This window comes from Nocardia sp. NPDC060255, assembly GCF_042727395.1.
GTDB lineage: Bacteria > Actinomycetota > Actinomycetes > Mycobacteriales > Mycobacteriaceae > Nocardia.
This window is the reverse complement of record NZ_JBHXAU010000020.1, coordinates 1-57351: the sequence shown is the minus strand read 5'-3', so window position 1 is coordinate 57351 and position 57351 is coordinate 1. Positions and strand designations below refer to the sequence as shown.

54 protein-coding genes (1 of these 54 only partly in view) are annotated in these 57351 nt (G+C 66.8%); 38 read left to right on the top strand and 16 right to left on the bottom strand.

The window, feature by feature from the left end; genetic code table 11:
• The 3 genes in view from phnC to ACFWF1_RS30585 are tightly spaced (at most 23 nt apart) and all read left to right on the top strand, a layout consistent with a single transcriptional unit that may run on beyond the window.
• Nucleotides 1-641, top strand: partial view of a phosphonate ABC transporter ATP-binding protein gene (gene phnC, locus ACFWF1_RS30595; protein ID WP_379281785.1) — the 3' portion only. It extends 172 nt beyond the left edge of the window; only the last 641 of its 813 coding nucleotides appear in the window; its start codon lies beyond the left edge, outside the window; the stop codon is at nt 639-641.
• On the top strand, nt 638-2350 hold the full coding sequence (gene phnE, locus ACFWF1_RS30590; RefSeq protein ID WP_379281423.1) for a phosphonate ABC transporter, permease protein PhnE: 1713 nt from the start codon (nt 638-640) through the stop codon (nt 2348-2350). Before phnC ends, phnE begins: the two co-directional genes overlap by 4 nt.
• Nucleotides 2351-2373: 23 nt before the next feature.
• Nucleotides 2374-3174, top strand: a complete 801-nt coding sequence (locus ACFWF1_RS30585) for an inositol monophosphatase family protein (RefSeq protein WP_379281424.1) — start codon at nt 2374-2376, stop codon at nt 3172-3174.
• Here the strand turns inward: ACFWF1_RS30585 and arsM are convergent.
• A complete protein-coding gene (arsM, locus tag ACFWF1_RS30580; RefSeq protein WP_379281425.1) occupies nt 3168-4025 on the bottom strand; it encodes an arsenite methyltransferase in 858 nt (285 codons plus the stop codon). The two genes, ACFWF1_RS30585 and arsM, sit on opposite strands and share 7 nt — an antisense overlap.
• 113 nt (nt 4026-4138) lie before the next feature.
• Between arsM and ACFWF1_RS30575 the strand changes: the two genes are divergently transcribed.
• A complete protein-coding gene (locus ACFWF1_RS30575; protein WP_379281426.1) occupies nt 4139-4516 on the top strand; it encodes an ArsR/SmtB family transcription factor in 378 nt (125 codons plus the stop codon).
• 422 nt (nt 4517-4938) lie between these two features.
• Here the strand turns inward: ACFWF1_RS30575 and ACFWF1_RS30570 are convergent, their stop codons facing one another.
• On the bottom strand, nt 4939-5190 hold the full coding sequence (locus ACFWF1_RS30570) for a hypothetical protein (protein ID WP_379281427.1): 252 nt from the start codon (nt 5188-5190) through the stop codon (nt 4939-4941).
• Between the two features lie 108 nt (nt 5191-5298).
• Here ACFWF1_RS30570 and ACFWF1_RS30565 point away from each other — a divergent pair, with 108 nt between their 5' ends.
• Nucleotides 5299-5742, top strand: a complete 444-nt coding sequence (locus tag ACFWF1_RS30565) for a pyridoxamine 5'-phosphate oxidase (RefSeq protein ID WP_379281428.1) — start codon at nt 5299-5301, stop codon at nt 5740-5742.
• On the opposite strand, the gene ACFWF1_RS30560 is transcribed toward ACFWF1_RS30565, so the two are convergent.
• The 5 genes from ACFWF1_RS30560 to ACFWF1_RS30540 form a co-directional block, all read right to left on the bottom strand.
• Nucleotides 5743-6618: a hypothetical protein gene (locus tag ACFWF1_RS30560; RefSeq protein WP_379281429.1), complete on the bottom strand. Its 876-nt coding sequence runs from the start codon at nt 6616-6618 to the stop codon at nt 5743-5745.
• Between the two features lie 105 nt (nt 6619-6723).
• Nucleotides 6724-7689, bottom strand: a complete 966-nt coding sequence (locus tag ACFWF1_RS30555) for a family 43 glycosylhydrolase (protein WP_379281430.1) — start codon at nt 7687-7689, stop codon at nt 6724-6726.
• A gap of 13 nt (nt 7690-7702) precedes the next feature.
• Complete coding sequence (locus ACFWF1_RS30550; RefSeq protein WP_357387302.1) at nt 7703-8086, bottom strand: hypothetical protein; 384 nt, start codon at nt 8084-8086, stop codon at nt 7703-7705.
• A 111-nt stretch (nt 8087-8197) separates the two neighbouring features.
• Nucleotides 8198-8374, bottom strand: a complete 177-nt coding sequence (locus ACFWF1_RS30545) for a hypothetical protein (protein WP_379281431.1) — start codon at nt 8372-8374, stop codon at nt 8198-8200.
• A 58-nt stretch (nt 8375-8432) separates the two neighbouring features.
• On the bottom strand, nt 8433-8561 hold the full coding sequence (locus tag ACFWF1_RS30540) for an FAD-dependent monooxygenase (RefSeq protein WP_379281432.1): 129 nt from the start codon (nt 8559-8561) through the stop codon (nt 8433-8435).
• A gap of 264 nt (nt 8562-8825) precedes the next feature.
• On the opposite strand from ACFWF1_RS30540, the gene ACFWF1_RS30535 reads away from it, so the two are divergent.
• From ACFWF1_RS30535 to ACFWF1_RS30520, 4 genes are all read left to right on the top strand, one after another.
• Nucleotides 8826-9407: a TetR/AcrR family transcriptional regulator gene (locus tag ACFWF1_RS30535; RefSeq protein WP_379281433.1), complete on the top strand. Its 582-nt coding sequence runs from the start codon at nt 8826-8828 to the stop codon at nt 9405-9407.
• A 94-nt stretch (nt 9408-9501) separates the two neighbouring features.
• Nucleotides 9502-11223, top strand: a complete 1722-nt coding sequence (locus ACFWF1_RS30530; RefSeq protein ID WP_379281434.1) for a protein-arginine deiminase domain-containing protein — start codon at nt 9502-9504, stop codon at nt 11221-11223.
• Between the two features lie 174 nt (nt 11224-11397).
• On the top strand, nt 11398-12048 hold the full coding sequence (locus tag ACFWF1_RS30525) for a response regulator (RefSeq protein ID WP_379281435.1): 651 nt from the start codon (nt 11398-11400) through the stop codon (nt 12046-12048).
• Complete coding sequence (locus tag ACFWF1_RS30520) at nt 12045-13151, top strand: sensor histidine kinase (protein ID WP_379281436.1); 1107 nt, start codon at nt 12045-12047, stop codon at nt 13149-13151. Before ACFWF1_RS30525 ends, ACFWF1_RS30520 begins: the two co-directional genes overlap by 4 nt.
• Nucleotides 13152-13437: 286 nt before the next feature.
• On the opposite strand, the gene ACFWF1_RS30515 is transcribed toward ACFWF1_RS30520, so the two are convergent.
• Nucleotides 13438-13893 carry a MarR family winged helix-turn-helix transcriptional regulator gene (locus tag ACFWF1_RS30515; RefSeq protein ID WP_379281437.1) on the bottom strand — a complete coding sequence of 152 codons (456 nt, stop codon included), beginning with the start codon at nt 13891-13893 and terminating at the stop codon, nt 13438-13440.
• Nucleotides 13894-13983: 90 nt separating this feature from the next.
• On the opposite strand from ACFWF1_RS30515, the gene ACFWF1_RS30510 reads away from it, so the two are divergent.
• Nucleotides 13984-15201, top strand: a complete 1218-nt coding sequence (locus ACFWF1_RS30510) for an alpha/beta hydrolase (protein WP_379281438.1) — start codon at nt 13984-13986, stop codon at nt 15199-15201.
• 13 nt (nt 15202-15214) lie between these two features.
• On the opposite strand, the gene ACFWF1_RS30505 is transcribed toward ACFWF1_RS30510, so the two are convergent.
• Nucleotides 15215-15973, bottom strand: coding sequence for a hypothetical protein (locus ACFWF1_RS30505; RefSeq protein WP_379281439.1), 759 nt, complete (start codon nt 15971-15973; stop codon nt 15215-15217).
• 13 nt (nt 15974-15986) lie between these two features.
• Nucleotides 15987-16937: a hypothetical protein gene (locus ACFWF1_RS30500; protein WP_379281440.1), complete on the bottom strand. Its 951-nt coding sequence runs from the start codon at nt 16935-16937 to the stop codon at nt 15987-15989.
• A gap of 261 nt (nt 16938-17198) precedes the next feature.
• Here ACFWF1_RS30500 and ACFWF1_RS30495 point away from each other — a divergent pair, with 261 nt between their 5' ends.
• From ACFWF1_RS30495 to ACFWF1_RS30470, 6 genes are all read left to right on the top strand, one after another.
• Nucleotides 17199-18317: an MCE family protein gene (locus ACFWF1_RS30495; RefSeq protein WP_379281441.1), complete on the top strand. Its 1119-nt coding sequence runs from the start codon at nt 17199-17201 to the stop codon at nt 18315-18317.
• 162 nt (nt 18318-18479) lie between these two features.
• Complete coding sequence (locus ACFWF1_RS30490) at nt 18480-18998, top strand: hypothetical protein (RefSeq protein ID WP_379281442.1); 519 nt, start codon at nt 18480-18482, stop codon at nt 18996-18998.
• 614 nt (nt 18999-19612) lie between these two features.
• Nucleotides 19613-20575 (top strand): ParB/RepB/Spo0J family partition protein, encoded by a 963-nt coding sequence (locus ACFWF1_RS30485; protein WP_379281443.1) that lies wholly within the window; start codon nt 19613-19615, stop codon nt 20573-20575.
• A 72-nt stretch (nt 20576-20647) separates the two neighbouring features.
• On the top strand, nt 20648-21880 hold the full coding sequence (locus ACFWF1_RS30480; protein WP_379281444.1) for a cytochrome P450: 1233 nt from the start codon (nt 20648-20650) through the stop codon (nt 21878-21880).
• Between the two features lie 12 nt (nt 21881-21892).
• A complete protein-coding gene (locus tag ACFWF1_RS30475; protein WP_379281445.1) occupies nt 21893-22849 on the top strand; it encodes an LLM class flavin-dependent oxidoreductase in 957 nt (318 codons plus the stop codon).
• Nucleotides 22842-24437: a class I adenylate-forming enzyme family protein gene (locus ACFWF1_RS30470; RefSeq protein WP_379281446.1), complete on the top strand. Its 1596-nt coding sequence runs from the start codon at nt 22842-22844 to the stop codon at nt 24435-24437. Before ACFWF1_RS30475 ends, ACFWF1_RS30470 begins: the two co-directional genes overlap by 8 nt.
• Here the strand turns inward: ACFWF1_RS30470 and ACFWF1_RS30465 are convergent.
• Both ACFWF1_RS30465 and ACFWF1_RS30460 read right to left on the bottom strand, forming a co-directional pair.
• Nucleotides 24430-24942: an ester cyclase gene (locus tag ACFWF1_RS30465; protein ID WP_379281447.1), complete on the bottom strand. Its 513-nt coding sequence runs from the start codon at nt 24940-24942 to the stop codon at nt 24430-24432. The genes ACFWF1_RS30470 and ACFWF1_RS30465 overlap by 8 nt on opposite strands.
• A 38-nt stretch (nt 24943-24980) precedes the next feature.
• On the bottom strand, nt 24981-25463 hold the full coding sequence (locus ACFWF1_RS30460) for an ester cyclase (RefSeq protein WP_379281448.1): 483 nt from the start codon (nt 25461-25463) through the stop codon (nt 24981-24983).
• A 180-nt stretch (nt 25464-25643) separates the two neighbouring features.
• On the opposite strand from ACFWF1_RS30460, the gene ACFWF1_RS30455 reads away from it, so the two are divergent.
• Together ACFWF1_RS30455 and ACFWF1_RS30450 are read left to right on the top strand one after the other, a co-directional pair.
• Nucleotides 25644-27719 carry an FAD-dependent oxidoreductase gene (locus tag ACFWF1_RS30455; protein ID WP_379322238.1) on the top strand — a complete coding sequence of 692 codons (2076 nt, stop codon included), beginning with the start codon at nt 25644-25646 and terminating at the stop codon, nt 27717-27719.
• Nucleotides 27720-27723: 4 nt separating this feature from the next.
• Nucleotides 27724-28947 (top strand): cytochrome P450, encoded by a 1224-nt coding sequence (locus ACFWF1_RS30450; protein WP_379281450.1) that lies wholly within the window; start codon nt 27724-27726, stop codon nt 28945-28947.
• Nucleotide 28948: 1 nt separating this feature from the next.
• Here the strand turns inward: ACFWF1_RS30450 and ACFWF1_RS30445 are convergent, their stop codons facing one another.
• Nucleotides 28949-29344: a VOC family protein gene (locus ACFWF1_RS30445; RefSeq protein WP_379281451.1), complete on the bottom strand. Its 396-nt coding sequence runs from the start codon at nt 29342-29344 to the stop codon at nt 28949-28951.
• Nucleotides 29345-29529: 185 nt separating this feature from the next.
• On the bottom strand, nt 29530-29796 hold the full coding sequence (locus ACFWF1_RS30440) for a hypothetical protein (protein WP_379281452.1): 267 nt from the start codon (nt 29794-29796) through the stop codon (nt 29530-29532).
• A 3-nt stretch (nt 29797-29799) separates the two neighbouring features.
• Between ACFWF1_RS30440 and ACFWF1_RS30435 the strand changes: the two genes are divergently transcribed.
• The 11 genes from ACFWF1_RS30435 to ACFWF1_RS30385 all read left to right on the top strand — a co-directional run bounded on the left by ACFWF1_RS30435 (nt 29800) and on the right by ACFWF1_RS30385 (nt 39611).
• Nucleotides 29800-30498, top strand: a complete 699-nt coding sequence (locus ACFWF1_RS30435; RefSeq protein ID WP_379281453.1) for a helix-turn-helix domain-containing protein — start codon at nt 29800-29802, stop codon at nt 30496-30498.
• Nucleotides 30495-31484 carry an ATP-binding cassette domain-containing protein gene (locus ACFWF1_RS30430; RefSeq protein WP_379281454.1) on the top strand — a complete coding sequence of 330 codons (990 nt, stop codon included), beginning with the start codon at nt 30495-30497 and terminating at the stop codon, nt 31482-31484. The genes ACFWF1_RS30435 and ACFWF1_RS30430 overlap by 4 nt, the downstream gene beginning before the upstream one ends.
• Nucleotides 31474-32238: an ABC transporter permease gene (locus ACFWF1_RS30425; protein ID WP_379281455.1), complete on the top strand. Its 765-nt coding sequence runs from the start codon at nt 31474-31476 to the stop codon at nt 32236-32238. Before ACFWF1_RS30430 ends, ACFWF1_RS30425 begins: the two co-directional genes overlap by 11 nt.
• 238 nt (nt 32239-32476) lie before the next feature.
• Nucleotides 32477-33436, top strand: a complete 960-nt coding sequence (locus tag ACFWF1_RS30420; protein ID WP_379281456.1) for a hypothetical protein — start codon at nt 32477-32479, stop codon at nt 33434-33436.
• Between the two features lie 7 nt (nt 33437-33443).
• Nucleotides 33444-34532, top strand: coding sequence for an NAD(P)/FAD-dependent oxidoreductase (locus tag ACFWF1_RS30415; RefSeq protein ID WP_379281457.1), 1089 nt, complete (start codon nt 33444-33446; stop codon nt 34530-34532).
• Between the two features lie 6 nt (nt 34533-34538).
• The gene (locus tag ACFWF1_RS30410; RefSeq protein ID WP_379281458.1) at nt 34539-35339 is read left to right on the top strand and encodes a VOC family protein; all 801 of its coding nucleotides are present in this window, start codon (nt 34539-34541) and stop codon (nt 35337-35339) included.
• Nucleotides 35340-35341: 2 nt separating this feature from the next.
• Nucleotides 35342-36304: a VOC family protein gene (locus ACFWF1_RS30405; RefSeq protein ID WP_379281459.1), complete on the top strand. Its 963-nt coding sequence runs from the start codon at nt 35342-35344 to the stop codon at nt 36302-36304.
• A 16-nt stretch (nt 36305-36320) separates the two neighbouring features.
• Entirely contained in the window at nt 36321-37073 is a 753-nt protein-coding gene (locus ACFWF1_RS30400) for a VOC family protein (protein WP_379281460.1), read from the top strand.
• Nucleotides 37073-38524, top strand: coding sequence for an aminotransferase class I/II-fold pyridoxal phosphate-dependent enzyme (locus ACFWF1_RS30395; RefSeq protein ID WP_379281461.1), 1452 nt, complete (start codon nt 37073-37075; stop codon nt 38522-38524). The genes ACFWF1_RS30400 and ACFWF1_RS30395 overlap by 1 nt, the downstream gene beginning before the upstream one ends.
• Nucleotides 38521-39243 carry a PIG-L deacetylase family protein gene (locus ACFWF1_RS30390; protein WP_379281462.1) on the top strand — a complete coding sequence of 241 codons (723 nt, stop codon included), beginning with the start codon at nt 38521-38523 and terminating at the stop codon, nt 39241-39243. Before ACFWF1_RS30395 ends, ACFWF1_RS30390 begins: the two co-directional genes overlap by 4 nt.
• Nucleotides 39244-39278: 35 nt before the next feature.
• Nucleotides 39279-39611: a VOC family protein gene (locus ACFWF1_RS30385; protein ID WP_379281463.1), complete on the top strand. Its 333-nt coding sequence runs from the start codon at nt 39279-39281 to the stop codon at nt 39609-39611.
• Nucleotides 39612-39615: 4 nt separating this feature from the next.
• Here ACFWF1_RS30385 and ACFWF1_RS30380 read toward each other — a convergent pair whose 3' ends face one another.
• Nucleotides 39616-41034, bottom strand: a complete 1419-nt coding sequence (locus ACFWF1_RS30380; RefSeq protein WP_379281464.1) for a cytochrome P450 — start codon at nt 41032-41034, stop codon at nt 39616-39618.
• Between the two features lie 17 nt (nt 41035-41051).
• Here ACFWF1_RS30380 and ACFWF1_RS30375 point away from each other — a divergent pair, with 17 nt between their 5' ends.
• From ACFWF1_RS30375 to ACFWF1_RS30335, 9 genes are all read left to right on the top strand, one after another.
• On the top strand, nt 41052-42083 hold the full coding sequence (locus ACFWF1_RS30375) for a polyprenyl synthetase family protein (protein ID WP_379281465.1): 1032 nt from the start codon (nt 41052-41054) through the stop codon (nt 42081-42083).
• Nucleotides 42084-42098: 15 nt separating this feature from the next.
• Complete coding sequence (locus tag ACFWF1_RS30370) at nt 42099-43298, top strand: cytochrome P450 (RefSeq protein ID WP_379281466.1); 1200 nt, start codon at nt 42099-42101, stop codon at nt 43296-43298.
• Nucleotides 43299-43300: 2 nt separating this feature from the next.
• Nucleotides 43301-44239: a hypothetical protein gene (locus ACFWF1_RS30365; protein WP_379281467.1), complete on the top strand. Its 939-nt coding sequence runs from the start codon at nt 43301-43303 to the stop codon at nt 44237-44239.
• Complete coding sequence (locus tag ACFWF1_RS30360; protein ID WP_379281468.1) at nt 44236-45753, top strand: hypothetical protein; 1518 nt, start codon at nt 44236-44238, stop codon at nt 45751-45753. The genes ACFWF1_RS30365 and ACFWF1_RS30360 overlap by 4 nt, the downstream gene beginning before the upstream one ends.
• 78 nt (nt 45754-45831) lie before the next feature.
• Complete coding sequence (locus ACFWF1_RS30355; protein ID WP_379281469.1) at nt 45832-46848, top strand: DUF1702 family protein; 1017 nt, start codon at nt 45832-45834, stop codon at nt 46846-46848.
• A complete protein-coding gene (locus ACFWF1_RS30350; RefSeq protein WP_379281470.1) occupies nt 46845-48809 on the top strand; it encodes a CRTAC1 family protein in 1965 nt (654 codons plus the stop codon). The genes ACFWF1_RS30355 and ACFWF1_RS30350 overlap by 4 nt, the downstream gene beginning before the upstream one ends.
• Entirely contained in the window at nt 48806-49828 is a 1023-nt protein-coding gene (locus ACFWF1_RS30345; RefSeq protein ID WP_379281471.1) for an enediyne biosynthesis protein, read from the top strand. The genes ACFWF1_RS30350 and ACFWF1_RS30345 overlap by 4 nt, the downstream gene beginning before the upstream one ends.
• Before the next feature lie 3 nt (nt 49829-49831).
• A complete protein-coding gene (locus ACFWF1_RS30340; protein WP_379281472.1) occupies nt 49832-55564 on the top strand; it encodes an SDR family NAD(P)-dependent oxidoreductase in 5733 nt (1910 codons plus the stop codon).
• Nucleotides 55565-55567: 3 nt separating this feature from the next.
• Entirely contained in the window at nt 55568-55993 is a 426-nt protein-coding gene (locus tag ACFWF1_RS30335; RefSeq protein WP_379281473.1) for an acyl-CoA thioesterase, read from the top strand.
• A gap of 137 nt (nt 55994-56130) precedes the next feature.
• Here ACFWF1_RS30335 and ACFWF1_RS30330 read toward each other — a convergent pair.
• The coding region (locus ACFWF1_RS30330; protein ID WP_379322237.1) for an MFS transporter at nt 56131-57351 on the bottom strand (1221 nt) is incomplete at its 5' end.

Here is a 57351-nt window from a genome sequence, read left to right as displayed (position 1 = left end):
AGTCGACGCTGCTGCGGCTGCTCGACGGACTGCATCTGCCCAGCGCGGGCACGGTGACGGTGCTCGGCCAGGATATGGGATCCGCGCGCGGCAGGGAGTTGCGTGCGCTGCGCCGCCGGGTGGGTTTCGTGTTCCAGCAGTTCCATCTCGTCGGCAGCATGTCGGTGCTGGAGAACGTGTGCACCGGCGCGCTCGGTACGTTGCGCGGCCCGCGGATCGGGTTGTTCATGTACCCGAAGGCGGTCCGGTTGGCGGCGATGGCGCAGCTCGATCGAGTTGGTCTGGCGGACCGCCCCTTTCAGCGGGCCGACACCCTCTCCGGTGGGCAGCAGCAGCGCGTCGCGGTGGCCAGGGCGCTGGTGCAGCGACCGAAGATCCTGCTCGCGGACGAGCCGGTGGCTTCGCTCGATCCCGAGTCGTCGTCGCAGGTGATGGCGTTGATCGCGCAGGTCGCCGCCGAAGACAACCTGACCGTGCTGTGCAGCCTGCATCAGGTCGAGTTGGCGGTGTCCTGGGCGCATCGCCTGGTCGGCCTGCGTGCCGGCCGAGTGGTGCTCGACAAGCAGGTTTCCGCGCTCGATCGCAACGACACGAGGTCGATCTACTCGAGCGTCGCCGCGCCGACCACGCAATTCGCATGAACGCCACGGTTGTCCGGCTGCCGGTGCGCGCGCAGGAACCGGCGACGTTGCGTCGGCCGTCGTGGACCGCGCTCGGCGTCATCCTGGTGTACACGGTGTGGTTGATCGCCTCGCTGTGGTCGGTGGCCTCACTGCAACTCAATCTCGCTACCTTCGTCGACAGCATCGGCAACGCCGTCGATTTCGTGTCCCGGATCTTTCCGCTGGACTTCCCGTCGTTCGGCGAGCTCGTGCGGATGACCGGGCAGACGCTCGCCATCGTCACCTGCGCAACGGCATTGAGCGTCGCGTTGAGTGTGCCGGTGTCCTTGGCCGCCGCGCGCAACACCAACCGGCACGGCTGGCTGCGCTGGGGTATGCGCGCGGTCATCGTCGTGACGCGGGCACTGCCCGAAATCGTCTTGGCCATCGTGTTTTTGCGGCTGTTCGGGCTCGGGCCCGCGGCGGGCATCCTGGCGCTGGGCATCCACTCCGTCGGCATGGTCGGCAAGATGTACGCCGACGCGATCGAGGACACCGCGGCGGGCCCGCGGGACGCGCTGCGGGCGGCTGGGGCGACGTGGTCGCAGCAGATCACCGGAGGTGTTGTGCCGCAAGCGATGCCCGCGTTCGTCGCCACCGCGCTGCACCGGTTCGACATCAACCTGCGGGCCTCGGTGCTGCTGGGTTACGTCGGTGTCGGCGGTATCGGCATGGAACTGTCGCTGGCCATGAAGACCCTGGACTATCGGCGCGGAATCGCCTTGGCGCTGTTGATAGTCGGGCTGTGCGTCGTGATCGAGACGATCTCCGGCGCGGTGCGCGCCGCGATGCTCGGTGCCCAGGCGCCGGTGCGAGCCGGGTGGTGGAGCAAGCTCCGGCACCGTGTCACGGGCGGGTGGGTGTCGAACGGGCCCGCCGAACCCGTTGCGGCTGCGGACAAGCCGTATCCGATCAGTCCGCCGTGGTCGGCGGGGCGGCTTCGTCGCACTGTGTACTTCGGGCTGACGGCGTTGATTCTGGTCGCGTCGGTGTGGGGAGCGGGCATCGATGTCTCACGCATGGCCGACGGCATTTCCACGCTGTGGACCACGCTCGGACTGTTCGTCCCGCCCAGTACCGGCGGCATCGGCGGCGAACTGTTCGCGCAGCTGCTCGTCACCGTCCAAATCGCCCTCGCCGCAACATTTCTCGGGCTGGTGCTCGCGGTGCCCATCGGAATGCTCGCGGCCCGCAACGTCGCGCCGACGCCGGGCATCGCGCGGTTCTTCCGGATCGTCATCGTCGTCGTGCGCGGCATCCCGGACCTGATCTTCGCGATCATCTTCATCGTCATCACCGGGCTCGGCGCGCCCGCCGGTGCGCTGGCGCTCGCGGTCGGCGCGGTCGGGTTGCTCGGCAAGCTCATCGCGGATTCGCTGGAGGAGTCCGACGTGCGCGTGCAGCAGGCGGTGGCCGCCGCCGGTGCGACCAGGCCGCAGGTGTTCCTCGCGGCGACTGTGCGCCAGTGTGCGCCGGCCTTGGCGGCGCACGTGTTCTACCAGCTCGACGTCAACATTCGCGCCGCGACGCTGCTCGGTGTGGTCGGCGCGGGCGGCATCGGCTTCTACCTGATGAACGCCGCGCGCGTCCTGCAGTTCGATGTCGTCACCACGATCGTGCTGATGGTCTTCGCCGTGGTGCTTGCCGTCGAAGGTGTCGCGATGTGGGTCCGCCGCGCCCTGTCCTAGTCCGCCTTGTCTCCGGAGGTTTCATGATCTTCTCGAATACTGTTGGTTCCGAAGCGAATACGGCCTTGCTCGCGACGGCCGATGCCGCGGTGCTCGCCCATCGGAACGCGCTCGCGAACCACTCACCCGCCGAACTGAGCGCCATCACGATGGACGGCGCCGACGGCACCCCGACCATGCTCATCGACGTGCTGGTCGAGGACGCCATCATCACCGCGGCCAGCGCCGCCGGAGTGAATGTGCTTTCCGAGGAACGCGGTTGGGTGGATGTCGGATCGGCGGTGACCCTGGTCGTCGATCCCGTCGACGGCTCCGCCAACGCCGCCGCCGGAATCCCGTTGGCCTGCTTCAGCGCGGCGGTGGCCGTGGACGGCGAGTTCACCGAGGCGATGACCGTGTGGCTGCACACCGACGAGCGCTGGTGGGCCGCACGCGCGCACAGCGAGTTCCGCACCAGCGGCTGCCGGTCGGTGCGTACGGCCGCGGTGTCGATGCTGCGTCCGCACCCGCGCAACTGGGCCGCCTGGACCCGAGTTGCCGAGGCGGCCACCCGCATTCGAATCCTCAGCTGCAGCACCCTCGACGCCGCCTTCGTCGCGACCGGCGCCGTCGACGCGTTCGTCGACGCGGGTAGCGACACCCACCGCCTCATGGACATCGCCGCCGCCGTCATCCTGGTCGGGGCCTCCGGCGGCGCCGTCATCGACGCCTTCGACCGACCCATCACTTTCGACACCGACCTGACCCGCCGTTGGAGCGGAATCGTTGCCGCCACACCCGAACTCGCCGCCGAATTACGTGACCTGATTCAGGGGAATCAGTAGCTGTCCGAAGGTGCTCCGGCCGTTGATGTCTCAGGCGGACAGCATCCTGGAGCACAGCACGTGTCCGCTAATTCTTCCGATCCGATCATCTCGGCGGACGGTTTGGTGGCCTTGATGATCGCGGAGTGCATTCCCTCGGCGACGGCGTGGGTGGCGGTGATCTCGATATCGGTGAATCCGGCGGTACCGAGGTGGTTTCGGTATTCGGTGAACGACAGCGCTCCGGCGATGCAGCCGACATAGTCGCCGCGTTCGGCGCGCTCGGGCGGGGTCAGTTCGTCGTCGGCGACGACGTCCGCGATGCCGATGCGACCACCGGGGGTGAGGACTCGGGCCACTTCGGCGAAGACGGCGGGTTTGTCGACCGACAGGTTGATCACGCAATTGGAGATCACCACGTCGATAGTGTTGGCGGGCAACGGGATCGCCTCGATATTACCTTTGAGGAACTCGACGTTGTGTACTCCGGCTTCGCTGCTGTTCGCGAGTGCCAGGGCGAGCATTTCCTCGGTCATGTCGAGGCCGTACGCCTTGCCGGTCGGTCCGACGCGGCGGGCGGACAGCAGCACGTCGATGCCGCCGCCGGAGCCGAGATCGAGGACCCGTTCGCCTGCCCGCAGTTCGGCGACGGCGGTCGGATTGCCACAGCCCAATGATGCCGCGGCGGCTTGGATCGGGAGTTGGTCGCGGTCCGCCGCCCCGTACAGGCTCGCGCCGAAGATCTGATCCACGGCGATCGGGTCGGTCCCGCAACAATCCTCGGCGACTCCGCCTGCGGTAACGGTTCTCGCTGCCTGCGCATAGCGCGTGCGGACGGTCTCGCGGAGTTCGGTCTGCTGCTGGTCTGTCATGACATCACGTCCCTGAGTGGAATCCGGGCCGCATCCCATGGACGCGACCTGGTTGTATCGATGAATGTCGATACAGATTGCGCCATTGGATCGAAGTCTGTCAATATAGATAGGTGTCTAACCAGGACCTGCCGCTGATCGCCTCCACTGACTGCTGCAACACCACCCTCGCCGCCCCCCTCGGCGTCGAGGCGGCAGTCGAGCTGGCGGCCGCCTTCAAGGCGCTGGCCGATCCCGTCCGCCTGCGCTTGCTGTCATTGATCGCCTCCCGCCCCGGCGAGGAGGTCTGCGTCTGCGAGCTGACCCCACAATTCGACCTATCCCAACCCACCATCTCCCACCACCTCAAAGTGCTGCGCGCAGCCGGCCTGATCGACTGCGAGCGCCGCGGCACCTGGGTCTACTACTGGGCGATTCCCACAGCCCTGCACCGACTTTCGGATGTCCTGATCACCACGGGAGCCGACAAGGTCGAAACCCCTACGGGGTGACGCCGTCGAATTCCGTGAGCTACGGCTCTCCGTCGGCGGATTGTGAACTGTCCGAGTTCTTTTCGCGTGCGGCAGCGCGTGCGCGTTTGTCGTAGCGATTGACTCGCGGTATCGGCCGGCCGGGCCATCGGGGTGGCCAGTGTAGGTCGTTGTGACCTACTCGGCGGGTTCCGTCGGAGCGGCGGCGGGACAGGAATGGGGTTGAGCGCAGGGCGAGGATGATGGTGGCGATCGCGATTCCGCAGGCCGCTGCGAGGGCTCGGGACAGCGAGGGCATCAGCGGGGCGGTCAGCAGTGCTGCGTATGCCGCTGAGCACCAGTACAAGCGCGCGTTGTAGGGGCGGTCGTCACCGCTACTCACTGCGGCAACGACGACGAGAGCCATCAACAGGGCCCCTGCGATGAGGATTGCCCGCATGGCGTCAGACCCGCCTGGTGCGATAAGGCGACTTCGCGGGCGCGAGCTGGGTCGCCAGCAGGACGAGCGTGCCGGCGACGATGCCCGCTCGGATGTCGGGAGACGCCAGCACACACAGCGCGGTCGCGCCGATGACCAGCGTGATCACCAAAGCCGCTGTGGCGCGCCGCGGGTGGCCCCGGCCGGCATCGACGGTAGAGAACGCGGCGATGCCGTATGCGATCACCGCGGTGAGGGCCGCGAGGATATCCATCATCGATCACCCACCTTCCTGACCGAACGCGGTGCCTTGTGCCCGTGTTGGCACCGTACGTCGAGTCCCCGAACGAGCCGATTCCGCCACACCGATCCGTAGACTTCGGCTGTGACCGATATCGCGGACTTTGCTCGGCTGTGTGCCGGGGATCATGGGCTCTGTGTTGTCTCGACCTCGCGGGCCGACGGCAGTGTGCAGTCCTCGCTCGTCAATGCGGGGGTGTTGGCGCATCCGGAGACGGGGGAGCAGGTGGTGGGAATGGTGATTCGGGGTGGTACCCGCAAATTGGATAATCTGCGGGTGCGTTCGCGGATGACGGTGGTCGCCAAGGGCGGGTGGGCTTGGGCGGCGGTCGAGGGATCGGTGTGGATCGTGGGTCCCGACGACGAGGTGCCGGGTATCGATGGCGAGCGGCTGCGGGTCTTGTTGCGGGAGGTGTTCACTGCGGCGGGCGGCACCCATGACGACTGGGACGAATATGACCGGGTCATGGCCGCCGACCGGCGCGCAGTCGTTTTTGTTGTGCCGGAACGCGTTTACGGCAACGGCTAGTTAACCGGTGCCGCCGCGGTAGATGGTCGGCATGGAGCCGAGGTCGGCGAAATTGAGTTTGTTCTGGCCGTCGGTGCCGAACCAGGCGACGTAGGTGACGCCGTTGATGGTCGCGACCGCGGGCGGCCAGGGGCTGGTATCGGCGAATTTCCAACGCTGCGCTTGGTTCTCGTTGAGATTGTCGATATCGAACAGCAGGTAGATATTGGTGTTCTTGCCGGTATAGCCCGCCACGTAGCGGCCGCCGAGGGTGAACAGATTCGGGCCGCCGATCAGTCGATCGCTGAAGGTGGCCTTGGTGGGCGGGACGTTGAGGCCGATGAAGCGCGCGTTCAGATTGTTCGCGCTGTCCATACCGGTCCAGGCCAGCAGCACGCCCTTGGACGGATGAATCACCAGTCCCGGCGTATCGATACTCTGCTCGGCGGGTTCGGGCGACCGTCCGTAGGAGCTGAACGGTGGATTCTGCGACTGCACCGCGCTGAGCACCAGGTTGCGCTGCGCGGTGTAGCTCAACCACAGCGAGACATTGTCGGATTGCATCGCGGGACCGCCGATCGGCGGCTCCAGCCATTCTCGTCGATCCTGATAGTCGACACCGTTATTCGACCACGCGAGCCACATCTTGCCGTCGGTGCGCGTATAGCCGAGGTAGAGCAGACCGGTCTGCGCATGCGAAGCCAACGCCGGGCGCTGCAGACTGAAGTCCGACGGCAATGGTTTCGCATTGACCCGACCGTCGGTTTCCATTCCCGACGCGGCATACATGGTGCCGCCCTGTGTCGCCCATACCAACACCAGTTTGTTGTTGTACACCGTCAACGCGGGCGCGGCGATCGGCTGATTGGACTCCCATAGCGTGCGTCCAGTGAACATGAATTTGCCCCCAATACATTCTCGGAGTTCGAGCACTATTGGGGGAGCGTAGGTTTTGCGGCTCGCGAAGTCAGGGGTTCGTGTCGGCCAGCGGACCGGTGCCGTTCACGCCCGATCGGCGGTGCCACCCGACGACTGCGGATCACCGGAAGGCAGCGCGATATCGGTGTCCAGCGACAGCGGTCGGCCGAAATCCGGTGTGCCGTCGGCATTCCAGGTGAACTGCTGGGCCCGGGTGGTCCGCCCGTCATAGGTGTACTCGCTGGTGTCCTTGGCGTGATAGACGAGCCAGTCCTCGCTGCCGTCCGGACTCTGGAAGAAGCCGTTGGAACCCGGACCGAAGACGTTGGCCGGGTCGTTGCGGGTGAACTGAGCGGTCGGGTGCTGGTACCAATTGGCGGGCACCAGCGGATCCGCGTCAGGCGGGAGCGAGTGCATCCACAGCTGATAGTCCGGTTTGCCGGTGTCGCAGGTGGAGTAGACCAGAAAGGTGGTGCCGTCGCGCTGGATGATCGCCGGCGCTTCGCGCACCTCGGTGCATCCGCCGGCCGACGGCAGGTACACCGCTCGTCCCGATACGGTCACCGGGTCGCTCATCGGAGCGATGTACAGCAGGTTGTTCCGGCCGGCCCAGAGCAGGTAGTACCGATCGCAGCGAAACAGCAATTCCGGATCGATCGCCCACGCGTCCGGATCGCCGACCTGGCCCACGAATTCGTACGGGCCGAGCGGATCCGAGTCCACCGACTGCAATACGTAAAGGCGATGACTGTCGTTGCTGCCGTCACCGGCCGTGTAATAGAAGTACCAATGCCCGTCGATCAGATGGAACGACGGCGCCCACATATCCTGATTACGTGACGGATCCTGCTCGACCCACACCGTAATCGGTTCCGCCGCAGCCAGATCCGCCAGTGACGACGCCGTCCAGATCTGCAACGAGTCGTTCTGACTGGTGGATAGGTAGTAGTTTCCCGCATAGAACGTGAGGAACGGATCCGGCCCCGGATTCAACGGACCACGAAACGTGCCCGCACAGTCGTCGGCGGAACCCACCTTCGGGTGATTCATGACGCCACAGGAGTCAGGGCGTGTCCAGCGCGGTCGCCGGGACACCGTAGGGCAGGAACCGGACGCGGCGGCGTTCGTCGGTGTTGTCGCGGTGCGCGCGCAAGGCCTCGAGCTCGCTCGGGAAAACCTGCTCGATCCTGGCCTCGCCCGCGTCATCGATGCTGTAGATGACCCACACGCCGCTGCCGGTCTCGCCGGTGGTCTCGGCGTCCGGTTTCGGCGGCCGCGTGCGCTCCGGCTGCACGAACTGACCGAGCAGCGAGGCCAGCGTATTCGCGCCGGTCCGATCGATATACCCGCTGGCCTTGCCGATGAGGTCACGGAAATCGATCCCCGCATCCCGCAACGCGCGCTCGAATTCTTCCGGATCGATCCCGAACGGTTTATCGGCTGCCATCAGACTGCTCCTGGGGGACTAGGTCGGCGCTTCGCCTCCAGTGTCCTCGCGTAATCCCGGCTTCGCCACGACCTGCGATGATCCAGGCCCGATGCATGCTCCTTCCCGGGTTCAGGATTCGGTGGGGAACAGGCGCTCGGCGGCGGGGATGTCGCCGACCAGTGCCCAGCCCGGCCCGGCGGAACGGCGGTAATAGTTGTCCGGGTACCGCATCACCCGGAATCGTTCGGTCTGCCTGCCCGCATCACGGAATTGCGTGCCGTATTCCGGCAGGACCTGGTCGATCACCTGCTGGAAGTTGCCCGGCACGTCCGCGCGGAAATCGCCGAACCGGTCCAGTCGGCCATCACGGTGACCAGGTTCTCCGGTCGACCACCAGCACCCGATGCCCGCGGCGGGCGAGCAGCATGGTCAAGGGCGAGCCGGCGCAGCGGGCACCGACGACGATTACGTCGTACATAAAGAATTGACTCATATCTGGATGGATTCGCAGACTCCCCCCGCCGATAACTTCGAGCACGAATCCGTTCTGATCGAACCTAGAATTCATTGCTGCCCCAAGGGAACCGGCCAGCCGGATGAATATCCCCACCTAGTGGCTGGTTGGCCGCGGATAGGTAAAATTCTGGTCGAGGATTGTCGAGCCTGCGGACACTCGGCGCTGCGGTCGCGTACGTTCGAAAGACGGCCTGGTACCAGGGAGGCCGTACCGAGTGACGACAGGTTGGAGGGAGTTCTCATGGTTGCCGGACCTCGCGCCCGACTGATTGCGAATGCCATCACCTCCGTGCAAGAGCACGGCGTGCACGGCACCGGGCTGAGCGAACTGCTCGAACGCAGCGACACCTCGCAGAGCTCCCTGTATCGGCACTTCCCGTTGGGCAAAGAAGGTCTCGTGGAGACGGCGGCGCGAACCATGTCGCGCGTGGGGTATTCGCACGTGAGCAGGTTGGCCGATGCTTTGGCCGGGGCCCCGTCGCTGGAGGGCTGGCTCGACGAGCTGTTCGTATTCTGGCGTCACCCATTGGAATCCAGCGATTACCGGGCCGGGTCGTTCATGATGGGCGTCGCGTTATACGAACTGGACCTCGACGTGCAGTCGGCCGCCGGTCGAGCCTTCACCGAATGGACCGCGCGGCTGGCCGACGGCTTCATCGCCGTCGGCATCGATCGGACCGCGGCGTGCTCGCTGGCCGGGTTTCTGCTGTCGGCGATCGAGGGTGCCGTCGTGCAGAGCCGTGCGCTGAAATCCAGTCACCCGTTCGACGACAGTCGCGCGCAACTCGCCGCGCTCATTCGCTGTCACCGCCCACCCGCCTGACAGCCGATCGGCGGCAAGAGAGAAGCTTGTCGGCCCCCGCATTCCAGCCTGCTGGAGGTCGTGGCGAGCCTCGGTCGTGGATACCGTCGATGGTGTGAATCCATATCGTAAGATTTGGTTGTTCGTCGGAGTTTCCGCTCTGGTGCTGGCCGGTTGTTCGGCAGCTACCGAGGATCGACTCGTTGCCGATATTCGCGCCGATAGCAATCGGGACGGTGTTGTCGACGGAAATGATGCCGGACCTGAAAAAGGTAAGTGGACAGCCGAATACGGCGCGATCGTGCTGCCGAATATCGGTGACGTCGCGCGGCGCTGCCCGTCGAGTCGAAGCCAGGTTTCCGACGCCGAGCTCGCCGCATGTCACGACGCGGCCGATGATGTGGCGCGCGCACCCGAATATCTGGCGCCGATGGTGACCATGCCGGTCAGGGGAACTGGCGCGACCGGGCGAGTGGAACCGGTGGGTGTGGGTGCCGACAAGATCCGCATATTCGTCAAACGTCAGGATTCGTGGATACGGCTGCGGCCCGATATGAAACTGAGCGACACCGAGCTGCGCGACGGCGCCACCCTCGGCATCGACTCTCGCGATGTCGTGCGTGATCAGGCCGCATGGGACGGATCGTTCACCGTTCGCTTCACCGTCCAGGACGGCAAGCGAACAGCGGTCGATGACATTGCCCTCCGGGTGGCTCCTGTTGTGCTGCATAACCACAACCAGAGCGCGGAGGCGCTGGTGGTTCCCGAGAGTGGCGGCGACCCGGAGTATGAGCGCTTCGTCGCGGACTTGACCTCGGCCGCGCAGGCCAGTGGGTTGAACGCGCCACTGATCACGGTGAATACCACCGATACCTGGGCACAGGATTTCGTGGAATTCGGCTACGTGACGATGCCGGGCCCGGGCGGCAAGAACATCTCCTTGCGCATCGCGATCCGTTCGCCGCAGCCCGAACGCGAAGGTGGCCGTGCGATTTTCGATCTCCGGGGTCCGGGTATGGGAGCGATTCAGCTCGGCGGCGCCGGTGATCGTCACGTGGATTCGTTCGGAAATGTCGAGACGATACCGCCGTACTCGCACAATGGGAGAGAGTTTCCGGCGGGTCGCGTAGTCATCGGGACCGGGAACCGGAACGACGCGATCGTGTCGAGTGTCGAGCTGCAGAAATTCTTTGCCGCCCAACGGGTTCAGACGCCACTGACGCTGGACACCACCTGGCTGGTAGTCGGGCACGTCGACGAGTTCATCCAGTTTCTGCCCACACCGTCCGGACGAGGATGGCGGCCTGCCGTGACGGATCCTCGGCGCGGACTCGAGATCCTGCGCGAGCAGCAGCGATCCGGCCACGGCACCGAATTGGCGTTTTCCAAACCGGGCGCGCCCGATCGGACCATCGACGCCGTCCTGGCGGACCAGAAGTTCGTCGCCGACAACGAATTCGCGGCCCGGAAGATCGACGAGAACGTTGAGCGTATGTTGCAGGAGACCGGGGTCAGGCCCGAGGAGTTCGTGCGAGTCCCAGGTCTCTACGAGCTGTCGGCCGGCATCGATGACGAACCGGACGCGCTGGTGAGCTTCTACCCCGGGGCGATCAACGGCGTGCTGATCAACGCGTCGAACTACATCGCGCCGCGGCAGTGGGGCCCGGTGGTCGGCGGGCGTGATGTCTTCGAGGCCGCGGTGACCGAGGCATACCGGTCGGCCGGGGTAGCGGTGCACTACGTGGACGAATGGGAGACCCTGCACGTGGCAGGCGGTGAAATACATTGCGGGACGAACGTCCTGCGGCAGACCGGAAATCTCCCGATAGTTCCGTGATCACCGACAGCCGACCGGATGATGAGCCCAGCCGATCGGCTGGAACATCCGCGCCGGACGGCCGGTATCGATGGCGCGTGCTACCGACCGCCGGGGCAACCTTGTTGGATTGTGAACTGTCCGAAGACGATCCGGTGCGAACTCGTCCGAGGTTTCCTTGATGAAGGTGTGCTGATGATTCGCGTGGCCATAGTGGATGACGAGGCGCTCGTGCGGTCGGGCTTCACACTGATCCTCGGCGCTGCCAAGGACATCGAAGTCGTAGTCACCAGCGATGGCATCGGAGCTGTGGCGGCGATTCGTGCGGCGGATCCGCAGGTTGTGCTGCTCGATATTCGGATGCCGCAGGTCGACGGCCTGCACATTCTGTCGACACTGCTCGAAGCGCCGCAGCCGCCGACCGTGGCGATGCTGACGACGTTCGCTGCCGACGAGTACATCGCCGACGCATTGCGCAGGGGCGCTTCCGGTTTCATCCTCAAGGACACCGAACCGCAGCATCTCGGCGCCATCGTCCGGGCCCTCGCGGGCGGCGCGGTGGTGCTGTCGCCGAAGGTGACCAAGGCGGTGGTCGAGGGCTATCTCGACACGGTCGACACCGGTGCGCCCGAACTGGTTCGGCGGCTCACGGATCGGGAGCGGGATATCGTCGTGCTCATCGCCGAGGGTCTCTCCAACGCGGACATCGGCGTGCGCCTGCACCTGAGCACGGGGACGGTAAAGGACTCCGTCAGCAGTATTTTCGCCAAATTGCACATCGGCACCCGCGTGCAAGCCGCCCTGATCGCGGAGCGTGCCGGAATTCTGGCCGACGACCTGTCATGAGCGAACTCGGCGATCGACCGCGAATAGCCATCGCTGTCGACCTGCTCCTCGCCGCGATCGGCGCGTTCGATGTGTGGTGCAATCGCGATCTGCCGTTGGCGCCGTGGGAGATCGGCATCGCGCTGCTCACCGGATCGGCGTTGCTCGCCCGCAGGCGCGCACCGATCGTCACCTTTGTGCTCACCTTGCCCGCGGTGCTGGTGATCGGGGCGGTGCTGGCCCCGATGACGGCGCTGTACACGGTGGCTCGTAGTGCGGCGCGGCGGTGGGTTGTCGCGGTCTTCGCCGCCGTGCTCGGGTTGTCGTGCCTGCTCACCTCATCGGATACGGGTTCAGGCTTCGGCGACCTCGAATTCCTGCTGCATCAAATACTTTTCGCCGCTCTGGTGGGTGCGGGGCCTGCGGCACTCGGGTGGCTGGTGGCGATACGGCAGCGGCTGGCGGCGCAGATGTCAGAGATCGACCGCGTCTACGCGCACGACCGGCGGCTGCAGATCGCCGCCGCACGGGAGCGCGAACGCGCCGAACTCGCCAGCGAAATGCACGACGTGGTCTCGCATCAGGTGAGTCTGATCGCCGTGCAGGCCGGGGCGCTGCAGATGGTGAGCACCGACCCGGACGCGCGTTCGACCGCGGAAGTCATCCGCAAACTCAGCGTGCACACCCTCGACGAACTGCGGCACATGGTGAAGGTGCTGCGCGCCCCGGCCTCGGCGAACGACATCAGCCCGCAACCGACCATCGAGCGTCTGCCGGAACTGTTGACCGCCAGCGCTTTACCGGTCGAACTGATTGGCTCGCTGCCTACGAACCTGACACCGGCCGGTGAGCGCGCCGTCTACCGTACAGTTCAGGAAGCGTTGACCAACGTCCGCAAACACGCGCCCGGCGCGGCAGTGACCATCGCTTCGGTGTGCACGGATCGCACTGTGGCAGTGTCGATTACGAACGTCGCGTCCACGGAACCGCCGGTTGCGCTACCCAGTGCGGGGTCCGGCATCCGTGGTCTACGGCAACGTGCGGAACTGCTGGGTGGCACGGTGACCGCGCGACCACTGCCGGATGGCGGCTGGAGCGTGCGAATCCAGTTGCCCCGCAACTGATCACCGGAATGGCCTGCCGGTCTCACAAACCAGGAGCAGGGGTTAAGGCCCCTGGCGGTGCGGGGGAGACCGGCAGGCCGGGTGATGATCGACCAGCGTTGCGGTTCCGAGCCAACCCGACGAAGTCGTCGGACCCGCGGCTGGTGGGTCAGGCGATCACCGCCTTCGACGGTAGTGGCGATGGACCGCGGGCGAAGCCCCCCATCCGGCTGAAATGCCCCCGCCACTCGGCTGGCCTGGACTGCGTTCACTTCCGAAGGGTGTCAACGCCTTTGACTATGCGGCATCACAGCCGGTCATAGATCGCGATCAAACTGTCCAGCACCTGGGTCGCGGATCGCAATGCGGCGAGGTCTTGCTCGGCCAGTTCCGCATTCATGGCGTCGATCATCGCCTTCATCCGTTCGCGGCTGCGGGTCCGGCCGGCCTCGGTGAGCGCGACCCGGACGGAACGTTTGTCCTCGGTATCCCGTTCGCGGGTGACATAGCCGGCCGCGAGCAGGCTGTTGACCAGCTGCGTGGTCGCGGCGCCAGTGGTCTCGGTGCCTGCGGCCAGTTGTCCGATCGTGAGCGGCCCCTGGTCGGCGAGGACGCGGAGTGCGCGGGCGTGCGTAAGAGACAGGGCCGCGGGGGAGCGGGTCGCGCGCCCGCGCAGTCGGGAATCCGCCGCACTGAGACGGTATGCGGCGCGAGCGAGCTGATCGATCGCCGCGCTGCGTGCGGTATCCGGCTGCTTCGGCATGGGGCTCCTGTCATCGGATCCGGGGTTGACAATCACCTTAGCCTAAGTACTTAATAGATAAGTACTTAGTTATTTGGAAGGAGTCAGACCATGACCGCACGCTCGATCGGCCAGAACTGGACACTGGACATCGCCCTGGCCCAAGGCGGCTTCGATGCCCTGCATCCGGAGGCCAAGGGCACGATGGAGCAACTCGGCCACGACCACACCGATTTCGACAAGGTCTTCGACCTGGTCAAGAGCGGAGCGATGCTGCCGAAAGCCTGGGCGACCATCGCCGCCCAAGCGCAGCAACGCGCCGCCGATCACGAGCGAGACGGGTTCGCGCGCACCGCCGCCGACCTCTACACCCGGGCCGCGGTGATGTGGGGTCGGGCCCAATACTCCTTCTTCGACTCCGCCGACCCGCGCAAGAGCGCATTCCGGGCGCGCGCCAATCACTGTGTCGAGCGACTCGGGGAGCTGCGCGGTGGTGTGGTGCGGCGAGTGGTGCTCGACTTCGAAGGCGGGCAGATCTTCGCCCTGCTGCACCTGCCGACCGGTCCGGTGCGCAATGCGCCCGCGGTGATTCTCGGGCCGGGGATGGACATGATCAAGGAGGACTACCTCGCCGCGGCCGAGCGGTACTACACCTCGCGTGGCGTCGTCGCGCTGTCCATCGAGGGGCCGGGGCAAGGGGAGACCCGAGCGAACGGTGTGACCGTCGATCTCACCAATTACGAACGGGCCGTGAGTCGTTACCTCGACTATCTCACCGAGCTGCCCGAAGTAGATGCGCAGCGGATCGGCATGTTCGGGATCAGCATGAGCGGCTACTGGGGCTCACGCGCGGCCGCGACGGATCCACGACTGGCCGCATTGGCGGCCTTGGAAGCACCCACCGGCGATTTCCAGACCATCTTCGAGCGCGCCCAGCCGACGTTCAAGGCCAACTACATGTACATGGCCGGATATGACGACGAGGCGTCCTTCGACCGCGAACTCGTCGCCCACCTGCCACTCGATGCCCTGGTCGCCGACATCACCTGCCCGGTGCTCTACGGCATCGGCGAATTCGACGAGCTCACGCCGCTCGCGCAAGCCCTCGCCAACTATGAACTCGTCCGCGCCCCCAAGGAGATCCGCGTCTACGAAGACGAATTCCATCCCCTCGGCGGAGTCGCGGCCGAGGTATTCCGCTTCGGCGCCGAATGGCTGGAACGAGCCCTGGCCGGCGACTTCCACACCCCCGGCCGCGATGCCCGCCACTACGTCCACCGCGATGGCCGCACCACCACCGGCTCCGCTACCCCCACCTGGTGGCAATAGCGCCGCGCGGCATTCAGGTCATCAGCTGCCGGACACTCATTCGTTCGCTGGGCGTCAGCGCACGCAATCCACCGGGCAACCCGATCCCGTGCTCGCGCAGGAAATTACGAAGACTGGGACCGTTCGCGCGTTGCCGGGTCACCGACCAGGTGACGGTGTAGTCGGAATTGCTGCCGCAGCCGGCATTCGAGTCCGAGCCCGGGTAGCGGATCGTCTTCCGATAGGTGGTGCCGCCCGCGGCGTCGATGGCGTGATCCCACCCGAGTTTGTTCATGCCGACCGTGCCCACCGCGACGAAGCCGTCGCAATCGGGAAAGAAGAAGTTGCCGATGCGGATCAGCCGGACGAAGTCGAACCAGGACGCGTCGTTGAAATCCGCGGCGTTGAAATCGTCCGGGACGGTCTGGCCGACGTCGAGATAGTTGAGTTCGGTGACCTCGTTTCCGGGCTGTGCCGCCTGGACGAAGAAGTCGAGCGCCTTGTTCGAGAGTTGGTCGCTGATAGCGGCCAGACCGCCCTCGAAATGTCCGGTGTCGCCGTTGTATATCTGGTAGCTGATGATCGCGGGTGTCGCCGCGTCGGCCAGGATCACCGACGAGAAGGTCAGGCCGACACCGTGATCGCCGTTGTTGACATCGCCCGCGTCGTGCGACTGGGAACCGAACGACCGGTGCCCGGTGGTGAGACCGAACTGCACCGTGTCGGTGTCCTCGTGGCGCGAACGCGTGTTGTCGATGTGGAACTGTTCCAGCGTGAACGTGTAGATGCCCATGGTCGTGACCGATTCAGCGTGGGCTGACGAATACGCGGACCATGCCGCGGCCGCTGGTGAGCGGCGTCAGGGCCTTGCCGATCACCGCGCCGAACGCGCGTTGCGGCTCGGTGACCCGGCGGCAGTGGCCGGTCGTCGCGGAGGTCGTCAGCAGGTCGCCGGGCCGGATGGGGGCCGCCTCCGCGTCCGCGGCGCACCACACCTTGCCCATCAGTGCCACGTGCGCGCTGTTGTCGTGCCGGTCGAGTACGATGGCGGGCCGCACGCCGCCCGCGCCGGACACGATGCCCGCCACCGCGGTGTCGTAATCGCGTTCGCACGGATGGATTTCGCCGTCGGCGCCGACCACGACAACCACACCGGGTTCGACCGCCGCGTCGGTGGTGGTCATGGCCTCGGCGTAGTCGGCGCCGGTGAGGAAGATGTCGCCGCGGACGGTGAGATTGCCGGTGACGTCCACGTGGCCGTCGAAGAAGCCCGCGTCACCACCGGCGCTGTTCACGCCGACGACGCCGCCATGATTCGGATTCTTCGACCAGCCTCGAACACCCTCTGCCCCAGCGCTTTCGAACCAGCCGCCGTTGCCGCCGGGCGATGAGTTATTGAGTCCGACGACTCCGGCACCCGCACCCTGGCTTTCGCCGACGATGCTGTTGCCGGTATCGCTGAGGCCGTAGACGGAAGCGCCGCCGCCGGTGTTGGTGCCGACGACGCCGCCGTGGTTGGGGTTCTTGGACCAGCCCCGAACCCCTTCACCGTCAGCGCTTTCGAAGTATCCGCCATTGCCACCGCCGGTGTTGACCCCGACCACACCGCCATGGTTGGGGTTCTTCGACCAGCCCCGAACCCCTTCGCCCTCAGCGCTTTCGAACCACCCGCCGTTGCCACCCGGCGCGGGCGAGGTATTCACCCCGACCACCGCCGTGACGCCCGCGACTGCGGAGTCGCCGTTGAGACTGCTCATCTTCCACCCCTCTGTATCGAGATCCCCGCGAGCGGATTCGGTGAACCCACCCTGATGGCGCTCAGCCTGGCACCGCGCCGATACGAGGTCGAGCGTCCGGTTCACTGACCGAACTGTCAGGGCCAGCGCGAGGGGACGCGGCGATTGACAAAGTGCACAGGCGGGTTGTCCGCCGTGACCAGGAATTTTGTGGCCGCCTCGTTTCGTTGGCCGTGAGCGGAGCTCGCTGATAGTGTTCGCGCGACGGCGAGGGGAGTCGACGTGAATGGACAGCGCTGCGCGCGGCGGATCAATACTGGCTCGGGGGTCAAGGGGCGGGCACTGGTGGTCGCGGTGACCGTAGTGGCGGTGGCCTCCGGGTGTGGCCTCACGGTGGAGAAGCTGCCACTGCCCAAGCCCGGTGTGTCCGGCGAAACCTACACTGTGCATGCGGTTTTCGAGAACGCGCTGAACCTGCCGGATCAGGCGAAGGTGAAGATCGGCGGCTCCGATGTCGGCGTGGTCTCCAACATCAAGACCAAGAACTTCCAGGCGGTCGTCGACCTGACCATCAGCAAGGACATCGAGCTGCCCAAGGACAGCACCGCCGAGCTGCGTCAGGCCACCCCGCTCGGTGATGTGTTCGTCGCGGTGTCCAAGCCGAAGACCGAGCCGGGCACGAACATGCTGCACGACGGTGACACTCTCGGCCTGGACAAGACCTCGGCGGGTGCGACCGTCGAGCAGCTGCTGATCTCGATCTCCATGCTGTTCAACGGTGGTGGCGTCGCCAGCTTGAGCAAGTTGACCTCGGAGCTGGACTCGATCGTCGGCGGGCGCGGCGGTGAGTTGTCGCATCTGATCAAGGAAATGACCGGCGTGGTCGGCAGTTTGAACGACAACAGCGCGAAGGTCGACGGCGTGCTGAACGAGTTCGGCGCGCTGGCCAACACCATCGAGGCCCGCCGCGGTGAGCTCGGTCAGGTGGCCGACACGCTGCCGCAGATGATCGGCGCGATCGCCGAGAACAACAGGGCCATCGGCGATTTGCTGACCAAGGTGTCCACCACCAGTGCCGCGCTCGGTGATTACGCCGACACCTCCGGCCAGCAGCTGGGCAGCCTGCTCGACAACACCCATCAGCTGATGGACGCGCTGGCGAAGACCGGCGACGAACTCGGCATCCTGCTCGATCGGGCGCGAGTGATCCGGCCGAAGGTCGACGCGACGTTCCGGGGCAAGGGTTATGCCGTTTTCTTCTCCGCAACCGCACTCGATCTCAGCGCGTTGACCGATCCGCAACACGGCGGATTCCAGGATCTGCGCGATCTACAGGATTTCTCGGGCAGCCTGATCCAGGCCCTGCAGATCGTGCAGGGGCGAGTGCAGGGCCATCGCTGACCGTGTTGCTGTACGCCTGCGGGTAGATCGGCGCGGCGGAAACTTCTCGGGAATTGCGGTCAACTTCTCGGAAATTGCCTTTTATCGCCTACGCGCGGGCGGTATTTCTGCATGAAATGATTCTCTGTGTGGCTTGCAGTATTTCGAGTTAGGAGATCAGAAATGGCATTTCGACAATTCCGATCGATGGCACTGATCGCCGTGGTGGTACCCGCCGCTGCGCTGGTCCTGCTGCCCGCGAGTGCCGTTCAGGCCGACATCGGCGACCTGAGCTGCGCGATGACGCTCGACTCCACCTTCAAACCGGCGCTGAAGGCGGGTGGCAAGGCGGCGATTTCCACCCAGGGCACGCTCACCAACTGTGCGTCGGGCAACGGCAAACATGCGGTGCGGACTTCGGGGAAGCTCGAGGCCAGCGGCACCGCGACCAGCGCGCCGGTGAAGGAGGCGCCGTGCGGCCTGCTCGTCAGCGCGAATCAGCGTGGCAAGGTCTACTGGTCGGACGGCTCCACCACCGCGTTCGACTGGGGGACCGATGGCGCGACGCCCAACGGTAAGGTCGCCGACGGTCAACTGCTGCGCGATACGTTGAACATCGTGGTGAAGGACGGGAAAGCGAACGCGGGCTGCGAATCCGGTCTGGAATCGCTGACCACTTGGGGCGAGGTGTCGTTCGGCTGACGGTGACAGTCCCAGCGCCGTCGAGGCGGCGGCTGTGCCTTCGATCCGTGCGCCGATCTTCGCGAACGCCGTGTCGCGTGCGGTGGACACGTCGTCATCGAACGGCGCGAAGCCACAGTCGTCGCCCGTGCCGACGGACGGGGCTACACAGGCGCCCGTAATTGGTGGGCTGCACTGTGCTCGAGGTATTGGGGAATGGTGCGAGAGTGATTCAGATTGTCTCGCACGACTTACTGGGGACGAGGGAATATCCGACGGCGTTGCCTGGCTGGAAAGGCTACCATACGATCGCGATCTTGAATGGCGCTCGAGCGGATGTCGCGACCTCGTGGCATCGCTATATGCATTGCGCAAGAGACGAATTCAAGTGTCTTGACAAACGGCCGTCGCACGATACTAAGCGCGGGTACTGGCGAAGTTCGCTGTGCCGCTGTAAGTTTCGTTTTGCGCGGGGAGACGCATCGGCGATTTTGCAAATGCAAGTACATTTGCGCGCCGGTTCCGCGGTGTTCGAGTGCGACGCGAGGATCGAGTGAAGGGATCGTTCGATGCTGGGAAGGGGGGGAGACGCCGAATCCGAAGTCTGCGTAATAGATTTCCCTGAGGGCTTGCCGGTGATCACGACGTCCGTGCGGGTGCCGATCACCGATCTGCTGCCTGCCGACTCACCGAGGGTCGGCGGCGAGGACGACGACCACGTGCGCATGCTCGCGCAGTCGGAACGCCCGTTGCCGCCCATCCTGGTCAACCGCCGGACGATGCGCGTCGTCGACGGGATGCACCGGCTGCGCGCGGTGCAGGCGCGCGGTGCGGACACCGTCGAGGTGACCTTCTACGAGGGTTCCGAACAGGACGCGTTCGTGCTGTCGGTGCGGCTCAACACTACTCATGGGTTGCCGTTGTCGACGGCCGACCGCGCGGCCGCCGCGGCGCGTATCGTGACATCACATCCGGACTGGTCGAACCGGTCCATTGCCGCTGTCGTCGGCATCTCGGACAAGACCGTCGCGGCCGTCCGACGGCGTTCGACTGCGGAGATTCCGCAGACGAACATCCGGATCGGCCGGGACGGGCGCAGGCGTCGCCTCGATTCGTCCGACGGCCGAATCCTGGCCAGCGCGTTGATGATCGAACGGCCGGACGCGCCGTTACGGGAGATCGCCGCCGAGGCGGGCATCTCGCTGAGCATGGCCAGCGACGTGCGCAACCGGCTGCGCAACGGTCGCGCGCCGGTGCCGGCCCGCCAGCAGCGGGCGGATCGACCGGCCGCACCGCCGGCGGCCGAGACCGAGCCGCCGGAGTGCGCGGCGCCGAGCGAGCCCGTCCCGGACCCGATGTCCGCGCTGCGCGAACTCAGCCGCGATCCAGCCCTGCGGTCGCGCGAGGACGGCCGGAAACTGCTGTGGCTGTTGAACGTTCACTCGCTGACGCCGCAGATGTGGCTCAAACTCATCGGCACCGTGCCGCCCCATCGTGCGGCGGCGGTCGCCCAGTTGGCGCGCAGGTGCGCGGAGCGCTGGAATCAGTTCGCCCAGCAGATCGATCGGCTCTCCGACGAGACGCCCAAGGTCGGCTAGTCGGCGCAATCGCGAAGAAGGATGGCGCCCGCCCCGTCGATACGATCTTTGCTGACGTGCGCAGGAGGACTCATGGTGCTGCCGCAGCGACTCGACTTGGTAGATCCGCGATTTCGAGCCGATCCCTATCCGATATATGCCGAGCTGCGCGCGGATCGGCCCGCGTTGCGGCTGCAACTGCCCGACGGCCGCGACGCCTGGTTACTCACCCGCTACGCCGACGTGGAATCCGTTCTGACAGACCGGGATCGGTTCAGTACCCAGTCATTCCTGGGGCAGGAGGGTTCGGCGATTCCGGCGCACCTGAGCAATGTCTACATGCTGTTCAACGAGATCATGCTCGGCAAGGATCCGCCGGAGCACACCCGGCTGCGCAAGCTGGTGCAGAAGACGTTCACCACGCGACTCGTCGAACGGCTCCGGCCGAACGTCGTCGACCTGGCCGAGCACCTGCTCGACAATGTCTTCGAGCGTGCGCGCGCCACCGGCGAGCGGCGGATGGAAGTCATTGCCGACTATGCCTTTCCGATCCCGGTGACCATCATCATGGACCTGCTCGGCATCCCCGAGGCGGGCCGCGCGGACATCCGGAAGTGGTCGACGGCGTTGGCGTCGTTCGACGGCAGCCTCGAGCAGGCCGAGTTGATCGTCACCGAGGTCGACGCGTTCGTGGACTATCTGCGAAAACTGGTGCAGGACAAGCGGAATACGCCCGCCGAAGATCTGATCAGTGCGCTGGCCGTCGTCGAGGACGACGGCGACCGGCTGTCCGAGGACGATCTGCTCGCGATGATCTACGTCCTGATCTTCGCCGGGCACGAGACCACCCTGCATCTCATCGGCAACGGCACGCGCGCACTGCTGACCCACCGCGCGGAATTCGAGAAACTGCGACGCGACCCGGCCCTGATCGACCGCGCCGTCGAGGAGTTGTTGCGCTACGACCCGCCGGTCGAAGTGCCGCGGGCCAGGATCGCCGTCGAGAACGTGGATTTGGCTGGGGTCACGATCGAGCAGGGGGATGTCGTCCTGGTCGGCATTGCCAGCGCCAATCGGGACCCCGAGGCCTTCGATGACGCCGGCGCGCTGAACATCTCCCGGACGGATAATCGACATCTGGGCTTCGGCAAGGGAATTCACGTGTGCATCGGACTCGCGCTCGCGCGCCTGGAGGCCAGGATCGCGTTCGAGGTGCTCGTCCGCCGCATGCCCGAGCTGCGCTTGGCGGTGCCCGCCGACGAACTCGAACTGCGGCCCGGTGGCATCTTCCTGCGCGGGCTGGCCGCGCTACCGGTGACCTTCTGACATGGGGGCGGCATGGAAATAGGTCTGGTGCTGCCGCAGATGGAGGGCGCGATGGACGGCGCGACCCCGCGCTGGCCCGATATCGCCGCCATGGCGGGCCGCGCGGAGGAGGTCGGGCTCGACTCGATCTGGTTGATCGATCACCTGGTCGTGCGCACCGAGGGCCGGGGCAGCCCGTGGAAGGGTCTGTGGGAATGCTGGACGGCGCTGGCGGGTCTCGCCGCCGTGACCAGCACCATCCGGCTCGGCTCGCTGGTCGCCGCGACCAGCCTGCGCAACCCGACGCTGCTGGCGAAAATGGCCGACACGGTCGACGAGATCAGCGGCGGCCGATTGATCGTCGGCCTCGGCGCAGGGTCGTATCCGCAAGAGCACCAGGCATTCGGCTATCCGTGGGACCGCCGGGTCGACCGGTTCGAAGAGGCGCTCACCGTGATTGCGGCTCTGCTGAAGACGGGGCGCGCCGACTATGACGGCACCTTCTACTCCGCGCGGGATTGCGAGCTCAAACCCCGGCCGCGACTCGAGGGCGGCCCGCCCATCCTGGTCGGTGCGATCGCGCACGGCCCGCGGATGCTGCGGCTGGCCGCGCGGCATGCCGACATGTGGAATGCCTGGCTGGTTTTCGGTGAGAGCCATCCGAAAGTTATTGCGCCGCTGCGCGAGGCCGTCGATGCCGCGTGCCGGGACGTCGGGCGCGATCCGGCGACGCTGACGCGAACCGCGACGGTCTTGGTCGACCTCGCGGATGCCTACGCCTATGGCGTAGATGTCCCGCTTCGGCTGCGGGAACGCCGATCGGTGAGTGCGGTGACCGGAACGCCTAACGAGATCGCCGCCACGCTAAGGGAATTCGGCGAACAGGGCATCGATCAGCTCCAGGTGTGCCTGGCGCCGAACACACTCGCGGCCCTCAGCAAGTTCGCCGAGATCGTCGAGATTCTGCGGGCTGGAGGGACCAATGAGTGAGACATCGCGCAGCGACTCGACGAGGGGTGATGGCCGGGTGGCGGATGGGCCCGAAGAAACCTTGGCCGCGGCGCTGGCGCGGGCCTGCGAACGGTGGCCCGCGCGGACGGCGCTGCGATCGCCCGATTCGGTACTGACCTACGCCGAGCTGGCGGATCGGATCCGCCGGCTGTCCGCCTCGTATGGGCGACTCGGCATTCGGCCGGGCGATCCGGTGCTGTGCCAGGTGGGCAATCGGCCGGAACATCTGATCGCCGCCGCGGCCGCCTGGCGGCACGGCGCGATTCACGTGGCAGTCGACCGCGAGCTGCCCTTGCCCGCGTTGTCGGCGGCCGTGTACCGAACAGGTGCCCGCGCCTTGGTGTTCGCGCTGATCGACAGCGAACAGTGCCGTGCGACTGTGGAATTCGTGCAGCGAGAGCATGCTGATCTGCCGATCGTGCTGGTCGGTGCCGAACCGCTACCCGGCACCCTGTCGTTCGCCGACCTCGCTACCGCGCCCGACGACGGCACCGGCAACTCGCGCCCCGCGGCCACCGAGCCGGCGGCGATCTTCACCACGTCGGGCACCACCGGAACACCCAAAATGCCCATGGGATATCACGGAAAGCTCACCCGCAGCTGGTCCCGGCTGGCCGAGGAACTGCACTTCCGACCCGACGACGTGCACCTGGGCCACCTGCCGCTGTCGCACGGCTTCGGGCTCATGCTCGCCACCGCGGCACTGCTGAGCGGCGGCGCGATCGTGCCCGTCGAACGATTCTCCCGAGCGGCGGTGCTCGAGCTGATCGAGCGCGAGCGAATCACCGTATTCCACGGTTCCCCAGCGCATTTCACCATGCTGCTCGGCGCGCTGGACGAGGGGGCGCACGATATCGGCTCGCTCCGGATCGGCGTGGCCAGCGGTGCCGCTTTCGATCGAGCCCTGCTCGCGGCCATCCTCGATCGGATGGGCATGGAGCTGATGCTGATGTACGGCGCCAGCGAGGGCATCGGGGTCGGCACCACGGACCGCGCCGAGATGCTGTCCGGTTCGGTCGGCACGCCGGTGCCCGGTTCCGTGGGTGTCGTCGACGAGCACGAGCGGCCCGTACCGCACGGGGAGGTGGGCGAGATCGTCTTCGCCCGGGAACTGTCGCCGGTGCGGTACTGGCAGCCCCCGGTCGACGGGACGCCCGCGGGACCGGGAGCGGAGCTGGGCACCGGCTGGTACCACTCCGGTGATCTCGGCCGCTTCGACGCCGAGGGCCGCCTGTATGTCGTGGGCCGGATGACCGACCAGATCAACCGGGGCGGGCAGAAGGTCGATCCGCGCGAGGTGGAGGAGGCGCTGCGCGGCTGCCCCGAGGTGGCCGAGGCCGCGGTGATCGGCGTGCCGCACGACGTGCTCGGCGAGGTGGTCTGCGCGTGCGTGGTGCCCGCCGCCGGGCGAACCTGCACGCTGGACGCACTGCGGTCGGCGCTGGCCGTGCGGCTGCCGCGCTACCAGCTGCCCGAGGAGCTGTGCGTGCTCCGGGAGATCCCGAAAACCACGCTCGGAAAAGTGGATCCGAAGCTGCTGCGGGCAGCGGTATCGGCGGTCAGATGAATACCTTGCCGGTGACGCGATTTCTGCGCAGATAACCGTCGTCCATGATTTTCCGCTGGATATCCGGCCCTAATCCGTCCAATTGCGCGAGTGCGTTGATCCGTGCCTTCGGGTAATAGTCCCAGTGCTGCACGATCTTCCCGTCCGCGATCCGGAATACGTCGGAGCCGTAGACGAGGATGTCTTTGTTCGTCGGTTCCAGCCCGTAGAATTCGCCCCGGTGCGTCGCGGTGAGGTCCCAGGCGAGGAATACATTCTGATCGTCGGCGATCATCATCTGTTCGGTGAAATGCTGGTTCGGGAACGCACTCTTCGGCAGCACCGGATCGCTGGGTTCACCCTTGCCGTTATAGGCCGCGAAGCCTACGGGATGGGGGAAGTACCGAATAAACTGCTCACTGACGAGATGGCGCGGTATATACGACTCGCCGCGTTCGTTCCAGGCCGCGAGAATTTCGCGCGCCACTACCTTGTTGGCCTCGCGGAGGTCGGTCATGCTGCTCATGTTCAATCCTGTTCACCCGTGCGGTTATCCGGTTTCGGCTAACTCAGTCCCTCGGCCTTCATCTTCTTCAGCGAGTCCTCGTCCATGACGCCGAGCAGCACGTATGCCTCGAGCCGCGGCTTGGTGTAGTGATCCCAGTGCTCGACGATCATGCCGTCCTCGAAGCGCAGGATCTCGCCGCCGTGCAGCTCGATCTTGATGCCGGTGGGCTTCTTGCCGTAGAGCTCGCCGGTGTGCGACGCGCTGCTGACCCAGCCGAGGAACACCATGTCGCCCTCGGTGATCACGAGTTCTTCCCGGAAGTGGATGTCCGGAAAGATATCGTGCTCGGTGCGCATTTCTTCCTGTTCGTCTTCGGTGCCCGCCGGGTGCGCCGACCGGTTGATGATGTCGGGGGAAATGTATTCTTTTACCATCTCCGTCTGCGCCCACGAATAGGCGGCCAACATACGGCGAGCGCCCTGCTGATTGCTGTCGCGTACCTGATCCTCATTCGCAACAGGCTTCGGGTAGTCTGCCATTTCTCCTCCAGCTTGCAATGATGCCGAGACCGGCCCAGAATACGGCAGAAGCGTTAGCCGTACTTCTCGCGTGTTGCCGTCCGCGCGGCATCGCGCACCATATGAAAGAAATCGGCGCTACGATTCGATCCTACCGTCGAAGGTTCGTGAGGTCGGCCGATGGAAATGGATTATCCACACGTGTTCCAGCCCATTGATGTCGGGCCGATGACGGTGGCGAACCGCATCTACATGCCGCCGCACGGTATACCGCTGACGGTTCCCGGATTCGCCGGACTCTCCGTTCCGTCCGACGATTTCGCCGCCTACTACGCCGAACGCGCACGCGCGGGCGTCGGGCTGTTCGGCCACAGCCTGGCGATGGCGCCGCTGCTCGGCGGACTGGCCTGCCCGGCACTCGCGGAGTCGGTCGGCGCGTTCGCCGCGGTGGCCGAGGCGGTGCACGAGCACGGCGCCCGGATCTTCGGCCAGTTGCACTACTCGTCGCTCACCGCGGGCCCGTGGGAACCGCTCAGTCCGCGCGCACCGGTGTTCGGCGTGGCCGCCACCCAGCGCTTTGAGCGCTACGACACCTGCCACGCGCTGACCAGGGACGAGATCGAGCTGCTCGTCGGTCTGTACCGACGGTGCAGCCGAAACCTGTTGCAGGCCGGCTACGACGGCGTGCAGATCCACGCCAGCCACGGCGTGCTGATGGAACAGTTCCTTTCCCCGTATTTCAATCACCGCGACGACGAATACGGCGGCGATGCGAAGGGCCGGATGCGGCTGCTCGTCGAGGCACTGACCGCGATCCGGGACGAATGCGGCGACGGCCTGGCCACGGGGGTCCGGTTGATCTGTGACGAGCGGTTGACCGGCGGTCTGACCGCCGCCGACGTCGAGGAGATCGCGCTGGACCTGGTCGACCGCGCGCTGGTCGACTTCATCGACCTGGACATCGCGGTGGAACCGCAGCAGCCGGAGCTGATGACGACCCCCTCGCTGGTCGCGCCGTTGCATCTGGTGAATGCCGTTGCTGCCCTGCGTAAGACGGTGCCCGCGCACGTCCCGATGCTGAGTTCGGTCGGCCGGGTCACCTCGGTGGCCGAGGCCGAAAAGGTGCTCGCCGCCGGCGCGGTCGATCTGGTCGGCATCGGCCGCGGGCTGATCGCCGAGCCGGAGTTGGTGCGCAACGCCAAGGAAGGGCGCGAGCAGCGGAGCCGAGCCTGCATCGCCTGCAATCACTGCATCGCCACGGTGCAGCGACCAGGCGGGGGATACGGCTGCGCGCTGAACCCGGCCACCGGTCGGGAAAGACGCTGGGGAACAAGGACATTCGTACCCGCGCCGATGCCCGGCAGCGTCGTGGTCGTCGGCGGCGGTCCGGCCGGTCTGGAAGCGGCGCGGGTGGCGGCGTTGCGCGGACACCGAGTCACGCTCCTGGAACGGGAGCCGGAACCGGGTGGCCAGCTGGCGCGGTGGGCCCGGCTGCCCGGTCGGCACAACTACGGTGGCGTCGTCGATTGGTATCTGCGAGAACTGGATTCGCTGAACGTATCGGTGCGCACCGAGACCGCGGGCGGCCCGGATGTCATCGCCGCTCTGGCACCCGACGCCGTGATCGTCGCGACCGGTTCGCGTTACGTCGCCGACGGGCAGAGCGCCTTCGCGCCGTCACCGATTCCAGGATGGGACCGAGACTTCGTGCTGCGCCCCGAGCAAGTGCTCGATCCAGCGTGGGAACCCCGGCCGGGATCGGTGCTGATCCTCGACGAAGAGGGCATCAACACCGCGGCGGGCATCGCGGAACTGCTGGCCCGAGCGGGCATGCGCGTCCACCTGGTCACCCGGCATCCCGACCTCGTGCACAACCTCACCTACGACGGACACGCGCCGATCATCACACGCACCCTGCGCCGGTACGGAGTTCGAGTGAGCCCGCACAGTTACCTGCGGCGAATCGGCGACCACACGGTCACGCTGTACGACGTGCGCACCGGCATGGAGCGACTGGCCGCGGGCGTGGACTTCGTCGTATTGGCCACGATGCGAGCACCATCCGACGATCTGGCGGCGAAACTCGGCGGTGCGGTCGGCCGGGTATTCGTCATCGGTGACGCGCTGGCACCGCGCGGGCTGGCCGAGGCCACCTACGAGGGGCAGCGGTTCGCCCGGCTGCTCGGCGAGCCGGACGCGCCCCGTTCGACGTTCGAGTCGCTGCTCAATCCGATTCCCCCCGTGGCGTTTCCGCGCGCCGCCGACGCATCGAGGTGACCCCGTGGTGACGAAAGTGGACGTCAACCTGTTCGATCCGGCCTTGGACGCCGATCCGCACGAACTGTATCGCCGCCTGCGCGCCGAATCGCCCGTGTGCAAGATCGCGCTGCCGGACCGGCGCGAGGTCTGGCTGGTCACGCCGTACCAGGAGGTACTGGTCATCCTGAAGGACCAGGCGCGCTTCTCCAGCCGCGCGATGCTGTCCCAGTCCGGCGACATCCCCGGGGTGTCGCCAGCCGCGCGGGACGTGATGTCGCTGTTCGACCAGTTCATGTCGAGCAACGATCCGCCTGAACACGAGCGGCTGCGCGGCCTGGTGAGCCGGGTCTTCACGCCGCAGATGGTCGGGGGCCTGCGGGAATTCATCACCGAGATGACCGACCAACTCATCGACGACATCCTGCGCAGGCCAGGCGATCCCACCTTCGATCTGATCTCCGATTTCGCGTTCCCGCTGCCGATCGCGGTGATCATGCGCCTGCTCGGCATCCCGCCCGAGGACCGAGATCGCCTGCGGCACTGGTCCGATGTGCTGGTGCGGTTCGATCGCAGCCCGCGCAGCGCCGAGGAACTGGCGCCCGACGTCGCCGAGTTCATCACCTACGTCCGCGCACTGCTCGACCGCAAGCGCCACACCGCGACCGACGACCTGCTGGGAAAGGTGGTGCGGCAGAGCGATGTCGGCCGGCTCAGCGAGATCGAGTTGGTCTCGATGACCTTCGGCCTGATCTTCGCCGGGCACGAGACCACCACGCATCTGCTCGGCAACGGCATGCTCAGCCTGTTGGAACACCCCGGCGAACTGGAGCGACTGCGCGCGAAACCGAGCCTGATCGACTGGGCCGTCGAGGAATTGCTGCGCTACGAGGGGCCGGTCGTGCTGCGCCGCCGCTTGGTCACCGAGGACGTGACGCTGCGCGGCGAGCGGTTGGCCCGCGGCGATCTGGTGCTCGTCTCACTCGCCGCGGCCAACCGGGACCCCGAGGTGTTCGCCGATCCCGAACGTCTCGATATCTCTCGCCGGGACAACCCGCACCTCGCGTTCGCGCGCGGCATCCACACGTGTCTCGGTGCCGCGTTGGCCCGGTTGGAAGCTCGCATCGCCGTGCCTGCGCTGGTGCGCCGACTGCCGGAATTGCGGGTGGCCGTGCCGCGCGCGGAGCTGCGCTGGCGACCGAGCGGCCTGCATCTGCGTGGACTGCGTGAGCTGCCGCTGCGGTACTGAGCTACTCCTCGAATTCCCCGCCCTCGTAGATGGTGGAGCCATGGACGAAGCAGAGCCGGGTGCCGAACGGGTCTTCGGCGTAGAACGAGCGCTCGCCCCACGCTTGTTCCTCGATGGACGCGTCGAGGCGTGCGGGTTCGGCGCGACGTACCAGTTCCATCGTCTCTTCGATGTCGTCCACGCCGAGATAGATGATGCGCGGGTCCCCGTCGATGTGAAAATCGCCGGAGTCCGGGCCGGGTTCGACGCAGGCGAGTATCACCTCGCCGCACCGGAAGTAATGCCGGTTGACCCACACGCGCTCGCCGGGAGTTTTCAGAATGGCCGAGTAGAACTTGGTCGCCGCCTCGATATCGTCGACCGGTATGACGATCCGGAAGATCCAGGGGGTTGGCATGGCGCGAATGGTACTACGGCCGCCCACAGGGCGTGGGGGAATCGGTGGAGAGAAATATCAGCGACCCGGACAAAAGGTACAGATCGGACGCGATGTAAAAGCCTGACGCGTCAAATTCTTCGAGGCTATCTCAGGCGAAAGGAGGGCCGTCTAATCGTTGGCTCGATCACCTAGGTGCGTTAGAATCATTCTATCGCTTCCAAATGAAATTTGCCGATTCGTCGCTCCGCGTCCGCCGCGAAGCGCCCGATAGAGCTGTGTATGTCATGGAGCCTCTGAAGGTAGATCGAACGGTACGCGAAAGCAGCGCGGAACGGGCCGCGCGCGATCGAATTGCGGCGATTTCCAGCGTAGTCCGACTTATGCAAGCCGATGTCGGCGCCAATCATCGACTGTGCGACCTGGCGGCTGCCACACCATTGAGTCAATTTCATTTTCATCGGGTCTTTCACGCATTGACCGGAGCGGCCCCCGCGCAATTTCTGGCCGCGCTGCGAATGGTGGAGGCGCAGCGGCGGCTGATGTACACCTCCGCCAGCGTTCGTGACATCTGCATGGATGTGGGTTACTCCAGCATCGGCACCTTCACCTCGCGGTTCACCTACCTGGTCGGGGTGCCGCCCGGGCAGTTCCGGCGCGCGTCGCGGCTGTATTCCGAGCATTCGTGCGAGCAGGCGCTGGCCAGCCTGCGTGACGTGCTGCCCGCACCGGCCCGCAGGCAGGTGGTGTGCCGGATCGACGGCGAGCTGCGCGACACCGTGGCGGCGGTCGGCCTGTTCTCCTCCGGGATCCCGCAGGGGCCGATCTTCTCCTGCGGTGTGGTCGGCGTGCCCGGCATCGCCTCGCTCGGCGACCTGCCGGACGGCGAATACCACCTGCGGGCCATCAGCTTCGATCCGTCGGTCACCGTTGCGGGCAGCCTGAGCAAGGAAACGATGGACTTCTGCTACGTCGGGGCCAGCCGCACCCCGGTGAAGATCGTCGGCGGGGTGGCCGTCACCGGCTCCCCGGCGCGGATGTATCTGCGCTCGCGCCGATACATCGATCCGCCCCTGGTGCTCGCGCTGCCACTGGTCATGGAGAGCGAGTTGGAGCGATCCTGTTCGCCCAGTTCCGAATTCGCCAACTATACGAAGGAGTGGCAGTGGTCATGATTGAGGCGAGCGGCCTCGCGAAGACCTTCAAGACGCGGGGCAAGGAGATCAACGCGGTGCGCGGGGTCGACTTCGCTGTCGAGGCCGGTGAGTCGGTCGGCTTCCTCGGCCCGAACGGCGCGGGCAAGACGACGACGCTACGCATGCTGACCACCCTGCTACGACCCACCGCGGGCAGCGCGAAAGTGGCCGGGTGCGACCTGCTTTCGGATCCGATCGGCGTGCGTCGCCGGATCGGCTATGTGGCACAGGAGGGCGGCACCACGCCCGAATGTAAAGTCCACGAGGAGTTGGAGATTCAGGGCCGGTTCTATCGGCTCACCGTCGACGAGGTGCGGCAGCGCATCGATGAGCTGCTGGTCGGCTTGGACCTGGCGGGGCTGGAAAACCGTTACGTGAAAACGCTTTCCGGCGGTCAGCGGCGGCGATTGCAGATCGCGCTCGGCCTCATCCACCAGCCGCCCGTGCTGTTCCTCGACGAGCCGAGCGCGGGCCTGGACCCGCAGAGCCGGGCGAATCTGTGGGACCACATCCGGGCCCTGCGGGACCGGGACGGCGTCACCACCTTCCTGACCACGCACTACCTGGAAGAGGCCGACGCACTCTGCGACAAGGTGCTCGTGATCGACCACGGCCGGCTCATCGCGGAGGGCAGCCCGGACGCGCTCAAGGCGAGCATCGCCGGCGACGAGGTGACCATCGGGGTCGAACCCACCGCACGGGACCGGGCCCGCGAGCTGATCATCGATATCGCCGGGCCGATCGAGCTGACCCTCGACGAGCGGGCCGTGCGGGCGCGATTGCCGCACGGCGACACCGCGATTCCGGATCTGGTGCGCAAATTCGACAGCGCGGGCATCGCGATCCGGAATATCGAGGTGCGCAAGCCCACGCTCGACGATGTCTTCCTGACCCTGACCGGTCGAACGCTGCGCGACGCCGAGATCGGCGAGATCGTGGAGGAGGAGAAGAGCGATGTTGCTTGATACGTGGCTGGTGTTCAAGCGCGGTTTCCAGCTTTCGCTGCGCACCCCAGTCTGGGTGCTGGTCGGACTCATGCAGCCGCTGCTGTATCTATTCCTGTTCGGGCCGCTGCTGCACGGCGTGACCAAGGCGCCCGGCTTCCCCGAGGGCACCTCGTGGCAGATCCTCACCCCGGCGATGCTGGTGCTGCTCGGTCTGTTCGGCAGCGCCTTCGTCGGTTTCGGCCTGATCAGTGAGTGGCGCGGCGGGGTGCTGGACCGGATGCGGGTCACCCCGGCCAGCCGGGCCGCATTGCTGCTCGGCCGGGCGCTGGTCGCCGCGGTCCAGATGATGGTGCAGGGTGCGTTGCTGGTGTTGGTGGCGGTGCTGGTGTTCGGCCTGCGCGCGCCGATCGGCGGTGTGCTGCTGAGCTTGCTCATCGTGGGTCTGCTGGGTGTCACGATGGCGTCGTTCTCGTACGCGCTCGCCCTGCTGATCAAGGTGGAGGAGGCGTTCGGCCCGCTGATGAACACCCTCGTGCTGCCGATCATGCTGCTGTCCGGCATTCTGATCCCGGTCACGACGGTCCTTGCGCCGCAGTGGCTTTACGCGATTTCCCGGGTCAATCCGTTGAGCTATGTCGTAGAGGCCGAGCGCGCGGCCTTCCTCGGCGATTACGGTTCGCGGTCGCTGCTGGTCGGGATTCTGGTGCTGCTCGCGGTGGGTTGCTTGACCGTGTGGTGGGGCATCCGGATGTTCCAGCGCGAGAGCAGCTGAGCGATTTCCGACGGTGCCTGCGCCGATGGTGGTTCGTGTTCCGTTCCACCGTCGGCGCTGTTCCACGTGCGGACGCCGCGGTGATTCCGGTCGAGCGCCCCGGGGCGTGAATCCCGTTCGGCGAGTGGGCAAAGCGCGAGAACGCCCCCCGGCCCCCGACTGCGACACTTTTCTCGGGAAGGCCCAGCAAGCATTGGGGAGCAATATGTCCGTCAATATTTATCGCAACGAGTCTCTCATGCAGATGGAGACCCACGAGGTACCGGCACTGAAAGCCGATGAACTCATCGACAAGGTCCGCACGAAGTGGGCGACGCTGCGCGAACTCGGGTTCGCGGGTGATTACCCGATCGACCTGGTGCGCAGCGCGCCGGGCAGCAACGGCGATTCGGTGAAGGTGGTCGAACTCTTCCGCTGGAAGTCCATTCAGGACCGCGTCAACGCACAGAACAACGAGACCTACAAGCAACTGAACGCCGAGATCAGCGCGCTGACCGCGAACCCGCCCGCGCAGGAGACGTTCACCCAGGCGATCCGGGGATTCAACAAGAACTTCCCCGGCGTCGGCGGCGTCGAACTGCTCAAGGGCGTGTGCTCGTGCCTGCTGACCGTCGACGGGGTGGTTGAGAATTACCCGATGAGCGTCAAGAACGGCATCGTGCTCATGCACCGCAGTCCGCGGATGGATCTCGACGGTGACGGCCGCAACGAAATGTATCTGAAGATCCTGATGCACGGCGGCGAGCTCATTCAGGCGCAGCTCGGCCCCATTCGGATCGAGCAGAATTTCTCGCGGCCCAACGACGGAATCGTCAAGTCGGACAGTCCCGACGGCAGCGATTTCCCGGGCACCGCGATCTGGCGGGTCTCCTGGCGCATCCACACCCCGTTGGGTGCGGTGCTCACCGATCCGGATCAGCCGCTGATCTTCGGACCGGCGAAGGTGAACCACTATCCGCCGGTCGGCACCCACTTCCACTCGCCGACGGGTCCGGTCGCGCTGATCCACGAGGAGAGCGGCGAGCGGGTCGGCACGCTGACACCCGGCGAGCTCACCGCGTTCGACATCGTGGTCACCAAGGACGACGAGATCTTCGCCGACGTGCTCAACACCCCGCCTGCGGACCTGTTCGAGATCTTCAACGAGCAGCTGCAGCGGACGAACGGTCAAGCACAGAAGCCTGTCGTCACCGTATGACGCCGAAATGATCGTGGGTCAGCGAGTCACCGATCGGCCCGTCTGGGCCGACCTGCCCGAGCCGACCTGGTTGCGGCCGGAGGAACCTCCGGCCGCGGCGACGGTCGCGGTGATCGGCGGCGGGCTGATGGGCGTCGCCACCGCCTACTGGCTGTCCCGCTCGGGCATCGACACCGTCCTGCTCGAGCGGGACAATCTCGGTGCGGCGGCCAGCGGCCGTAATGCCGGTCTCGCGCTGCACAATTCGCGCCCGATCGAAAACCCCGACCTGGTCGACGACGTGTTGCACGACGAGAAGATCGACGCGGACTGCCGGACCACCGGCCATCTGGCGCTGGCGAGTTCGCCGCAGATGTGGGAGCGCATCCGCGCCGAGGTGACCGATCGCCCGTCCGGCGCGCCCGCCCTGCACGCGTTGACGCGCAAGGACTGCGAGGAGGTGATCGGGATGCGGATCAGCCGGCGCTATCACGGCGGGCGCTGGTTGCCGAGCGGGCGGACCCTGCACCCGGTCAAGCTGGTGCACGGTCTGGCGCGCGCGGCGCAGGAGGCGGGGGCGCGAATCTGTTCCGGCTGTGCGGTATTCGACGTCGAGGAGCAGCGGGTGCGGACCTCGCGGGGCACTGTGCTGGCCGATCATGTCGTTTTCGCGGCGGGGGCGGGCACGGCTCGGCTGCTCGATTCCGTCGCGCAGTTCCTGCAACCCCAGCCTCGCGAAATGCTGGCGACCACCCCGGTGGCGCGGTCGCTCGGGCCAGGCATGGCGGTGGACTGGGGCACAGCCTATTGGCGGCAGTGCGCCGACGGAACGGTGGTGCTCGGTGGGGCGCCCGTCGAGTTTCTCGGCAGGGCGCTGCCGGACCTGCCGCCACTCGCGTTGGCCCGCAGATGGATCGGCGTGATGGACTGCACGCCCGACGATCAGCCCGTCATCGGTCGGCTGACCCGGCCTGATCAGTGGATCATCGCGGGCTTCTGCGGGCACGGCATCCCGGGCGCGGTCGGGGCAGGCCGAGCGCTCACCGACTACCTCGTCACCGGGACCATGCCGGCGGCGTTGCGTGCATTCCGTCCCGATCGCTTTCTCTCGAGGTGACAAACGATGAGGCTGGCCGAATCTCCGCTCATGTTCGTGTTTTCCGACGTTTCCGACCTCGACGCCGGTCGGGATCTGCTGGAGAACTACCTGGGCCTACGCCTGATAGAAAATCAGTTCCATCCGCCGCATGAACATCACGGTCTCGTCAAATACGACGTGGGCGGCACCATCGTGTCGCTCAACCTGTTCGCGGAAAGACGTTTCGCGCCAGGCTATTCCGACGGCCTCACCATGGTGTACCGGACCGCTGATCCCGCGCTGCTGCGCACCGCGCTCGACGCCTTCGGGCAGTGGGAGGACGAGCGGTTCACCGACCACGACGGCCATCACTTCCACTTCGTCCGTGGCACACCGGAGGGACTGCGTACCGACCTGCTCGAAGTCCGGTTGGTCGTCCCGGATCTGGACGAATGCCTCGGCTACTATCTCGACGCGTTCGGCTTCGAGCTGCTCGACCGCACCGAGCGGTCCGCCCGGTTGGCCACCGGGACAACGGATCTGGTCCTCGACGAGTCGGTCACCGCGCCGGACGGGCAGCTCGTCCGGCGCAAGTCCTACCTCGTCGTCTTCCACGCGCCGGACATCTACGCGGCCTATGAGGCGATGCGCGGCCGTGGCGTGACCTTCAGCCAGGACGTCGGTTTCAGCGATATCGGCGCGACGGCCCGCTTCCGGGATCCCGGCGGCAACACCTTCTGCCTGTACCAACCGTCAGCCGAAAGCCTCGCGTGGGGCAGCGGGCCCAAGGTCGTGCAGCTCTCGACACCGCGTCCCCGTCACCATGCTCCAGCGAAAGGACATTAGCCATGCTGCCCGATTCACGAATCGTCTATTTGTTCCTCTACGTCAAGGATCTGGCGGTCTCGCGCGCCTGGTTCGAGCAGAAGCTCGGGCTGCGCGTGCTCGAAGAGGACGCCGACTCGGTCAAATACGATTGCGGGACAGCGATTCTCGCGCTCAACAGGGCCGACGACTACGGCATCGAACTGGCGACCGAACGCGATCACTCCACCGATATCGTCTTCCTGGTCGACGATCTCGACCATGCGCGGGCCGCGCTCGAGGCGCGCGGGATCGAGTTCACCGAGACGCACCGGTACGAGATCGGCGCGATCACCGACTTCTACGATCCGGACAACCACTGGTTCACGCTCTACGAGACCTCCGACGAGTCGCTCACCTGGCCGAGCGGCGACCGCATCCAGGCCGTGCGGGCCAAGTTGAACGGTAAGAGCAACGGGCACAGCGCATCCGCCGATCTGGCCGCGTTCACCCTGGCCGACAAGCCGCTGATCTACCTGTTCCTGTTCGTCCGGGACGCCGCGGACGCCTTCCTGACCTACGCGGACCGGCTCGGCATCCGCGATATCGAGGGTGGGCCGTGCAGTCGCGCGTCGACGGCGGACGAGGACGGGGTGATCAAGTACGACACCGGCGGCATGATCCTGTCGACGCACCATCTGGAGACCGTCCGCCCCGAGGAACAGATCGTCGACCACCCGTGCCCGCCTCGCACCGTCAATCCGCGCCAGATGCACGGCAAGGCGATCGTCTTCCACACCCCCGATCTCGACGCGACGGTCACCGAACTGTCCGCGAAGGGCATGCGTTTCGATCGGATCAACCGCTCGTCCATCGGGGCGATCGCCGAGTCGGCCGATAGTTCGGGACACGTCTTCTATCTGTGGGAGCCGTCGGAAGAGGCTCTGCAGAGCCCAAGTGGAGCGAGAATGAAGGAACTGCTTGCCACGACCTACGAACCCGCGTAGTGCATCGAGGTGCCCGATGACTCTGCAATTCAGCCCGCTGTCGCACGTGTTCCTGGATACCGCGGATCTGGCCGCGCAACGGGGAATCGTCGAGGGGCAGTTGGGACTTCGCCTGCTGGCCACCGAGGCCGATCCCAAGGCCAGGCACGGCGTCGTCAGCTATGACGCGGGCACCTTGATCATCTCCTACAACCTCATGTCGCGGCGGCAGGAGGAACTCCCGGCGGTGCTGGACAAATTGGTGATCACGTTCAGTTCACCCGTCCAGCGCTCCCTGCCCGCCGGCGATACCGACGGGCATCGCTATCTGCTCGTCAAGGGGTCGGCCGGGCGGCGGCCCGCCGTGACCGAATTGCGGTTGGCGACAGCGGATCTGCGCACCTCGTCGGCATTCTATCGGGACGTGCTCGGGCTGACTCTGCTGTCGCGCAACGGCCATCAGGCGCGGTTCGATGCCGGGGCGATCACGCTCGTGCTGCAGCATCGACGGGACGCGAGTGCTGATTCCCGGCGCGGCACGTATCTGCTGGTGTTTCACACGACCGACATCAAGGACTGCTACGTGCGGCTCGCGGGCCGAGGTGTCGCCTTCAAGAGCCGCCAGATCATCAGTCAGGAGTTCGGTCGCACCATGCATTTCGATGACCCGACCGGCCATCGGTTCTGCCTGTATGAACCGTCGGCCAGCTTCCTGACCACCGCGCCCGGGCGCAAGCTCATGCAGATCTCTGCGGGCTGCGAGGGCATGCTACCGATGGGATTTCCCTGATGTCTGCCTTGGATCCGGGGGAGAGCGGCACCGACGAGATTCTCCGGCTGCTGGACGTGTATTGCACTGGCCGACGGGTGGGTGAGGTCGGCGGCCGGATCGGGCGACTGCCCGGTTATGAGGTGATATCGGTATCGGCCGATGACCCCGGTGCCCCGGTGCCCGTCGACGCGCTCATCTGTTTCGGCTGGTCGGAGCTGAGCTGGGCGCAGCGATTGCGGTTGCTCAGCAATATTCGTGGCCACCTGTTCGATTCCGGCCTGCTCCTGCTCGATCATGCTGCGCCGGAGATGATTTCGTCGCTGCGGCGGGCCGGGTTCGACATTCTGCGCACGGAGGCGGTCGGCGTGCGCCTGCTCGCTCAACTCAAACCGGTGCCGCCGCGGTCGCTGGCGGTGTCGACCTGGGCGACGCCGGCCGACGTCGAGCTGGACCTGCGCTACGCCTCGGACGAGGAACCGCTGCTCGACCCGCGGCCGAGCGCGATCTGGGCCGAATTCATCGCCGAGCTACCGGGATTCGGGGCCGACCTGGCCGGCGGCTATCCGGTGGACGACCTGTTCGGCGGGCAGCGCGGCGCGGGCGTGGTCGGACGCTTCTACGGCATCGCCCTCGCCCCCGAACAGGTCACCTTCGGTGCGGGCGTTACCGCACTGCTGCACGGACTTTCGCGGTTGGCCGATCGCGGGCCGATCGTGGCGCCCGCGATTGTGCACCCCGACCTCGAGGCCTGGGCGCTGAGCCGTGGCGGCGAGGTCCATCTGGTCGACCATCCGGCGACCCCGCAGCAGCTGCAAGCCGCCATCCACACCCGCCGACCGGCGGTCCTGCACCTCGATCGGCCGGATTTCACCGCCGGTGTAATCGGGTTGCCCGAACTGGCGGCGTTGGCCGTGACGACGAGCTCGAACGGCGGAATCGTCGTCGTCGACGAGGCGGCGGCGCCGTATCTCGGTGCGGCGGACAGCGCGATTCGACTCGTCCCCGACGTCCCCAATATCGTGGTGCTGCGCGGCTTTACGAAGGCCTACTCGTGGGGCGGGATTCGGTGCGGCTATGCCGTCGCTTCCTCCGTCGTCGCCCATCGCGTGCGGGAAACGGTGGCGCCCATGCAGGTTGGTGAGCCGGGGTTCAGTGCGGCGCTGCGACTGTTGCGCGCCGGGGACATCTTCGGCAAGCTGCGCCAACGGATTCGACAGCGCAAGCCCGAGTTCGCCGAGACCCTCACCGACGCCGGATTCCAGGTGAGCACCGGACATCCGGACGTGCCGTGGGTGACGGTCGCCGACGTGGCGGGCAAGGCCGCGCGGGCGCTGCTCGACCGTGGCATCGCAGGATTGGCACCCGTTGCCCCGCCGGTGGTTCCGGCGCCGACGAGCGAGCTGCTGCATCTGACGGTGCCGCTGTCGGACGAGCGGGCGCGGCGATTCCGAGAGCTGATCGCGCGGTGACCGCCGCGATCGATCCGTCCCGCCATACCGTGGCCCTGGTCGTCACGGCCCATCCCGACGACGCCGAGTTCCTGTTCGGTGCCACCATCGCCTGGCTGATCGAACACGACGTGGCGGTGTTCTACCTGGTGTGCAGCGACGGCGCGCTCGGTGGCGCGGACCCGGCCGCCGAGCGGGACTCGGTCGCGCGGATCCGGTGCGCCGAGCAGGTCGCCGCGGCGCGGATGCTCGGCGTTCGTGACGTCACCTTCCTCGGGCTCCCCGACGGCACGGTGGTCCCGACCCTCGAGCTACGCACCGCGATCGCCGCCCAGGTGCGGTTGCGCCGCCCGACCGTGGTGCTGACGCACTATCCACACCGGGTGCTCGCGGCGCCGGTCGAGGCCTCGCACCCCGACCACCTCGCGGTCGGCGAGGCCACCCTGGCCGCGATCTATCCCACCGCCGGATCCGCCATGGCGCGGCTCGAATTCGAGGGCAGGGCGCTCGCGGCCTGGCGGCCGGCGGAAATCTGGCTCACCGGCTACGGCGACAGGGACGAGTACTGTATAGACGCGGTTCGGCACCTTTCGAGCAAGGTCGCGGCGATTCTGTGTCACACCAGTCAACTCGGCGACACGCCGGAGGAGACGCCACCCTGGCTGCTTGACTGGATGCGCGGCATCGGAGTAGAACATGGCTTCGAGTACGGGGAGAGTTTCACGCGAATTATGTTGTGACCACGAATTATCTTGCGAAAAGGAAGGATTCGGGCATGATCAATGGTTTGCACGCCATCATCTACAGCACCGACGCCGACAAGGATCGTGAGTTCCTGCGCGATGTCCTCGGGTTTCCCGCCACCGACGCGGGTGGCGGCTGGTTGATGTTCGAGATGCCGCCCGCCGAGCTCGCCGTGCACCCGATCGACGACGGCAGCCCGCACGAATTGCATCTGATGTGCGACGACATCGAAGCGACGATGGCGCAGCTGGAGAAGGACGGCGTGGAGTTCACCCAGCCGACCACCACGCAGAGCTGGGGCACCAGCACGGCGATCCGGCTGCCCGGCGGCGGTGAGATCGGGCTTTACGAACCGCGGCACTGACCTGTCACCGCGCCTCGACCCGCATTTCGAGTCCGCGCGGGCGAAGAGTGGTGTCGACGATCGTGCGGACCGGGCGATCGGTGATCGGGCGCAATTGCCACCGTCGGGCGATGACGGCCAGCGCCAAGGTCGCCTCGGTCAGCGCGAAAACATCGCCGAGGCATTTTCGCGCGCCGCCACCGAAGGCGAGAAATCCATTTCGCGGCAGTTCGCTCGCGCGCTCGGGGGCCCACCGCTCCGGATCGAATTGTTCAGGCGCGGTGAACAATTCTGAATTCTGCAGCAGATGCGGACTGTAGGCGACGGTGGCACCCTTCGGAATCGCATATCCCGCAAGCATGGTGCGCTCGGTGGTCACCCTGGTGAACAACCAGCCGGGCGGATACATCCGCAATGATTCGGTCGCCAGACTGTTGGCGAACGCCAGGTTCGGCATGTCCTCCCACACCGGCAGCCGGTCCGCCGGGATCGCGTCGACCTCGTTCCACAGCCGCTTTTCCAGCTCCGGCCGCTGTCCGAGCGTGTGCCAGCACCACGCGAGAACCGCTGCGGTGCTCTCGGTTCCGGCCAGGAACAGCGTCACGATCTGGTCGTGCACTTGGTCGTCGGTGAGCGTGCGGTCCTCGTCGCTCGATCGGATCAGCATGGACAGCATGTCGCCGTGATCGACGCCGTCGGTCCGGTAGTCGGCGATGAGCTCGGCCAGCGTCCCGCGCAGACGCGTGCGCGCCCGGTCGTAGCGGAGCTTGCCACGGGTCGGCACGCGGTCCAGCGGCGGCGGGATGAACATTCTGCGATAGATGTTCTGCAGCACCACCGCCAGGTCGTCGATGATCTGTCCCCGGGTTCGCTCGTCCAGCGCGTTGCCGGACACCATGGTGTGTGCCACTGTCGCGCAGGTCATTCGGAGCATCTCGGCCAGTACGTCGATGACCGTGCCCTCGGTCCAGCGGGTGGCCATGGCCTCGGCCTGCGTCGCCATCACCGCCGCGTAACCCGGGAATCGGCCGCGCCCGAAGGCGGGTTGGGTCAGCCGGCGCTGCGATCGATGCTCGCCGTGCGGGCAGGTGCCGACACCGTCACCGACCACCTCGCGGCCACGCTCGACGAGCAGGCCGCCCTTGTCGAAGGTCCGGTCGTCGACGAGCACCTCCCTGGTGAGGTCGGCGTCGCAAAGCACAAGCATTCGATAGGGCCCGACGCCGATCCGCACGAGATTCCCATAGCGGGGCAGGGTGGCCAGAAACGCCAACGGATTCCGTAACAGAGGAATCGCATGACCGACCAGTGGAAGCGCACCAGGCGCGGTGGGAATCGTGCGGCCGTCCAGCATATTCGCGACATTACCGCTGTCAGCCGCCGACCATTTCTCGTCGATTGCGTTGTCGTTCAGCAACAATGAAGAAGAGTCCGACTTCGTCATCACAGCACAATCAACCAATGAAGGATGGCACGGAAGTTTCCGCGAGGTCCATTGCGTGGGGCTTTCTGAGCGCCGTGCACACCCTCGTCGACGAACAGTTACGCGCCCAGGTGCGGCGGCTCGATGAACCATTGGGTGGCGTGGTCGGTTACCACTTCGGCTGGCTGGACGAACGCGGTCGGCCCACTGCCGGCGCGGGCGGAAAATATGTCCGGCCCGCATTGACGCTGCTGTGTGCCGAGGCTGTCGCCGGGGATCGCGCGCGGGCGGTGGATTCGGCGGTCGCAGTGGAATTGATGCACAATTTCACGCTGATTCACGATGACATCATCGACGGTGACCGCACGCGGCGGCACCGGCCGACGGTGTGGTCGATATTCGGAATACCCGCGGCGCTGCTCGCCGGTGACGCACTGTTCTCACTCGGGGTTTCCGTGCTGGCCAATTCCGAAGGGGGACAGGCGGAGCCGCTTGGCAGGTTGGCCCGAGCAATGGTGGATCTGGCGAACGGGCAGGCACTGGACTCGGCTGTCGTCGCGGGTCGCGGTACGTCCGAGGATTATCTCGAGCTCGCGGCGAAGAAGACGGGCGCTCTGCTGGCGTGCGGGTGCGCGCTCGGCGCTGCGGCGGGCGGTGGTTCGGCATCGCAGATCCAGGCCATCGAGGAATTCGGCCACCATCTAGGGCTGTCGTTTCAGATGCGGGACGATGTGCTCGGCATTTGGGGAGATTCGCGGGCCACCGGTAAACCGACGGGTGCGGATCTGCGGACAGGTAAAAGCTTGCCATTGATCGCGGCATTGGCGTCGGAAACTCCGGCGGCCGACCGGCTCGCGCGAATCTACGCCGAAGAGCACCCACCTCCCGACGACCGGCTGGCCGAGATCGGCTCGCTGGTAGCGGAGGCGGGTGGCCGCAGGTTAGCCGAGGAGATGGCGGCCGAACATTTACAGAAGGCGCTCGCCGCCCTGCACAGCATCGACCCGGAACCCGAAGCCGCGGCGCGTCTTTGCGCACTCGCCGAGTTGATCGTCTATCGGGACCGGTAAGCCATGGATCCCCAATTGAGCAGCGGCACACTGCCGCCGGAACCGCTCGACTACCCGTTCGACCGCGGCACCTCGCTGCATCCGCACCCGCTGTACTCGCTGCTGCGCCGCCACCGCCCGGTGGCCGCGGTGACGCTGCCCAACGGCGTCCCGGCCTACCTGGTCACCCGGTACGCCGATGTGCGTGCGGTGCTGGAGGATTCGAGATTCAGCCGGGCCGCGCTGTCGAAGACCGATCCGACCCGGCTGGTCGCCTATCTGCCGCCCGAGCGCGCCGAGAACACCGGATCCGCCGACCATTCGATGCCGTACGAACTGCTCAATCGCTGGTTCACGCCGCGCGCGGTCGAACGATTCCGGGAGCGGGCCGGGCAGGTGGCCGCGGCACTCGTCGACGCCATTCGCGCGCAGCGGCCGCCGGTCGATGCGGTCGCCGCCCTGACGACGGCGCTGCCGATGACGGTGATGGGCGAATTGGCGGGCATCCCGGTCGATGATCGGTCCTGGATAGCCGAACGCGCACCGCTCGTGGTTGTCGAATCCGAGGACGAGCGATCGGATCGAGCGTCGAAGGAGTTGTTCGAGTACTTTCGGGCCCAGGTCGACAAGCGATACGCTGAGCCCGCCGACGATCTGCTCGGTCACCTGGTCACGGCGTACCAGACCAGCGCGCCCGCGATGGCTGCGGATCGGCTTCCCCAGCTGGCCATGCGCACCTGCCTCCCCGGATTCCACTCCGTCTCGGTGACCCTGAGTCGCGGCCTGCCGATCCTGTGCCGGCAGCGCGAAATACTCGAACTGATTCGCGAGCAAGAGGATTCGATCCCGGCGGTGGTAGAGGAGTTGTTGCGGCTCACCACGCCCGCCGCGACCTCGCTGCCGCGCCTGACCCTCGAGGAGGTCGAGCTTGCGGGCCGCGGCATTCCGGCGGGCAGCGTCGTCGTCGCGGGACTCGAGTCGGCGAACCACGACGAGGCGCGGTATCCGAATCCCGGCCTGATCGACCCCGGCCGCGGCGCACCCGATCACACCACCTTCGGCCGCGGCACGAACTATTGCTTCGGTGCGGCGCTGGCGCGGATGGAACTCCAGGTGGCGCTGACCGAAATCGCCAGGGGCCTGCCCGGAATCGAGTTGGCCGTCCCGGAATCCACTCTCGAATTCCGGCGCGGTGTCATCGCGCCGGACGTGCTGCGATTGCCGATCAGGTGGTAGCGATGACGGTTTCGCTCGACTGCCCGTTCACCGTTCGCGAGAATCGCCGCGCGGGCGAGGTCGAGGGCTATCTGCGCGACGCGCTGGCCTCCGTCGGTGCCGATGCCGCGCTGCGCGGGTTCGACCTCGGCAGGCTCACCGGTCTCGCTTATCCGTTCGTCTCCCTGGCACGGTTGCGGGTGGCGGCGCTGTGGTTCGCCTTCTTCTGGTTGTTCGATGACGCGTGGGCGGATCGGCTGCCGCTGGACCGGATCGACGCGGTCGAGCCCATTCATCGCCGGGTCGCCGAGCTCGCGGCGGGCGGCGTGCGCCAACGCGACGACGACGCCGCGCTGCGGCTGCTGTCCGTGCTGCTCGACGAGATCCGTGTGCTCGAACCCGGGTGGGACCTCGGCCCGTTCAGGCACGAGCTGCTGAGGTACGTGCGTGCCACGCTCTGGGAGATTCGGCTGCGCGAGACCGGCGGCGTGCCCTCGCTGTCGGAGTATCTGCGGATGCGCCCGCACATCGGCGCGGTGCCCGCATCCAGGGAGCTGAACTTCCTGCTCTGTGAGCTGGAGCTGGCGCCGTGGGTGAAGGCGCATCCGATCATCGAGCTGGTCGATGCCGCGGTCGGCAACTACTCGTGCTGGGTGAACGACGTGTACTCGCTACGGACCGAGGGCACGCTGAGCACGAACCTGGTGGTCGTCGCCGAGCACGAATTCGGCTGGCAGCGACGAAAATCCATCGACTGGGCGATCCAGTTGGCGAACGAGGAAGTGCGGACCTTCGTGGAGCTACGGGAGGCGCTGCCCGGCTTGGTGTTTCCCGGTCTGGCCCGCACGAATCCGAGCGTGTATTCGCTCGAGCGCTATCTGGACCATTACGAAGGCTGGTTCGTCGCCAGCGCGCACTGGATGTCCACCACCGCCAAATACCGTCCGGACCAACGGGTATGAGCCACTTCGAGAGCGCCCTGGCGGATATCGTGTCGGGACCGACCAGTGTGCTCGGCCCGTCCTGGTACGATACCGCCCGGGTGGTCCGGAGTAGGGTGCGCCGCCCGCCCGCGCTGCTTGCGACGATGGTGACGCCGGCCGTCGATCGGCTGCTGCGGGCTCAGTTGCCGGATGGCAGTTGGGGATACCGGTCCGCGCCGCGCGAGTATCGCGTCGTGCCGACCTTGTCGGCCGCCGAGGCCCTGTTGGCTCTTGCTGACGCCGGCCAGGCGCGGGCTAGGCCCGCGGCGGCGCACGCGCTGGACTTCCTCGGCTCGGTCCGCATCGCCCCGCAGTCGCTGCCGGACACGATCGCCGTGGAATTCATCGTGCCCGCGCTGTTGGAGGCGATGGGAGATCGCTTGCCGCACCCAGCTGTTCGCGCGGCCCTGCACCATCATCGCGCCGAGCTGACCGCCCTGCACCGCCTCCGGTATGCCGCCGCACACGGCGATCTACCGCCCTCAGCGCGTTACTCCCTCGAGGTCCTGACCGGACTCCCAGCGAACTACCGTCACGCCGACTATCTCGCCGCCGACGGTTCACTGGCCTGTTCCCCGGCGGCAACGGCGGCCGCACTGGCATGGAGCGATCGACCTGCCCCCGCAGCGCTCGATTATTTACGGCTGGAGGGGAATCGGCTGAACGGCGCGTGGCCGACCGTGGCACCGGTGCGCATCTTCGAACTGTCCTGGCTGATCGGTGCCGCCGCGCACGCGGGCGTCACGGTCCGGCCGTCGACCGCCCGGCCGTTGGCGCACTGGCTCGCCGCGCAACTCGGCGAGACCGGCTGCGGAGCAGGCCCGGCCCTCGCGGCGGACAGCGACGACACCGCGATCGTGCTGTTCGCCCTGGCCGCCCTCGGCGTCCATCGCGATCCCGTCGAACTACGGCACTACGAGCAGGCCGATCGGTTCTGTACCTTCGTCGGCGAGCGGACCGCGTCCTGTTCGGCCAACGCGCACGTGCTCGAGGTGCTGGCCGTGCGCTGGCACCGGGGATCTCGCGAGGCGCACATTCGCCGCGGCATCGCGACGGCAACGGCCTATCTGCTCGAAACCCAGTCCGTCGAGGGGTTCTGGCTCGACAAATGGCATGCCTCGCCGTTCTATGCCACCGCTGCAGCGGTTTTCGCCCTGCGTACCGTCAGCGATCCGAACGCCGCACGTGCGGTAGAGCGAGCGATCGCGTGGACCTGTGCGCAGCAGCGCGAAGACGGATCATGGGGCCGCTGGTCCGGGACCCGTGAGGAAACCGCCCATGCCGTAAGCATTCTCGTGGACACCGATCGACTGCCCGCAGTACGCGCCGGCGCCCACTTCTTACAGCATGCGCCATCGATCGAAACCCCGCTGTGGCACGGGAAGGAACTCTACGAGCCGACCCGGATCGTGGCCGAGTTCGTCGCGTTGATCAGCGCGGCCGCCGCCCGGGTGCTCCCGGCGCCCGAACCGGCCGAGGGTGCCGCCGGATAGCGAATGGGCAACGCCGGAGAACTTCGGGTGGCCTAACAGTGTCAATCTTGAGCACATCTCCCTGAAGGAGGCGCTCGGATGTCTGTGTGGTCAGGTCGGATTCGCCGCAGAATTCTTACTCCGGACGTGCGACAGGTGTCGCTGGAGGTGCGCGGTTTCCCGACGCGCGATCCCAGGGCGAAGGCCCAGCTGGAGGCCGCGGGCACGGCCTTCGTCGAGGGCTTCGCTGTCGCCGCCGAGCGGGACACCGCGGGGGAGGCCGCGGCGGTGCTGCGCGACATCGGCGAGTCCCGCCGAGGATTCACCTTCGAGGGCGCGGCGATGGCCCTGGCCATCCGAGACGCGTTGCCGCTGGGCCACTCTCATCATGTCGCGGATTTCCTCGCGGTCGCCGACGAGCACGTGTACATGATCTATGTCGGTGCGGGCTGGGCGTTGGCCAGGCTGCCCCGCCCGCTGCGCCGGGCGGCGCTGACCGGGTTGACCGATCCGGTGCTGAGCTGGCTCGCGTTGGACGGGTACGGATTTCACCAAGCGTACTTCCACACCGACCGCTACGTGCGACGGCGGTACGTCGACGCGGAGCCGCCGGTGCCGTTGCCCAGGCACGCGGACTACGCGCAGCATGCGATCGATCAGGGGATCGGCCGGGCGATGTGGTTCGTCGCGGGCGCCGATCCCGGCGTGGCGAGCGCGATGATCGACGAGTTCCCCGCGCACCGGCGGGGAGACCTGTTGGCCGGGCTCGGCCTGGCGATCGGCTACGCCGGTGGCGCGGTCCCGGCCGATCTCGGCGTGTTCGAGCACCGGTCGGTCGCGGATCGCCGATGCCTCGGGCAGGGTGTGGCCTTCGCCGCCGAGGCCAGGGCGCGCGCCCGAATCCCGCAGCCGCACACCGAGTTCGCGGCCCGGCTCCTCACCGGCCATGACGCCGACGCGGCCGCCGCGATCGCCCGCGATACCCGCCCCACCGAGCCGACCATCGACGGGCGGGTCGCCTACGAGGTGTGGCGGGAACGTATTCGGCAGCGGTGCCTGCCGTCCGAGTCGAGTTCGACCCTTGACCCCACGACGAAGGCGCAGGTCCACGAATGAAGACTCGCATCAGGTTGCTGGCGCCGACACTCTGCGCGGTGGCGTTGCTGGTTTCGGTCTTTCTGATCGCCCGAGCACAGGTCACCACCGAAGCACCCACCACGGTGGCGTCGGGCTACCAGCTCCAGTCGATGGACGTCGCGATGCCACCGGATTACGACGCATTGCCGAAAAACACCGTGCGCCAAGTGAATCCGGGCTATCAGAATATTCGATCGTGGATCTCCTCGGTCGGCGCCTCGATCGCGATCAACGACCTGGTCGGGCACGGCCGATCCGACGGCATGTGCCTGGTCGACACCCGCACCGACGCGGTGGTGGTGACTTACACTCCGACGGCGGCGCAGAACGACCGCTTCACGCCGTTCGTGCTGCGACCCGATCCGCTGGTGCTGGATTCCACCATGGCGCCGATGGGTTGTGCCCCTGGCGATTTCAACGGCGACGGACGGATGGATCTGCTCGTCTACTACTGGGGCCGCACCCCGATCTTGTTCCTGCGCAACGCCGCCGGCGAGTTGACGGCGTCCGGGTACGAGCCGGTCGAGGTCGTCCCGTCGGGCAGCACGCCGGGTCACTACAACGGCGCGCAGTGGAACACGAACGCCGTCACGATCGCCGACTTCGACGGTGACGGCCATCCGGACATCGTCTTCGGCAACTACTTTCCCGACTCCGGCGTGCTCGACCCGAACGGCCATCCCGATGTGGCGATGAACGATTCGATGTCGAACGCGAAGAACGCCGCCGGTGAGCGGGTCTTCCGCTGGAACGGCAACGATCCGTCCGGACGCCCGACCTATATGGAACAGAAGGACGCGATCCCGTTCGATGTCGCGACCGGCTGGACGCTCGCGCTCGGCGCGGGAGACCTGACCGGCGATCTGCTGCCGGAACTGTACATCGCCAACGATTTCGGGCACGACCACCTGCTCGCCAACCTGTCGACGCCGGGCCGGATCCGGTTCGCCACCGCGATCGGACAGCGGGACTGGACGACTCCGAAATCGTTTGTGCTGGGCAATGATTCGTTCAAGGGCATGGGTGTCGATTTCGTCGACATGTACGACCGCGGCAAGTTCGATCTGGTCGTCAGCAATATCACCACCAAGTGGGGCCTGCAGGAGAGCAACTTCGTGTGGCGCAACGACGCCGCCACGCCCGCCGACATGCGCGCCCAGCTCGACGCCGGGCACGCGCCGTTCTCCCAGCACGCCCAGGATCTCGGGCTGGCTTGGACCGGCTGGTGCTGGGACGTGAAGGCGGCCGACTTGCGTAACTCCGGCACCGTCGACGTGCTGCAGACGACCGGGTTCGTGCAGGGTAATGGCGGCAACCGGTGGCCCTGGCTGCAGGAGCTGGCCACCAGTAACGATGTGCTGCTGCATGATCCGGCGGCGTGGCCGCGGGTGACGCCCGGCGACGACATCGCCGGGGATCACACCATGGCGCTCTATGCCAAGGGCAGCGACGGGAAGTACGTCGACATCACCGATCAGGTCGGCACCAACGCGGCGATCCCGACGCGCGGCATCGCGGTCGCCGACACCACCGGCACCGGCACGCTCGATTTCGCGGTCGCCAGGCAGTGGGGACCTCCGGCCTTCTACGCGAACCATTCGACAGAACTCGGCCAACCCCTCGAACTGCAGCTGTACCGCCCGGCCACCGGGGCATCCGCCCTCGGCGCGCCCGCATACAACGCGACCGTCACGATCCACACCGCGGACGGGCGGACCATGCGCAGCCAACTCGACGGCGGCAGCGGTCACAGCGGCAAACGCGCCTTCGACGTGCACTTCGGCCTCGGCACCGCCACCGGCCCGGTGACCACCGACATCGACTGGCTGGACAACACCGGAACGCCCCATCACCAGACCTTCCAGCTGGCACCCGGTACCCACGCACTGCTGTTGACCGACACCGCAACACAGATCGGCAAGGAGATCACGGTCCCATGACAACGCTCATCCGGAAACGCCGATCCGCGCCCGCGGCACCGCCCGCCACCAACGGCGCGCGTCCCGGCGCAAAACCCGACATCAGTCCCGCACCGGTCAAGGACACCCGCTATCTCGCGCTGCGGAACTTCGCGATCTCGCTCACCGCGTTGAACATCTTCGGCTACACCCTGCTCGGCTTCGAGCAGCCACCGCTGTGGCCCATCCTCGCGGTGCTGACCGCCTGTGCCACCGATCTGCTGCTGGAGACGATCAGCGCGTGGGCGCACGGCACCGCGCCACGATACGGCGGGCGGCGGATGCGCGGGGTGTACGAATTCCTGTTGCCCGCCCACATCACCGGCCTCGCGGTGAACATGCTGCTCTACGCCAACAATCAGTTCTGGCCGGTGCTGTTCGGGGTGGTCGCCGCGATCGCGAGCAAGTATGTGTTCCAGGCGCCGTTCGGCGGGCGCATGCGGCATTTCATGAATCCGTCGAATTTCGGAATCACGGTGGCGCTGTTGTGTTTCAGCGGGTGGGTCAGCGTCGCGCCGCCATATGAGTTCGGCGAGAACATCGACACGATGTTCCGCATCGCGGTGCCGTTGGTCCTGCTCACCGCGGGCACGCTACTGAACGCCACGCTCGTGCGGCGGATACCGCTGATCGTCGGGTGGCTCGGCGGGTTCGTCATCCAGGCGCTCGTGCGGCACGCGCTGTTCGATGTGGCGATGGTGGCCGCGATCGGCACGATGACCGGTACCGCGTTCCTGCTGTTCACCAATTACATGATCACCGACCCCGGCACGACGCCGTTCGGGGCCAAGGCGCAGTTCATGTTCGGCGGTTCGGCCGCGGCCGTGTACGGGGTGCTGATGGTCTTCGGCGTGGTCTACACGTTGTTCTTCGCCGTCACCATCGTCTGCGCGATCCGCGGGATCGCCGCGTGGGTGGCGGTGGGCGTGGCTGCGGCGAGACATCGTGCGGCCGAGCCGGTTCCGATCGGCTCGCCTGTCCCGAGTGCTCAGCGGGTTTGATCGATGACGCGCCCAGCGATCGTCGGGATGGCCTGTCGTTATCCCGACGCGGCGACGCCTGCCGAGCTGTGGGAGAACGTCCTTGCGGGTCGGCGCGCGTTCCGGCCGATACCGGACGTCCGGCTCGCCGCGGCGGACTACTACTCGGCCGATCCCGCCGCGCCTGATCGGCACCATGCGACGCATGCCGCGGTGCTGGAGGGGTGGTCGTTCGACCGTGCGCGACACCGGATTTCGGCGGGACTCTATCGATCGGCCGATATCGCCCACTGGCTTGCGCTCGATACCGCGGCGGCCGCGCTGGCCGACGCCGGGTTTCCGGCCGGGGAGGGCTTGGCGCGGGCCAGGACCGGCGTGGTGTTCGGCAACACCCTGACCGGAGACATGACTCGGGCGACCGGCATGCGATTGCGGTGGCCGTATGTGCGCCGCACGCTGGCCGCCGCGCTGCGCAGGCGTGGCTGGGCGGATACCGAGATCGGTGAATTCCTGGCCGAATACGAGTCCGACTACAAGGCGCCGTTTCCGGCGATCACCGAGGACAGTCTGGCCGGCGGCCTGGCGAATACGATCGCGGGGCGGGTCTGCAACCACTTCGATTTGGGCGGTGGCGGTTTCACCGTGGATGGGGCCTGCTCGTCCTCGTTGCTCGCGGTCACCTATGCCTGCGATGCGCTGGTGGCCGGGCGCCTCGACGCGGTCGTGGTCGGCGGGGTCGATGTGTCGATCGATCCGTTCGAACTGGTCGGGTTCGCGAAAACCGATGCGCTGTCTACGTCCGAGATGCGTGTTTACGACGAACGATCGAACGGCTTCTGGCCGGGTGAGGGCTGCGGGGTTGTCGTGCTGGTGCGCGAGGAGGACGCGGTCGAGCGAGGCCTGCGCTGCTATGCGACGGTCGCGGGGTGGGGTATATCGTCCGACGGTCGCGGCAATATCACCCGGCCGGACCGTGACGGTCATCTGCGGGCTATCGAAAATGCGTACGGCATGGCGGGTTTCGGGATCGATACGGTCGGCTACCTCGAAGGACACGGCACGGGCACCGCGGTGGGTGACCGTACTGAGCTCGAAGCGTTCGATAGGGCGTTGCGCACCGCCGGCTCGGCGGACGGGGCGGTCGCGCTCGGCGCGATCAAGGGCAATATCGGGCATACCAAGGCGGCGGCAGGACTCGCGGCGCTGATCAAGACCACGCTCGCCTTGCATCACGGGGTGATTCCGCCGATCACCGGTAGTCAGCGTGCCCATCCGATGCTCGCGGACAGTGCGCTCTATCTGCCCGACACGGCTCGGGCTTGGCCTCGGCCGGACCAGCGGCGGGCCGGTCTGTCGTCGCTGGGCTTCGGTGGCATCAACACGCACGTTGCCTTGGAGGGGTGCCGTCGACCAAAGCCGTTGTCGCGCACCTTGTCCGGGCGTCTAGCGCACAGTGCGCAGGACTCGGAGCTGTTGGTGCTGTCGGCGGCGACGCCTGCGCAACTGCAGGCCAGGCTTCGCGTCGTCGCGGCCCTTGCCGCTCAGTGCTCGTTCGCCGAACTGGGCGATCTGGCCTGCGAGCTGATTCGGTCGGACGCCGACCTGCCGGTCCGGGCGGCCGTGGTCGCCACCGGCCAGGAGCAGGCCGCTCGCTCGCTCACCGAACTCGCCGACGCCCTCGACGCCGGTGCGAGCCACCGAATCGAGGGCGCGCGTGGCCAATTCCTGGGGTCGGACACCGCGGCCGGGCCGCGTATAGGGTTGCTGTTCCCGGGCCAGGGTGCGCCGGGGCGCGGCGATGGCGGCGTGGCCGCGCGCCGGTTCGCAGTGGTCGCGGACCTGTACGAGCAGGTCGGTATTCGCTCGGGCAGCCTGCAGACCGAGCAGGCCCAGCCGCGCATCGTGACCGCATCGCTCGCCGGGCTGCGCCTGCTGGCGACCGCGGATCTGGAGGCGGTCGGCTGTGTCGGACACAGTGTCGGCGAAATGGTGGCGTTGCACTGGGCCGGGGTCTTCGACGAGTCGACACTGGTTCGTGCGGCCGAATTCCGGGGACGGGCGATGGCGACCGTGGCCGAGCCCGGCGGTATGGGCACGATCCACGCGTCGGCCGATCGGGTCGCGCCGCTGCTCGCCGGCGGCCCGGTGGTGATCGCCGCCTACAACGGGCCCGAGCAGACGGTGATCGCCGGGCCCACCGCGGCCGTCGATGCGGTACTGGCGAGTGCGCGTGCCGGAGGACTGCGCGGCCGAATTCTGCAGGTATCTCACGCTTTTCATTCACCGTTGGTGGCGCCCGCGGCTCGCGTCTTTCGGGAGTATCTCGACGAGATCGCCATGTCGCACGTCAAACGGCCCGGGCTGGTGTCGACGGTCACCGGGGAACCGCTGGAGCCGGGTTCGCCTGTTGCGGATCTGCTGGAACGGCAGGTGCGGGCCCCGGTGCGGTTCGCGGCCGCGCTGACGCAGCTGGCGCAGGGGTGCGATCTGCTGGTCGAGGTCGGGCCGGGTAGCACGCTGACGGCCTTGGCTGCCGAGGTCTGTCCGGCGGTCCCGGTGGTGGCCATGGAAACCGACGGCGACTCGGTGGCGGGGGTGCTGCGTGCGCTCGGCGCGTGCTACGCCCTCGGTGCGCGTCCGGATCTGCGTGGGCTGCTGGCCGAACGGTTCTCGCGGCCGATCACGACGGACAAGCGGTTCGTCTTCATCGAAAACCCTTGTGAGCAAGCGCCGGACGACGTCATCCCGATGTACACCGCACCGTCTGACGCGCGGTCGGACGTCGACGTCCGACCCGGCCCATCGGCACCCGGCTCGCCGCTCGAGGCGCTGCGTGCGTTGCTGGCCGGCCGCGCCGAGTTGCCGCTCGAGGCGATCACTCCGGACCTGCGTCCGATGGACGACCTGCACCTGAGCAGCATCACGATCACGCAGCTGGTGGCCGACACGGCGCGGCAGCTCGGCGCGTCGGTGCCAGGGCCGACCACCGCTGTCGCCACCGCGACGATCGCAGAGCTCGCGGAGGCGATCGAGGATGCTTCCGGCACAACGGATTCCGTGGTCGACGAGCTCGTCGGGGCCGATGTCTGGGTGCGGCCGTGCACCGTGGAGTGGATCGATCGGCCGGTTCCTTCCACGGGCTACAGCGACCTCGAGGAGGGGCGATGGCAAGTGTTCGCCCCGGAGGGGGATCGGCTTGCCACCGTGATCGGTAGTCGGCTGATCGGACTGGGCGCGGGTGTGGTGCTGAGTCTCGCTGCGCCGCAGACAGAGTCGGTCAATGACGCGATCGATCGGATGCTGCGTGCGGCCCGGACCGCCGCCGACACCGGTGCGCGCCTGGTCGTTGTCGACGACGAGTGTGGCCGCGCGGCATCGGCTCTCGCCAAGAGCGTGCATCTAGAGGTACCGGCTGTCCGCACCACCGTGGTGCATGTGGCGGCGGGCCTGGCCGCCGAGCGGATCGCGGGCCTCGTGCGCGCCGATGTCGCTGCCACGGTGACGTTCCGCGAGGTTCGCTACGACGCCAAAGGCACTCGGGCCGAACCGGTGCTGCGCGAGCTGACCCTGGAGCCTGCCGGACTTCCCGTAGCCGCCGGGGACGTGGTCGCGGTCACCGGCGGGATTCAGGGCATCACCGTCGAATGCGCGGCCGCGCTGGCCCGGCGGACCGGCTGCGCGCTGGCGGTCATCGCGCGCACCGCCGCCGACGATCCCGTTGTCGTCGCCGAGCTGGCGCGGCTCCACGAATCCGGCATCACCGCAGCGTATTTCGCTGCGGATGTGACCGATCCCGTGCGAGTCGCGGAGGCCGTGGCCGCGATCGGCGACCAGCTCGGCCCGATCACCGGCATTCTGCACGGAGCGGGCGTCAACACGCCAACGGCGGTCGGTGCACTCGACAGCGACGAGTTCGCGCGCACGGTCGCGCCCAAGATCGACGGCCTGCACCACCTGATCCGGCCGCTCGATCGGGCGCGACTTCGATTCGTCGTCGGCTTCGGCAGCATCATCGGCCGCGCCGGACTGCGTGGTGAGGCGCACTACGCGATCGCCAACGACTGGCTGCGCGCGGACATCGATGCGCTCGCCGCCGAGCTGCCGTCGTGCCGCTGCCTGACCATCGAATGGTCGGTCTGGGCGGGCATCGGCATGGGCGAACGGCTCGGCGTGCTGAACACGTTGCTGCACAGTGGCATCGAGCCCATTCCAGCCGACGCGGGCGCGGCGGCCATGCTCGATCTGCTGGCCACCGGGCCCGGCCCGACCAGCGCGATCGTCATCGGGCGGACCGCCGAGCTGCCGACACTCCGCTTCGAGGACGTGGATCTGCCGCTGCTGCGCTTCCTGGAGCGGCCACGGCTGCACTTCCCCGGGATCGAAGTGGTCGCCGACGCCGACCTGTCCACGGCCACCGACCCGTACCTCGCCGACCATCGGTTCGCGGGCGATGCCCTGTTCCCCGCCGTGCTCGGCATGGAGGCGATGGCGCAGGCGGCCGCGGCGCTGTTCGGGACGCGCGACGGAATCGAGCTGTCCCGGCTGGAATTTCATCGGCCGATCGTCGTCGCCTCGGACGCCGCGACGACGATCCGGGTGTCGGCGGTGCGCTCGGGCGACCGGGTGCACGCCGTCATTCGTTCGCAGGCAACGGGATTCCAGATCGACCACTTCCGCGGTAGGTGTGAGCGGGTGCGGGCGGACGAGGCGCCGGTTGGTGCGGCGATCACCGGATCGGCCCTCGACCTGACGGTCGACACCGACTTCTACGACCGGATCATGTTCCACGGGCCACTGTTTCGGTCAGTGCAGGAGTACTGGCAGTTGTCCGCACGGCACTGCGTTGCCCGGCTGCGGATCGGCGGCGGGCGGTGGTTCTCCCCGCTGCTGCCGAATTCGCTCGTCCTGGCCGACCCGGCGGTGCGCGACGCCTGCATGCACGCCATCCAGGTCTGCGTCCCCGACGCGACGCTGCTGCCGTCGAAAGTCGAACGGGTGCGATCATTTCCGGTCGAGCCCGAGGTGCGGACGGTCACGCTGTCCGCCTGCGAGCGGACCCACGACGGGCCGCGATACGTGTATGACGTTGTCGTTCAAGATGACCGCGGCATACTCGTCGCGTCCTGGGAGGGACTCGAGCTGATCGCCGTGGCACCGCTCGCGCTGCCCGGCGGCTGGACGCCCGAACTGCTCGGTCCGTATCTGCAGCGGCGCCTCGACGAGTTGCTGCCCGACCCCGTCCGGGTGGGGGTCGTCCGCGACGGCACCAGGACGCGTCACGAGGCGAGCCGACGCGCTCTGAGCGTCGCCGTCGACCGCGAGGCCGTGCTGCGGCATCGGCCCGACGGCCGACCCGAGACGCCGGACAGCTGCGTAAGCCTCTCGCACGCAATGGGTCTCACCGCCGCCGTCGCGGCGGCGCGCCCCGTGGGATGCGATCTCGAACCGGTCGCGCCGCGGTCGGCGGCGCAGTGGACCGAACTGCTCGGCGAACCGGGCCTGACGCTCGCGCAGGCCTGTTGCCGCATCGCGGGGGAGTCGTTGGATACCGCCGCGACCAGGGTCTGGGGCGCGCGCGAAGCCGTCACCAAGCTCGGCACGTCGGTCACCTGGGCGCGGTTGACGCTGGACCGGGATTCGGCCGCCGGCGGTTGGCTGGCCTTCCGGCATGGCAGGCAACTCGTCTGGACCTTCGCGACCTCCGTCGCCGTGCCGTCGGCGCTGCCGATGGTGTTCTCGATCGCCGAAAAGAGCTGAGCTGTGCGCGCTTACGAGATGACCCACACCATCGGCTTCGAGGAGACGAATCTCGTCGGCAACGTCTATTTCGTGCACTACTTCCGGTGGCAGGGACGGTGCCGCGAGATGTTCCTCGCCGAGCATGCGCCCGACATCCTCGACGCGATCCGCCACGACCTCAAGCTGTTCACCATCAAGTGCGAATGCGAATACTTCGCCGAGCTGACCGCTTTCGGGGAGTTGACGATCCGGATGACCCTGGTCGACCTCACGCAGACTCAGATCGAATTCGAATTCGCCTATATCCAGACCGATAATGGCACCGAGCAGCTCGTCGCCCGTGGTCGTCAGCGGGTTGCGTGCCTGCGTGACAACGAAGGTCAGGTCGAGCCGACTCGGGTTCCGGAGTCTTTGCGTCGCGCACTCGAACCGTACCGTGCAGCGTGAGATATCTATGGGTACGGGTGATTCCAGCCGATCGCGAGAAGCCACACGACGAGGCCGCAGAGGGCGACGTAAACGATCAGCCAGGAGAACCACGAAAGTCGGGTCTTCATATGGTCCTCCGTTCCGTTGGCAGCGAATCAAGCGGTCACGCGTAGTTCGGCTGCGGTGATTTCCTCCAGTGGGCGGCGGCGGGTCTCGATCAGGAAGGCGATGCCTGCCACCGCCGCGATGGTCATCGGGATGGCACTGATGAGCGCGGTCGTCGAAATCGATGGCGTCGCAACGGCAAGCACTACCAGCGCGATCACGATGACGCCGCCCGCCTTGCTCATGCCCGCCGCCAAACCGGCGCCGCGAGAACGTATCCGGGTCGGGTAGACCTCGGCGCCGTAGGCGACGAGCACCGCGACCACCGAGCTCGCGCCCCAGATCGGCGGAATGAGCAGCGCGTACAGCAGCGTCTTGTTTTCCGCGACTCGATCACCGAATGCGACGAACCCGAACAGCGAGATCGCCAGCAGCGCACTGAGTGTCACCATCGTCCATTTCGAGGAGCGGTGATAGCAGTAGGCGACAAGGAAGTTGAGCGGGAAGCCGATCAGCGCGGAGTCGCGCAGGATCTGATCGGCCGAGACGCCGCTGTAGCCGAGCTGGCGCAGGTTGGTCGGCAACCAGAGCTGGAAGCCATAGACGACCAGGCCGACGCCGAGCCCGACCAGCACGAGCACCGTGGTGATGCCGCCGAACGGTGGTTGCAGCAATCGCCGATACCCGCCGGTGACGCCCGATCCGGCGGTGAGCTCGGACTGTTCGACCGAAACGATGGACGCGTTATAGGCGCGCAGCACCTCCTCGGCCTCGTTGCGGCGGCCGAGCGCGAGCAGGAAGCGCGGTGACTCGGGGACCCAGCGGGTCAGCAGAATGGTCAGCAGCCCGGTCGGGAACCCGATCAGCCACATCACCCGCCAGCTGTAGCTGTCGCCGATGGTGGACGACAACCAACTGGTAATGACGTACGCGCCCGCGATATCGCCGCCGATCAACACCAGCAGCCAGCCGCGGTGGCGCGCCGGAATCGTCTCGGCCAGCAGGGTGAACGCGATCGGCAGCATGCCGCCCGCGCTGATACCCATGATCAGGCACATCACCAGATTCAGCGCGAAACTCGGCATCGCACCACACACCGAGGTGGCCACGAAGAACACCCCGGCCAGCAGGATCGCCGCCTTGCGCCCGATCCGGTCGCCGAGCCAACCCCAGATCAGCGAGCCGATCACCGTGCCGGAGATCCCGGCCAGCGGCAGCAGCGCGGCAGGCAGGCCGCCGCCGGGATTGGTCGCGGTCTTCAGGCCGTACTC

Bases quoted from the DNA above. Each gene is read 5' to 3' on its own strand.
- phnE (WP_379281423.1), top strand. From the start codon at position 638: ATGAACGCCACGGTTGTCCGGCTGCCGGTGCGCGCGCAGGAACCGGCG.
- ACFWF1_RS30585 (WP_379281424.1), top strand. From the start codon at position 2,374: ATGATCTTCTCGAATACTGTTGGTTCCGAAGCGAATACGGCCTTGCTC.
- arsM (WP_379281425.1), bottom strand. From the start codon at position 4,025: ATGACAGACCAGCAGCAGACCGAACTCCGCGAGACCGTCCGCACGCGC.
- ACFWF1_RS30570 (WP_379281427.1), bottom strand. From the start codon at position 5,190: ATGATGGATATCCTCGCGGCCCTCACCGCGGTGATCGCATACGGCATC.
- ACFWF1_RS30560 (WP_379281429.1), bottom strand. From the start codon at position 6,618: ATGTTCACTGGACGCACGCTATGGGAGTCCAATCAGCCGATCGCCGCG.
- ACFWF1_RS30555 (WP_379281430.1), bottom strand. From the start codon at position 7,689: ATGAATCACCCGAAGGTGGGTTCCGCCGACGACTGTGCGGGCACGTTT.
- ACFWF1_RS30550 (WP_357387302.1), bottom strand. From the start codon at position 8,086: ATGGCAGCCGATAAACCGTTCGGGATCGATCCGGAAGAATTCGAGCGC.
- ACFWF1_RS30540 (WP_379281432.1), bottom strand. From the start codon at position 8,561: ATGAGTCAATTCTTTATGTACGACGTAATCGTCGTCGGTGCCCGCTGC.
- ACFWF1_RS30535 (WP_379281433.1), top strand. From the start codon at position 8,826: ATGGTTGCCGGACCTCGCGCCCGACTGATTGCGAATGCCATCACCTCC.
- ACFWF1_RS30525 (WP_379281435.1), top strand. From the start codon at position 11,398: ATGATTCGCGTGGCCATAGTGGATGACGAGGCGCTCGTGCGGTCGGGC.
- ACFWF1_RS30520 (WP_379281436.1), top strand. From the start codon at position 12,045: ATGAGCGAACTCGGCGATCGACCGCGAATAGCCATCGCTGTCGACCTG.
- ACFWF1_RS30515 (WP_379281437.1), bottom strand. From the start codon at position 13,893: ATGCCGAAGCAGCCGGATACCGCACGCAGCGCGGCGATCGATCAGCTC.
- ACFWF1_RS30510 (WP_379281438.1), top strand. From the start codon at position 13,984: ATGACCGCACGCTCGATCGGCCAGAACTGGACACTGGACATCGCCCTG.
- ACFWF1_RS30505 (WP_379281439.1), bottom strand. From the start codon at position 15,973: ATGGGCATCTACACGTTCACGCTGGAACAGTTCCACATCGACAACACG.
- ACFWF1_RS30500 (WP_379281440.1), bottom strand. From the start codon at position 16,937: ATGAGCAGTCTCAACGGCGACTCCGCAGTCGCGGGCGTCACGGCGGTG.
- ACFWF1_RS30490 (WP_379281442.1), top strand. From the start codon at position 18,480: ATGGCATTTCGACAATTCCGATCGATGGCACTGATCGCCGTGGTGGTA.
- ACFWF1_RS30480 (WP_379281444.1), top strand. From the start codon at position 20,648: ATGGTGCTGCCGCAGCGACTCGACTTGGTAGATCCGCGATTTCGAGCC.
- ACFWF1_RS30475 (WP_379281445.1), top strand. From the start codon at position 21,893: ATGGAAATAGGTCTGGTGCTGCCGCAGATGGAGGGCGCGATGGACGGC.
- ACFWF1_RS30470 (WP_379281446.1), top strand. From the start codon at position 22,842: ATGAGTGAGACATCGCGCAGCGACTCGACGAGGGGTGATGGCCGGGTG.
- ACFWF1_RS30465 (WP_379281447.1), bottom strand. From the start codon at position 24,942: ATGAGCAGCATGACCGACCTCCGCGAGGCCAACAAGGTAGTGGCGCGC.
- ACFWF1_RS30460 (WP_379281448.1), bottom strand. From the start codon at position 25,463: ATGGCAGACTACCCGAAGCCTGTTGCGAATGAGGATCAGGTACGCGAC.
- ACFWF1_RS30445 (WP_379281451.1), bottom strand. From the start codon at position 29,344: ATGCCAACCCCCTGGATCTTCCGGATCGTCATACCGGTCGACGATATC.
- ACFWF1_RS30430 (WP_379281454.1), top strand. From the start codon at position 30,495: ATGATTGAGGCGAGCGGCCTCGCGAAGACCTTCAAGACGCGGGGCAAG.
- ACFWF1_RS30425 (WP_379281455.1), top strand. From the start codon at position 31,474: ATGTTGCTTGATACGTGGCTGGTGTTCAAGCGCGGTTTCCAGCTTTCG.
- ACFWF1_RS30420 (WP_379281456.1), top strand. From the start codon at position 32,477: ATGCAGATGGAGACCCACGAGGTACCGGCACTGAAAGCCGATGAACTC.
- ACFWF1_RS30415 (WP_379281457.1), top strand. From the start codon at position 33,444: ATGATCGTGGGTCAGCGAGTCACCGATCGGCCCGTCTGGGCCGACCTG.
- ACFWF1_RS30410 (WP_379281458.1), top strand. From the start codon at position 34,539: ATGAGGCTGGCCGAATCTCCGCTCATGTTCGTGTTTTCCGACGTTTCC.
- ACFWF1_RS30405 (WP_379281459.1), top strand. From the start codon at position 35,342: ATGCTGCCCGATTCACGAATCGTCTATTTGTTCCTCTACGTCAAGGAT.
- ACFWF1_RS30400 (WP_379281460.1), top strand. From the start codon at position 36,321: ATGACTCTGCAATTCAGCCCGCTGTCGCACGTGTTCCTGGATACCGCG.
- ACFWF1_RS30395 (WP_379281461.1), top strand. From the start codon at position 37,073: ATGTCTGCCTTGGATCCGGGGGAGAGCGGCACCGACGAGATTCTCCGG.
- ACFWF1_RS30385 (WP_379281463.1), top strand. From the start codon at position 39,279: ATGATCAATGGTTTGCACGCCATCATCTACAGCACCGACGCCGACAAG.
- ACFWF1_RS30380 (WP_379281464.1), bottom strand. From the start codon at position 41,034: ATGACGAAGTCGGACTCTTCTTCATTGTTGCTGAACGACAACGCAATC.
- ACFWF1_RS30375 (WP_379281465.1), top strand. From the start codon at position 41,052: ATGAAGGATGGCACGGAAGTTTCCGCGAGGTCCATTGCGTGGGGCTTT.
- ACFWF1_RS30365 (WP_379281467.1), top strand. From the start codon at position 43,301: ATGACGGTTTCGCTCGACTGCCCGTTCACCGTTCGCGAGAATCGCCGC.
- ACFWF1_RS30360 (WP_379281468.1), top strand. From the start codon at position 44,236: ATGAGCCACTTCGAGAGCGCCCTGGCGGATATCGTGTCGGGACCGACC.
- ACFWF1_RS30355 (WP_379281469.1), top strand. From the start codon at position 45,832: ATGTCTGTGTGGTCAGGTCGGATTCGCCGCAGAATTCTTACTCCGGAC.
- ACFWF1_RS30350 (WP_379281470.1), top strand. From the start codon at position 46,845: ATGAAGACTCGCATCAGGTTGCTGGCGCCGACACTCTGCGCGGTGGCG.
- ACFWF1_RS30345 (WP_379281471.1), top strand. From the start codon at position 48,806: ATGACAACGCTCATCCGGAAACGCCGATCCGCGCCCGCGGCACCGCCC.
- ACFWF1_RS30340 (WP_379281472.1), top strand. From the start codon at position 49,832: ATGACGCGCCCAGCGATCGTCGGGATGGCCTGTCGTTATCCCGACGCG.